Genomic DNA, 53,620 nt, shown 5'->3' on the forward strand with positions numbered 1-53,620 from the left:
CGAAGGGGCGGCGGCCGCCCAGAGCCCGAACGCGCCGTCGACGTGAACCCAACCGCCGTGCCGATGGGCGATCTCCGTGGCTGCGGCGAAATCGTCGAAAGCACCGGTGTTCACATTTCCAGCCTGGAGGCAAACGATTGCGGGCCCGTCGAGCGCCTTCTCGAGCTCGGTGATGTCGAGAGCACCTTGGCCGTCCGCGCGTACCGGCTTGACGGCGTCGGTACCCAAGCCGAGTAAGCGGAGGGACCGGTCGATCGTCGCGTGCCGCTCTTCACTGGCGACGACCCGCAGCGGCGGCGCCCCGTGCAGCCCGCGGCGTTCGACGTCCCATCCGGCCCGTGCCAGCAGGTGATGCCGGGCGGCGGCCAGGCAGACCGTGTTCGCGCCCTGCCCGCCGGTCACGAATCCGAAGGATGCGCCGGACGGGAGGCCGAGGACGTCCTTGAGCCATTCGCCCGCCACTTCCTCGACGATCGCGGCGGCGGGCGAGGTGACCTTGTTGAACGCGGGCTGGTCCCAACCGGTCGCCAGCATGTCGGCCGCCGTCGCAGCTTCGAGCGCTCCGCCGGTGACGAAGCCGAAGTACCGCGGCCCGGTGTTCGCCACCAACGCAGGCTCGACGGCGTCGGCCAGTCGCCGGATCACGTCGGCGGGTGGGACCGGTTTCTCGGGCAGGTCACCGAGCTTTTCCCGGACGCCCGTCGTGTCGTGCGGGAAGACGGGACCATCGGCGACACTTTCGCGGTAACCGGCCACGCGAGTGGCGACATCGGCCAGCAGGCCGCGTAACTCTTCTTCGCCGCGGCGGTTCATTCGCTCATGATTTCACGACCGAGGCCGTGAAGGTTCCTTCTTGACCCAGGCGCCGGCCAGGAACAGAGCGCCGATGAGCAGCAGGATGATCGTTCCGGTGTCGAACCCACCCAGCAGTCCGAGCAGGACCGCCCACGCGACAACCCCCGAGCCCAGCCAGTCCAGAAGGTGGCCGACGTGCGTTTTCTCCATTGCTTCGGGGAAAGAGCCGCTGCGCGGTCTCGGCGTTGGAGTATTCCTGCGCGGTCTCCAGCAACGCGTGGGCCGACCCGGTGCCAGAGATGGCAGGGCCAGGGAACCGGAGCGAACAGGCACACGAGGTAGGAAGGGTCGTCTGAGCGAGCACAGAGCAGGAAGACGAGACCGTCAGGGGGCACACTGGGAGATCCTCCGGCTCATGACAGCTCGTACCCTGAACCGGAAGCGATGTCGGTCCGGCACGGAACAGGTACGGAACAAAGGGTGTGACCAGGGCGTCGTGTGACCTTGGGAAACCTTGTTTGACCTGCGCCGGAATGCCCCGGTACCGTGTCGTGTTAGCACTCTTGTCGGCTGAGTGCCAATGCACGAAGGAGCAGCAGTGCCCACCTACCAATACGCCTGCAAGGAATGCGACCACGCTTTCGAGGCCGTGCAGTCGTTCTCCGACGCGAGCTTGACCGAGTGCCCGCAGTGCTCGGGGCCGCTTCGCAAGGTCTTCAGCTCGGTCGGCGTGGTCTTCAAGGGCAGCGGTTTCTACCGCAACGACTCGCGCGACTCGAAGGCCAACACGACCTCGGCGGGCAAGTCCGAGACCAAATCCGAGACCAAGACGGAGTCGAAGACCGAGTCGAAGTCGGAGACCAAGAGCGCGGCATCCTCCTCCACGGCTACGACGAAAACGGCCGCCGCCGCTTCCTGACGTCCCGAGTTGTCCACAAGCCCCCGGTTATCCACAGCCGGGGGTTTTCGTTCTTTCCAGGGCATCGCGCGGCCCCTAGCGTCGAGATCACCACCGATCGACGAGGGGGAATCCCGTGTTCCACGATCTGCCCGTCCTGCGAAGACTCCACGGCAGGCCCGCGCGGCTGCTCCGTCGCTGGCTCGCCCTGTCCCTGCTGCTCAGTGGCCTGGTCACGCTGTTCTTGCCCGCGTCCGCCCGCGGCACGCCCGGCACCGCGGCCGTGGTCTCCGCGCGGGACCTCCCGGCCGGGACGGTGCTGCGCGCCGGGGATCTCAAGCTCGTCGACCTCCCGGACGACGTCCGTCCACAGGGCGCCATCGGCCGGCCCGACTCGGCGGAGGGGCGGATGCTCGTCGGTGCGGCACGAGCAGGTGAAGTGCTGACCGACGTTCGCCTGTTGGACGCGGCCATCCCCGGATCGGGTGATCCCCAGAGTTCGACCGTCCCGGTGCGGCTCGCCGACGCCGGGGTCGCGGAACTGCTCAGGCCGGGTCAGCGGGTCGACGTCGTCGCGGCCGCCGAAGCCGGGCGAGAGGCTTCTGTGCTGGCCGATCTGGCTGTCGTGGCGGCGGTCGGCGAGCAGGGCGACCGTGAGCCGAAGACCACCGGCACCAGGAGCAAGGGACCTTTGGTGCTGCTCTCCCTGCCCACCGCGATCGCGACACGAGTCGCGGCCACCTCGCTGGACCGGTCCATAACGGTTACCCTCCGCTAGCTCGCGCCCTGCCCTGTGGAGGCGGGCGCCCGCGTCCCCCGGTACGGAAGAACGGGACGGTCGGCGAACCGTCCCAGGTGAAAGAGGAGAGCGTCTTGATCAAGGGCTTCAAGGACTTCCTGATGCGCGGGAACGTCGTCGACCTCGCGGTCGCGGTGGTCATCGGCGCCGCGTTCACGGCGATCGTCACGGCTTTCACGAACGGCCTGATCAAACCGTTGATCAACACCATCGGCGGATCGGACGCCGCCAAGGGGCTGGGGTTCAACATCCTCGCCGGGAACGACGCCACGTTCCTCGACTTCGGGGGCGTGATCAACGCGGCGATCAACTTCGTGCTGATCGCGGCCGTGGTCTACTTCGTGATCGTGCTGCCGGTCAAGCACGTCCAGGAGCGGCGCAAGCGCGGCGAGGAGGCGGGCCCGGCGGAGCCGACCGACGTCGAACTGCTCATCGAGATCCGCGATCTGCTGCGCGCGCAGCAGAACCGCCAGGGCTGAGCCGGCTCACCGGTCGTGATGAGGCGGCCGGTTCTCCAGGAACCACGAGTCGGAGTTCGGGGGACGCTGCCCCGGCTCTCGCTCGTCGGAGGTCGTGTCCGGCAGGACGTCGCCGAAGATCTCGTCGACCCGGCGCTGTTTCTCCGCGCGAGAGGCCGCCGCGGCGGGGCGCTTGTCTTCGTCTTCACCTGGCATGACGTCCATTTTCGCACCGGTCGCGGGGTACGTGTGCCGATGGGGCCATCGGCGCATGAGCATTGTCGACAAGGCGAAAGGGCCGGCCGCGCAGTCCATCCACAAAGCGGGAGAGGTCGCGGGCGAAGTCCGCGAGAAGGCCGGCCCGCTGGCCGGGAAGGCGGGCGACGTCGCGGCCAAGGGTGTCTCGGCGGCGTCGGCCGGGGCGAACAAGGTCACCGGTGGCCGGTTCGAGGACAAGATCGGCCAGGTCACCGAAAAGGTGGAAGGGATGGTGCAGCATGACAAAACGGCGAGCCCGGGACAGCGCCCGGACCCGCCGCGAAGGGTTAGCGCTCTGCTTCGGCAGCTTCGTGCCGTGCTGCCGGGACGCTCCTGCCTCACTGTGTGACGGCTTCGAACACGCGTGTGCGGCGCCTGATCACACAAGTGACGCCTCCAGCAACACGAGAGCGGCGCTCAATCACGCAAGCGACGCCAACACGCCAGAGCGGCGCCCGACCATACGAGCGCGGCGCCGATCACACCAGGCACGCCCTCGACCTCGTCCTCGCGGTGAGAACGGGCCCACTCCGGCGCGGCGGCTCAGGCTTCTTCGAGACCGGACAGCTCGTCGATCACGTACGGCACCAGCGACGAGAGCGTCGCCATGCCGTCGCGGACGGCCGCGCGTGAACCCGCGAGGTTGACCACCAGTGTGCTGCCGGAGACGCCGACGAGCCCGCGAGAGATACCCGCGTCCACCGCTCCGGCGGCGAGCCCGGAGGCGCGCAGTGCCTCACCGATGCCCGGGATCGGGCGGTCGAGCACACCGGCCGTCGCGTCCGGGGTGCGGTCGCGCGGGGAGACCCCGGTGCCGCCGACGGTGATCACCAGGTCGGCGCCGCCGATCACCGCGGTGTTGAGCGCGTTGCGGATCGCGGCCGTCTCGGCCTCGACCACCACGACACCGTCGACGATGAATCCGGCCTCTTCGAGCAGCTCCGTGACCAGCGGTCCCGTGTTGTCCTCGTGTTCGCCGTGGGCGACCCTGTCGTCCACGATGACCACCAGTGCGCGGCCCAGCCGTTGTGCGCTCCGTTCCATGGTCACACCGTATCCGGTTTCCGCCGATCTTCGCTCCGGCGGTACCGCCAAGTTGTGACGATTCCCGGACGTGCGCCGCGGATCCGGCACACCACCGCGGGAGCACCCCTGGCGCCGGGAAGGTGTGAACACCGGTCACCGGCGGGGCCGGGTTCATCGGCCCCCACAGCACCGATCTGCTGTCCGATGACGAACGAGGGCCATGAGGTTGTTGTTTCGACACCCTCCTGCGCGCCGCGCACGGTTCGGCGCCTCCGCCCGGGCACACCGGGCCGCCGCCGGTTCCTGAGTGGCGACGTCGTCGACCGTGCTGAATGCGGCGGGCCGGGTACGGAAACGGGTGTTCGCCTCGTCGATGGTCGTCTACGGCGAGGGCCGCTACGAATGCGCCCGCCACGGGAGCGTCCCGCCGTCGCCGCACGAACAGTCCGATGTGGACGTCGGATGCCTCGAGCCGATGTGTGGCGCGGAACTCGGGTGGCGGCTCGTCCCGGAGACACGCCACTGCGGCCGCGAAGCACCTATGCCGCCACCAGGCTCGCGCAGGAACACCCGGCGGCGGGCGTGGGTCCGGCGAACCGGCGGGACGGTCTGGGCGCTGAGCTGCGGGAACCGACCGGTCCCCGAAATCGGGAACAGACCGGGCCCCTGCCGAGTTGTCGTTCCCGGCAACGGAATCGACTTTGGGGGGTTTGGTGGGCATCACCGTCGGAGACATCGAGATCGAAGCGCTCGGGGACGGCCTGATCAGGCTCCCGCTCGCCTTCTTCCCGGGTCTCGACCCCGAAGCCCACCCGGACGTCTTCGACGAGGACGGCACCGTGCACGTCCCCACCGGCGCGTTCCTGATTCGCGGCAACGGCCGCACGATCCTCGTCGACACCGGCCTCGGCCCGCGCGAATTCGCCTTCCCGCCGGGGATGACGCCCGCCAAGGGCGATCCCACCCCGCCGATGGGCACGGGCGGTGACCTCGCGGCCGCGCTGGACAAGGCCGGCTGCCCGGTCGACGAGATCGACACCGTTTTCCTCACCCACCTGCACAACGACCACATCGGCTGGATCGCCCCCGAAGGCGACCTGACCTTCCCTGGCGCTCAGGTCGTCTTCGGGCAACTGGACTGGGACGCCCTCATCGCGCCCGCCGGGGCGGCCGAATGGAGCCGAGTCGGCATGGAGACCGCTCGCGGCGCGGGGCTGACCGAGGCGATCAGCGGCGACGACGTCGAGATCGCGCCCGGGATCGTGGCACGGCACGCCCCCGGTCACACCCCTGGCCATTACGTCCTCGACATCACCGCGGACGACGAGCGCCTGCTGCTGCTCGGGGACGTCCTGCACACACCCGCCCAGCTGACGGACTCCCGGGTGGGCTTCCTCGGCGACGTCGACCCGGATCGCGCGCTTCGCACCCGGCAGCGTTTCCTCGCCGAAGCGGAAGAGACCGGCGCGATCATCGCGCCGGCCCATTTCCCGGGCATGGGTTTCCTGCGGCGGTAAGCCCCCGCGCTACTTCCCGCAGAGCACCTTGTCGGTGAGCAGCTGATCCGCCTTGTGGTAGGCCTGTCCCAGGTCGGCCGCGGAGTCCCCGTAGGTCATGGACAGCTCGTAGGTCCGGCTGCCATCGGGTGTGCCTGCCATCAGCGTCCCGTAGCCGTGGAAGCCGCCCATGCCCTTGAGGACGGTGCCACAGCTCGCTTCCTGGACGTACAGCCCGAGACCGTAGCCGCCTTTGGGGTGCGGTTTGCGCATCTCGGCCAGCAGCGGGGTGGGCAGGAGCTTTCCGCCCAACAGTGCGGAAAAGAACGTGTGGAGGTCCTTGGTGGTCGAGATCAGCTCACCGGCGCTCGACGCCCACGACGGGTTCTGGTTGGTGATGTCGACCGTCTTCCACTGCCCGGCCTCCTCATAGCGGTAGTAGCCGTGCGCGTGCGGCCCGGGGATCCCCGGCCACGTGCCCGGTACGACGGTGTCCCGCAGACCGAGCGGCCGCAGGATCCGCCGCTGGAGCTCGTCGCCGTACGCGTTGCCGGTGACCTTCTTGATCAGCAATCCGGCCAGGACGTAATTGATGTTCGTGTAGGTCCAGTCCGTCCCCGGTTCGAACAGCGGCGGCTTGGACAACCCGAACCGCACCAGCTCCTCCGGCCGGTACGTGTGGTGACGGTTGTCCAGGAATTCCTTACCCACCAACGGGATTCCGGGCACCACGGTGCCGTCCGGCCGGATCGCGCCGGTGTAGTCCACCAGACCACTGGTGTGCTGCAACAGCATCCGCACCGTGACCCGCCGATCGAGGCCGAACTCGGGCAGGTGGCCCGCCACCGGTGCGTCCAGGCCCACCTTGCCCTCCCCGACCAGTTGCAGCACGACCGTCGACACGAAGGTCTTGGTGTTGCTGCCGATCCGGAACCGCCCGTTCGTCGGCGGCTCGGCGGCCGAGCCCAGCTCGCGCACTCCCGCGCTGCCGGTCCAGTCGCCCCCTGCGTCGTGCACCCGCAACTGCGCCCCGGCGAACCCAAAGGCGGCGATCTGCTCGACCATCGCCCGCAGGTCCACCCGGTCCCGCCCGTTGCCCGCGGCGGCCACGCCCGGCGTGACCCCGGCCAGCAGTGCGGCCGCCACCGCGGTGATCCCGGCACGCCGGAAGAATCGCTTCGCTGAAGTCGTCATGGCGGCAACGATCGCCGTCCGCGCTGACACCGCGGTGACACACCACTGACACGGTCAGGAGATGGCCAGCGGCAACCGGACTTCGAATCGGCAGCCGGGCCCGTGGTTGCGGACGCCGATGCGGCCGCGATGGGCTTCGACGAGTCCTTTCGCGATCGCCAGCCCGAGTCCGCCGCCGCTCGCCAGCCCGCCGCGTTCGGGGGTGCGTGCCGTCGTCCCGCGGAACGCGACGTCGAAGACCCGGCCGATCTCGTCGTCGGCGATCCCGCCGCAACCGTCGGAGACCGCCAGCAGGGCCTCACCGCCTTCGATGCCGATCTGGACCGCGACCGTCCCGTCCGGCGGCGTGTGCCGCACCGCGTTGGACACCAGGTTGCGCACGATCCGCGCCAGTTCCGGGTCGCTGCCGGAGACGACCGGCCACACGTCGGCGTATTCGAGCATTCGCACGCGTTTCTGTTCGGCGAGTGGCGCCTGCGCGGCGACCGCGTCGCTCACGACGTCGCGCAGCGGCACGGCGGTCATGGTCAGCCGCAGCGCGCCGGCGGTGATCCGCGAAAGTTCGAACAGGTCGCCGACCATGCCGGACAGCCGCATGGTCTCGCCGCTGATCCGCCGCGCGTAGCCGGTGATCTCGACCGGTTCGGCGACGACGCCGTCCGCGACCGCCTCGGCCATCGCCTGGATCCCGGCCAGCGGACTCCGCAGATCGTGGCTGATCCACGCGACCAGTTCGCGCCGCGACGCCTCGGCGGCGCGCTCCCGTTCCCGCGCTTCCCGTTCCCAGACGCTGCGGCGTGCGATCGCGCGGCCGAGCACGAGCGCGGCGGGCACGATCACCAGCGCGACGAGCAGGCAGACCAGCGTCATCGTGGTCAACGCCGGGGTGAACATGAACCCGCTGATGCCGAGGACCGCGATCAGCGTCGCGAGTACCGGGATCAGCACGAGGATCGTCATCGTACCGGCCAGCGAACCGCGTCTGAGCAGGTACAGCACCAGGCCGCCGAGCAGCACCACCGGCAACGCGAACATCAGCGCGAACGGCAGGATGTGCCAGGCGTGCGCCAGCATCTCGCCGAACGACTCACCGGAGCCGATCATCGCCGCACCGGGTCGTACCGGTAGCCGACGCCCCATACGGTGGTGACGCGGACGGGTTTCGCGGGATTCTTCTCGATCTTTTCCCGCAACCGTCTCACGTGGACGGTCACGGTGGACTGATCGCCGAAGTCCCAGCCCCAGACCTTTTCGAGGAGATCGGCGCGGGAGAACGCCACACCGGGATGGGTGAGGAAGAACGCGAGCAGGTCGAATTCCCGGCTCGTCAAGGGAAGTTCCGCGCCACCGAGGGCCGCCTGCCGCGCCGACATCCGCAACGCGAGGTCGCCGTCGGTGAGCACGCGTGCCGCCGGTTCGGGCCGGGGCATCCGCGCCCGCCGCAGGACCGACGCCACCCGCAACGCGAGTTCCTTGGGACTGAACGGTTTCGTGACGTAGTCGTCGGCGCCGAGCTGGAGTCCGGCGATGCGGTTCTCCTCCTCGCCGAGCGCGGTCAGCATCACGACCGGCACCTGGCTCACCTGCCGCAGGCGGCGGCACACCTCGAGCCCGGTGAGGCCGGGCATCATGACGTCGAGGACCACGAGATCCGGCCCGGTCGCGGAGAACAGCCGCAACCCCTCGGTGCCGTCACCGGCGACGTCGACGTCGAAGCCCGCGACCTCGAGGTACCGCCGGACGACGTCCCGCACGGTCTCGTCGTCGTCGACCACGAGTACGCGGCCTTGCTCTGTCATGTCGTCCACCTCATCGTCTGTCGGTGAACCCGCGGCGACGATCGACGTCGGTGGGCCGCAAGGGAAGCCCTGCCACCTCGACAGCGGGGCCTTCGGCCGACCGGGTTCACGCGTATTGTCCCCTTTCCCGCATTCGTTCTCGGCTCCGCCAACAGGTATTCGCCAGCTCGTCAGCACCATGAAAAGGGCCACGCGCGACCGGGGTTGGCAGCCGGTCGCGCGTGGCCTCTGGTTCCGGCCCGCTGGGGGTTCGAGCCGGGGTTGGTCTCGGCCGCGCACCGCGGCCGAGCGTTGGGGGTACTAGTTCGGCGTGATCGGCTGACCGCCGAGGGTCACCTCGATCACCTTGCCGTCGGCGAGCGAGAACTTGACCTTGTCGTTCGGCGCCCTGGTACGGATTTCGGCGACGAGCGCGTCCGCGTTGGGGATCGACCGGTCGTCCAGCTTCGTCACGACGTCACCGGATTTGAGGCCCGCCTTCTCCGCGGGGCTGCCCGGCGAGATCTCACCGAGCTGCGCGCCGCCGGTCGGTGCCGTCTGCACCCGAGCGCCGATGAAGGTCTGCTTCGCCTGGCCGGTGCTGATGATGTCGTCGGCGGTGCGGCGTGCCTGGTCGATCGGGATCGCGAAGCCGATGCCGACGTTGCCGCCGCTCTCACCACTCTGGCCTTGCGCGGACTTGGGGCTGTAGATCGCCGAGTTGATGCCGATGACCTGGCCCGCCATGTTCGCGAGCGGACCGCCGGAGTTACCCGGGTTGATGGCCGCGTCGGTCTGCACCGCCGACATCACCGTGGTCTGATCGCCACCGCCACCGGCGCTCACCGGCCGGTTCAGCGCGCTGACGATGCCCGCGGTCACCGTACCCGCGAGTTCGAACGGCGATCCGATGGCGACCACCGGCTGCCCGACCCGCAGGTCGTCGGACCGGCCGAGCTCCACCGGGGTCAAACCGCTGACCCCGCTGACCTTCACCACGGCGATGTCCGTCGTGGGGTCGCGGCCGACGACGGTCGCCGTGCCCTTCTTGCCGTCCTGGAACACCGCCTGGATCTGCCCGCCACTGGCGGCGACCTCGACGACGTGGTTGTTGGTCAGCACATAGCCGTCGGTGCTGAGCACGAAGCCGGAGCCCTCGCCCGCACCCGACCGCCCGGACACCTGAAGCTCGACCACGCTCGGCGACAGCTTCTGCGCCACCGCCTCGACCGAACCGGCGGGCAGGTTGCCCGTCTGCTGGGCGGGCTTCGGCGCGTCGAGCGCGTTCACGGAAGAGCCGCCGGACGCGTCGCCGGTCAGATAGCCGACCGTGCCGCCCGCGACCCCGCCGACGACCAGCGCGATCGCCGCGACGCCGGCGAGCAGCTTGCCCGACGTGGCCTTCGAGGCCTGACGCTGCTGCGGCACCGCGTAGACCGATGGTCCCGGCTGGGTGTACGGCGTCTGGTGCCCCGGGACCTGGTGTCCTGGGGTGTATTGGCTCTGCGTCTGATGCTCCTGCTGCGCCTGTGCGTGGGGCGACCAGGGGTTGTACTGCTGTTCCTGGGGGTAGGCCTGCTGCGCTCCGCTGTGCGGGGTGGCGTGGCCGCCGAGGCCCGTCGCGTCAGTCTGCTGCGGGGCGGGCTGCGCCGCCCAGCTCGCGCTCTGCTCCGCGTCCGGCTGAGCGCCGGCGGGCCGCGCCTTGTCGGCGTCGTGGCCGCTGGGATCGTTCTCGGTCATGTCTTCACCTTGCGGGATGGTCCTGAGAAGTTCCTGAGCCAAAGCTGTGCATCGCACATGAGTATGGCCCCGTCAGCGGGTGGCGCGCAGCCTGTCCGTGTCTCCCGGCGTCGTCTTCACGCTTCTTCGGCCTCGGCCGCCTCCATCGTTTCGGCGAGCATCAGCTCGCCCGCCTGCTCGGTGAGCGTTTCCCTTGCCACGTCGGACAAACCGTCGTCCGAGACGACGACGTCGGCCTCTTCGAGCCCGGCGATGGTGGAGATGCCGACGATCCCCCATTTGGTGTGGTCGGCGAGCACGACCAGTTTGCGGCCCGCTTCGACGAGCGCGCGGTCGGTCTCGGATTCGGTGAGGTTCGGTGTGGTGAAACCGGGGCCGTCGGCCATCCCGTGCACGCCGAGGAAGACGACGTCCAGGTGCAGCGACCGCAGGCTCTGCACGGCCACCGGCCCGACCAGCGCGTCCGACGGGGTGCGGACGCCGCCGGTGAGGACCACCGTGCGCTCCGGCTGGTTCGCGCCGCGCAACACGTCGGCGACCTGGATGGAGTTCGTGACGATCGTCAGGCCGGGGATCTCGTCGAGCGCCCTGGCCAGCGTCCACGTGGTCGTGCCCGCGGAGACGCCGATCGCGGTACCCGGCCGGACCAGCCCGGCGGCGAGGGCGGCGATGGCCTCCTTCTGCGCGCGCTGGCGCACGGATTTGGCCTCGAAACCGGGTTCGTCGGTGCTCTTGCCCACGACGGAGGTGGCGCCGCCGTAGACCTTCTCCACCAGTCCGCGGCCCGCGAGCACGTCGAGGTCGCGGCGCACCGTCATATCCGAAACGCCGAGCTTCGCCACGAGATCGCTGACCCGGACCGCCCCGGTCCGGCGCGCCTCCTCGAGGATCACCGCTTGTCGCTGCCGCGCGAGCACGAAGCCTCCCTGGATGAACTACACAAAATCCTACATGATCGAACATGTGGCGACGAGCCGATGTGCCTGCCACCATGAGGTCATGGCCAGACTTCGCGATGTCGGTCCGGGCATCCGCGTTCGACGGCTACGAAGTCGCACCCTATGGCGGAGACGACCTTTCGGTGTTGGTCGAAACAGTGTCGGGCCGGCGGCTCAACCGGGTACGGGAAGCGAAGTTCTGCCTCGTTACTCCGCCGCCGTCTCCTTGACGCCGTCGATCGGGACGCCGCGGAAACTCAACACGAAAAGCGAGACGGCGCCGAAGAACAGCGCGATGTCGGCGACGTTCCCGACGAACCAGCCGTGGTAGTCGATGAAGTCCACGACGTGCCCGCGCGCGAAACCGGGCTCGCGGAACAGGCGGTCTCCCAGATGCGTCGTCGCGCCACCGAGCAGCAGCCCGAGCGAGATCGCCCAGCCCGCCGAACGGACCTTGCGCGAGATCCACAGCAGGGCGACCACCGCGACCGCGGCCAGGATCGCGAAGATCCAGGTGGAGCCGGCGCCCAGCGAGAACGCCGCGCCCGGGTTGTAGAGCAGGCGGAACCGGATGAAGTCACCGATCACCGGGATCGGCGCGCGGCCGGTGAGGGCGTCGACGGCCCACCATTTGGTCAGCTGGTCGGCCACCAGCAACACCGCGGCCACCAGCAGTGTCCACAGCAGACGGCGGGGCGGCAGCTCAGGCGCGGTCTCGGTGCTCATCACCCGTCAGAGTAATCACCCGGTCAGGCGGGGGCTCCCGGGAGCCGCAGGGTCATCAGCGCGCCGCCTTCGGAAGCTCGTCCCGCGTAGACATCGCCGCCGTGTCGCTGTGCCGCGTGCTGGACGATGGCGAGGCCGAGCCCCGAACCGGGCAGCGTCCGCGCCTCCGAGGAGCGGTAGAAGCGGTCGAACACCTTCGGCAGGTCCTCGTCGGCGATGCCCGGCCCGGAGTCCTCGACCTCGAGTACCGCGGTGCCGTCGCCGACCGGGTACAGCCGCACCCCCACCGTCGAGCCCTCCGGCGAGAACTTCACCGCGTTGTCCAGCAGGTTCAGCACCGCGCGTTCCAGCGCGGTGGAATCGCCGGTCAGCACCCAAGGCTGGAGCGAGACGTCGAACTCGATCTCACCCGCGCGGCGGCGCGCCCTGTCCAGCGCGCGCTCGACGACGTCGACCATCTCGACCCGTTCGTGCTCGATCCGCGGCTCGTCCTGGCGCGCGAGTTCGACGAGGTCGCCGATCAGCTGGGTCAGCTCGTCGAGCTGACCGCGGATGTCGGCCTCGATGTCACTGCGGTCCTCGTCGGACAGCGTCCGCGCTCCCGGCCTGCTCGCCGAAAGCAGCAGCTCCAGGTTCGTGCGGAGCGACGTCAGCGGGGTTCGCAGCTCGTGCCCGGCGTCCGCCACGAGCTGCCGCTGTCGTTCCTGCGATTCGGCGACCGTGCCCAGCATCGTGTTGAAACTCTGGGTGAGGCGGGCGAGTTCGTCGTCGCCGCTGACCGGGATCGGCCGCAGGTCACCCGTGGTGGCGACGCGTTCCGCCGCCGACGTCAGCCGGTCGACCGGCCTCAAACCGGCTCGGGCGACGGCTGTTCCCGCGGCCGCGGCGACCAGGATCCCGGCGCCACCGATCAGGAACAGGACCACCGAAAGCTCGTTCAGAGTGCGTTTGGTCGGGCCGAGCGACTGGGCGAGCACCATCGCCTGCCCCGCCCCCTGCGGAAGGGCGACGACCCGACTGTCGGTTCTCGGGTCGGTGCGCAGGGAGAACGCCTTGTCCCCGGTGGCGACCGCGATCTCATCCTCGCCGTACGGCGGGCGGCTGCCGGACTGCGGGAAGGTCAGGCGGATCTTTTCCCCGACCGTCAGCTGGCCGATCTGCAGGTCCGCGCTGGCCAGGAAGGCGCCGGGCACCTGCTGCAGCTCGGTCTGCACCTGTGGCGAGTCGACCGCCGCGTTCGCGCGGGCGAGCAGGTTGTCGTCCACCTGCTGGTAGAGGTTGTCTTTCACGACGAGATACGCGCCTAGCGACACCAACGCCACCGCCCCCGCCACCGAAGCGGCCGCGAGCAGCGTCACCCGGCCGCGGAGCGAGAAGCGCCGCGTGCTCCACCGGTCGCCGCGCGGATCCTTTTCGGACACGTCGACGACCGGGACCGCGTCCGTCACGGCGGGGTTTCCCTCAGCACGTAACCCACTCCCCGCACCGTGTGAATCAGCCTCGGTTCGCTCCCGGCCTCGGTCTTGCGGCGCAGATAACCGACATAGACCTCCAGCGCGTTGCCCGAAGTCGGGAAGTCGTATCCCCACACTTCCTCCAGGATCCGGCTGCGGGTCAGCACGTGCTTCGGGTAGGAGAGGAACAGCTCCAGTAGCGCGAATTCGGTCCTGGTCAGACTGATCTCCCGGCCCGCCCGGCGCACCTCGCGCGTCCCCGGGTCCAGGGTGAGATCCGCGAACGAGAGGATTTCGGCGTTCTGGCCGGCCTGCGGGTCCGGGATGGCCCTGCGCAGAAGTGCGCGAAGGCGAGCGAGAAGCTCTTCGAGCGCGAAGGGCTTCGGCAGGTAGTCGTCGGCGCCGGCGTCGAGGCCGGACACCCGGTCGGACACGGTGTCCCGCGCGGTGAGGACGAGAATGGGCAGGTCGTCACCGGTGCTTCGCAGGCGGCGGGCGACTTCCAGGCCGTCGAGCCGCGGCATCATCACATCGAGGACCATCGCGTCGGGTCTGTTGGCGATGATCGCTTCCAGGGCCTGCGCGCCGTCCCCGGCCAACTCCACCTGGTAGCCGTTGAACTCAAGGGATCGCCTGAGTGATTCACGGACGGCCCTGTCGTCGTCCACTACGAGGATGCGCATGGCGACAGTCTTACGCAGAGTGCTGAGACTCGCCTAAGAACACACACAGAACCAACAAAGGAAATCCGGCGGTCCAGAAGACATTTCAGCCGGTCTCGGGCCCTTTCGCAACGGGTGCGTTCCATCTGCGCCACAAAGCGAGCATCCGGACCCCGACCACCGCCGCGGCTGCTACGGCCGTCACCGGACCCGGCGGCAGTCGCAGAGCGTGACCGATCACGACGAGCACGGCCCCCGCGAGCGCGGCGACCGCGTAGATCTCCTTCCGCAGCACGAGCGGGATTTCCCGGAGGAGAAGATCACGCACCGCGCCACCACCGATACCCGTCGTCATCCCGATCAGGCACGCCGCGTAGGGAGTCGCGTCCGCGTTCAACGCGATCGTGGTCCCCGACGTCGCGAACACCCCGAGCCCGAGCGCGTCGGCCAGCAGCACCGCGCGGCGCAACTTCGCGATCTGCGGATGGAAGACGAACACGACCAGCGCCGTCCCGCCGCACACCGCGAGATACGGCCACGTCCGCAGGCTCGTCGGCGGCGTGATCCCGAGCAGGACGTCCCGGATGATCCCGCCGCCGAGTGCGGTCGTGAGCCCGACGACGACCACCCCGAAGACGTCCAACCGGGACCGCACCGCCGCGAGCGCCCCCGAAGCCGCGAACGCGATCAAGCCGAGGAACTCGAGCGCGGTGAGGATCATTACTGGTCGAGCAGGCCACCGCGGTAGGCCAGCAGCGCGGCCTGCACCCGGTTCGCCGCGCCGATCTTGGACAGGACGGCCGAAACGTAACCCTTGACCGTGGCCTCGGACAGGTGCAGGCGCCCGCCGATCTCCGCGTTGGACAGCCCCTGCCCGATCAGCCCGACGACCTCACGCTCCCGGTCGGACAGCGACGCGAGCAGCTTGCGCGCCGGCTGCGCGGCCCGCTGCTCGTCCCGATGCGACTGGACCATGCGCGCCGCGACCCCCGGATCCAGCACCGCGCCACCCCTGGCGAGGTCACGGACCGCCCTGAGCAGCGCCGCCGGATCGATGTCCTTGAGCAGGAAGCCGTTGGCGCCGAGCCTGAGCGCGAGACTGACGTAGTCGTCGATGTCGAACGTGGTCAACATGGCCACGGTCGGCGGATCCGGCAAGGCCAAGATCGCCCGCAGCGCGCGAATGCCGTCGTCCGGCGCCCGCATCTTGATGTCGAGCAACGCGACGTCAGGGTGGTACCGCCGGGCGACCTCGACCGCTGATCTCCCGTCGCTCGCCTCGCCCACGATCTCGATGTCGGCAGCGCCCGACATCATGGCACGCAGGCCCGAACGGACCAGTTCCTCGTCGTCGGCGAACATGAGCTTGATCAACGAAGCCCTCCGGCAGCCGGGGGAGCGGCGTCTCGCGTCCCGTTAACGAAGATTACCTACTGTTGTTCAGGGTTTCGAAACCAGACACGTACGAGTGACCCGTGTGGGTCATCTGTGTCGATCTAGGGCTCGATTCAGACCCTGGTGTGCCGCTGGAGAGTGTGGCTGTTCCTGGGCGGATCCGCAGGTCGAGTGTCACAAGGTGGCCAGTGTCGCGGTCTGGCCACATGCTCCTTCTCGCGCTCACGCGCAACCGCCGTTCGGGGCATTCCGGGCTTTCACCGGGCCGGCGGCTCATCTCTGAGCCCTAGTGCCCAGCCGAGACGGTCACCCGGTAGGCTGTGCCTGGCAGTACATGCCCTCGTAGCTCAGGGGATAGAGCACCGCTCTCCTAAAGCGGGTGTCGCAGGTTCGAATCCTGCCGGGGGCACAAACGGTTGGCGACTAAACGCGCCCTCGAAGCAACGTGCCTCAGGGGACGAGCGACCAACTCCACCAACCCACTCGCAACCGACAATAGAATACGAAGAAGACTAGAAAATATCCCCCACTGTGTCTTTAATTAAATTTTGAACAGATACTTGACGCCGGCTGGCCGCTTCCTTAAGGCTATTAAACACAGAAACTTCATCACCTTGGAAAGTAATGCTCACCCGCCTTTCGGGGCGAGTCTCGACGTGCTCATAGTTGCCCGGAAAAGCCCAGAAACACGTACCACAGACTTCGGGGTCACGCTCAGTCCAGTTTGGGCAACGCTCGCAAGACCAGGATTTTGATCGGTTATCTGAAGCACATAGAGGCATGAAGTTTGCAGCATCAATTGTCGCGGAATCACCAGCAATTCCAAAAGGGATACGATGGTCACACTGAAGCTCTCGACCCTCAAATTTGCCTGCACAAATCGCGCACTTGTAACCGTGTTCTTCATTGATAAGATCGCGGAATTTTTTCGGAATACTTACTCGACCAGTCCGCCCAACAGACATTTCAGGAACAAGGGTATAGCTAGCGATACGTTTGCCCACACCGTTTCTTGCCGAGCTGGTAGTGACAGTCGCTCCAGCATCTCGCAAATCACGAATAGCACGAGGAGGATGTTCGTATCCCATTCCCGAAAGTTGCTCTGTCGTCAGCGACCCGTGTTCGAGCAAGTGGTCTCGCGCCTGAGCTGCGCGCTTCGACATGGGAAGCCCTTTAATCCAAGCAACGTACTCCGCGTCATACTGAGCCTTTGCAATATTATCCACGCGACCATCATAGCCGACACTCCAGCGAGCGACAGAGGCCAAGGAGCAATAAGCTTCTTCACTATTATTATCCCGCAAGAAGCTTAGGAAAAGTGCCTACCGCGCCTAGAACAACGTCTCTGCCTGTGTCACATTATGCCCAAGGCGGACATCAACGACGTCCACACCCCCTAGACGCTGCACCAAAGCAGGGGAAATATATAGCGACTCCACCGTGGTCTGACTCTTTCCCATGAGAGTCGCCTGGGAAGACAAGCCTGCAACGACATGGCGATGCAGGAGCCCAAGCTCTTCTGGAAGCGCATAGCCATACCTATTATCTTCAGTTACGGCGTCGTAGGACACGACAAACGAAACATTATTCTCTACCGCTCTTTGTAAAGTGTCAACAAATACCTCGCGTCGCAGCCCTTTTAGATAGCGATGATCCGGAACATCGCTCGTGCCCTGATAAGGCGGATCGAGGTATACCAGTTCGTCAACATCCGCACTTACAAGTGGTTTCTCATAGGCACACGTCAGCACTTCGGCACCCTGCATCAGTTCAGAAGCCGCTTTTACACGTGCCGCAATATTTTCTGGCCTAGCGCCAAGTCGGCGATGGTCAGCACCCTGATTAAAGCCACCCGTCTTCCGACTGTAACGAACTGCAGCCTTGACACACCTGCACAACAAGTACAGCAACAGTGCCGGGTCATGAGTTACGTTAAACTCATCTCTAACTGCCAAATAGTATGCTCGCGGGTCACTTATCTGCTCTGTCCACAACCGTGTATAGTCTTCAATAAGCTGCAGCGGCTTTTCGACGATCAACTTCCATAAATCCATGAGAGGCTCGTTGACGTCTGACAGTGCAACTGACCTAGCGAGTCCGTAATTGCGGGCCGCCAACGAAATCGCCGCAGAACCTGCGAATGGCTCAACCAGTCGCGGTACCCCGCGCTCCGGAAATAGCGAGAGGATCTGTGAAGCAAGCAACCTCTTACTGCCCTGGTAGGGAAAGGCCTGTGGAATTGCCTTCGGGCCAGCCGCCCTCCACGGCATCTGCGCAAAATTGGCGCTACGCATGACAGTCACCTTCGCATACTAGCCCTCCGGCCCGACACCATGCCAGATAGGTCACCTGTGGCGTGGCGCAGCAACTCTATATCCTATCGTTGACCAGCCAGCGAGCTGGAGCACGGTCGCTCTCTCAGAGTCCCCCATAGCCGCCTAGTGTCGTGTGTCGTTGATTCGTTTACGCCTGTGGGTTCGGGAGAATTTCCGCATGTATGTGGCTGAAGCGTTGCGGTTGCGTGAGGGTGATCGTGAGCGGCTGGAAGCGATCACGCGTGCGTCGACTGTGTCGGCGGGGGTAGCGCGACGGGCGAGGGTCGTGTTGCTGGCTGCCGACGGGGTGTCCAATACCGAGATCGCCGAGCGGGTGGGGATGAGCCGGCCGACGGTGCTGAAGTGGCGTGACCGCTACGCCCGGGCGGGTGTCGACGCGCTGGCGGACTTGCCTCGCCCAGGTCGCAAGGCGGAGATCGACGAGGTTGCGGTGTTGGCGGAAACGTTGGCGAACAAGGGGAAGCCGCCACCGGAGCTGGGGGTGACGCACTGGTCGGCCCGGTTGCTGGCCAACCGGTTGGGGATCTCCTTCGCCAGCGTGGCCAGGATCTGGCGCAAGTGGAACATTCAGCCGCACCGGATCGAGACGTTCACGTTCTTCACCGATCCTGAGCTGGAACCCAAGATCCATGACGTGGTGGGCCTCTACCTGGAACCTCCCCAGGGTGCGGTGGTGGTCAGCGTCGATGAGAAATCGCAGATTCAGGCCTTGGACCGCACCCAGCCGATGCTGCCGCTGCGGCCAGGCCTGCCCGCCCGGCAAACCCACGACTACCAGCGGCACGGCACCACCACCCTGTTCGCCGCGCTGGAGGTCGCGACCGGCTGGATCAGCGCCGACGCCTGCTATCCGCGACACACCAACGCGGAGTTCCTCGCGTTCCTCAAGCGGGTGGCCAAGGCCCATCCCCGCGTGAAGCTGCACGTCATCTGCGACAACTACGCCACCTACAAGCACCCCGACGTCACCGCCTGGCTGGCCACGCACACGCGGATCACCATGCACTTCACCCCAACCAGCTGCTCCTGGTTGAACATGGTCGAGATCTTCTTCGGCATCATCACCCGCCAAGCCATCCGCCGCGGCAGCTTCCTCAGCGTCACCGACCTCGAAGACGCCATCCGCCGATTCATCGACGCCTACAACAACCGCGCGAAGCCCTTCACCTGGACCAAAACCGCAGACCAACTGACCACCAAGATCACCCGTAAAAAGATTTCAGACACGCGACACTAGGTCCCGAACCCAACTCGTCATAGTCAACGGCCGTCCGGGTCCGTCATCGTGATGGCACCGCCCCGCGCCTGCAGCACCACGTCGGCCCGGTACTTCCCCTCGCCAAGGGCGGCGAGCGTGCCGAGGCTGACCATCCGCGTGGTGGAGCCGTCGCGGTCGAACACCAGCAGATTGCCGTCTTGGACGTAGTCACCGCTGTACGTGCCATCGCCCTCGATCGTGACGGGCCTGCCGAGTTCGCGTTCGATTCGCGCGCCCGAGGCCGGGCCGGTGAGGACCTGCACTGACGTCCAGTCACCGGGCGCCAGGTCCTTGAGCGGACGCGCGCCGCCTGACCGGGCGAGTTCGGTGATCGTTTTTTCGAGACCTTCGTCGAATTCCACTGTCACTCCTGGGGTGCCCGAGCCGCAACCCGCCACCAGGGCGAGGAGGGCGAGCAGCGTCACTATCAAGCGCATGGTCAGTATTGGTCCGGAGTCGCCGACGGTTGGCCGGGGTCGTCGTCGCGTCCTGGATCGTCCGTGGGTCAAGGCTCGTTCTTGGTTTCGCGGGTCTCGCCAGGAGGTGATTCGCTGGACGATACCAGTGTGTCGTTCTTGTCGATCACCACCATTTTGCCGTCCTTGACCGCTTGTTCGACCAGGTTCGCCAGCTCCTCGGAGCCGGCGTCCGGGTTGGCTCGGGCGATCGAACGGCCGACTTCGTTGTTGTGCAGGTCCATGGCCACCGGGACGTGGTGGCTGGTCGGGTTCCGCTCGTGGGCCGTGGCGAAGTCGCGGGCCCATTCCTCGCCGTACCGCTGCGTCATCATCGCGTTCCAGTAGGCATGGCGGAAAGCGTCGGCGTGTCCGTCGGTCAAGCCTTTGCCGTCGAACTTGCCCTCGGCGACGTGCAAGGCGTCTTGCCGGATGTCAGCGAACTCTTTGAGTCCGAGTAATCCCTTGCGCATCTGCGAATCGTCGAGCAACTTGGTTCGGCCTGCATGATCTTTTCCTTCGAGAAGACCGCTCGTTCCGCGAGCCAGCCGGTCAGACCGCTCGGCCACACTGTCGTGCCGTCTGTCTTGGCCTGGTACTTGGCCAGGAGATCGCGGTGCCGCTGTTCGTCGGCGATGCGGTCTTCGCCAGCATCGTCGCGCCCGCGTCCCCGATCTCGCCGGCGAGAACGCGTTCGAGTACGGAGTTCAGTTCGGTGTCGATTGCGCCGGCGCGGGCCAGATGCCTTCCACCTCGACCCGCAAGAGTACGCTCGGCAGGAACCCGCCGGCGTTCTCGGTTTCGACGACCTCGCCGTTGTCGATCCGGAAGCCGTTCTTGGCGGCGAAGTCCTCAGTCGCCTCGATACCACGCACCAAGTCGCGCATGGCCTGCTCGGTGTCATCGATGATCTTCACGGCCGCGGACAACCGCGCGGCGAGATCCTCGAGTTCCTGGGATCGGGCTCGAAGGTGCTCGGCTGCCGCATCCGCTGCCTCTCCGGTCCATCCGGCAGGCTTGGCACCGTCGATCTCGTCCTGCAAGCCGAGCACCTGACGGTTCCGCGCGGCCAGGTGGTCACCGATCTGTCCTATCCCGTCCGGCTGCCACTGCCTGACATCGACCCACGTGACCATCAGCTACCACCCGACCCGCCGAACACCTGTTCACCGGCGCCATCTCGAGCCCGGTATGCGGTAGCAGCGGTGGTCAGCGAGGCCGCATAGGAGTCGACCCCCTCGGCTCACATGCCGGTGGCGTTCCCCCAATGCGGACCGATCACCGCCGCGATCTTGCGGACTCCGTGCCGGTCAATGCGCCTGACAGCGCCGCCACCCGCTCCACATCCAGCTCGCGCACGATTTCCACGGCCCGCGTCGCATGATCGGCCACGGCACGCAGGATTTTCGGATCGGTTTCGAACCTCGTCATTTACCCCTCCCCTCGTTTTGAGGCTATTTGTCCTGTTTCGGAGGTTCAAGTAGCGAAGGTGCGAATGCCGCTGACCGGGTTCGCCGGACGTTTCAGTCGGTGACCACCGAAACTTCCGCCGACGGCAAGGCCGGCACGAGTCCGGCGACCGCGTCGGGTTCCTTGCCATGAGCACGAGCGTGCTGGAGCCAGCCTTGCGGCAACCAGCCGCCCGTCACCAATTGCGGATGCTGCGGATGCTGATTGAGCGCCCAGATGACGAACACCAGTTCCGCGTAGTCCGATTGCAGAAGCCAGGAAACCGGACCGTTGTCGCTGTCTCCGGTGAAGTGCACCGTCGCGGGGGCGACAACGCTCGCCGCGGTCATGGCGGTCCAACGCCAACGGAACACCTGCGGCGTGTACAGGTAGAAGCCATAGGCGCTGACGTAAACGGCGCCTCGCTCGATAGGCATCCATCGAGGCACGGCAGCCGCCTGCGCCGCCGCGCGCGCACGGGACTTGGCGACGGCGCCACCGATCAGTGATCCGGCGACCAACCCCAGCCCCACCGCGCCGGTGCCGAAGACCATCGGTGTACTGACCTGCCAGCTTCCATTTCCCAGCGCCCGAAAGTCGGACAGGACGAATTGTCCTACGGCCCACAGCCGTTCATCATCGGCATTGGCGGGCGGAAAGGGGGCGAGCACTTCCGGCATTCGGCTGAGATCGTGCCCACCCGCCACCATGGCCGCGAGATAACACGTGTATCGCAATGTCTCGTCGCGTTGAGTCCAGGGAGGCGGGCCGGTCGATTTCGTTTTCTTCCGCCCCATTCCGGGCCCCCTTCGGCGACGTTGGTGACCAGATTACGCCGCAGGATAGCAACAGGACCCGGCCGGCACCAGATACCCCGCACGTTCCCGGCATCAAGCGAATTGATGCAGGACAACCCGGCGCATACCATCGAATCCGTATTCTCAATCGGGCCTTACCGCTCTTTTCGCACTTCAGGCCTCGTGGAAGTCGTCGAGCCGATGCGCCTCGACGGACGATTCCGTGGCCTCCAGCCAATGCGGATAGGTCACGTACACCAGTTCCGTGTCCTCATCGGCCACGTAGGTCACCTCGGTACCGGAACGCAGGTAGATCACCTCGCCCGCCTGAGCCGTCACCGACCCCGAGGGGCCTTCGACGGTGAAGGTGCCGGAAGTGATGACGAGGGCCTCGTCGTAGGTCATCTTCCACGGGTTCTTCTCGCCCTTCCCGTAGCGGGCGAAGCCGACGGACATCGACGCGCCGCTCTCGTGCGAGAGGACGTCGGTCAAGAAAATCTGCTGGTCGAGGCGCTGGAACCAGGTCGAAGCGTGATCGCTCGTGAAGTGGTCGACGGACATCCGAGTCCCCCTAAGTGGAATTTTCTCCACTTAGTCAACCGGAGAAAGCTCCACTTGTCCACCGGTTAGGCTCGTCAGGTGCTTCCCATCGCAGGGGCCGGAACTCCAGAGCGGGCGGACGCGGCTCGCAACCGGCAGAAGATCGTCCGCGCGGCGGCCAGACTCGTGGCGGCCAAAGGGATCGACGGACTCGCGTTGGACGAAGTCGCGGCGGAGGCGGGCGTCGGGATCGGGACCGTGTATCGGCGGTTCCCGGACAAGGGCGCGTTGGCGCAGGCGTTGCTCGACGAGAACGAGCGCGAGTTCCAGGAGGCGTTCATCAGCGGGCCTCCGCCGCTCGGGCCGGGGGCGCCGGCGGCCCAACGGCTCAAGGCGTTCCTGGAAGCGTACGTCGACAGGCTCGAGACGCATGGCGAGTTGCTCATGGTCGCGGAGACGGAGACGCCGATGGCGCGGTTCGTCACGGGCGCGTACCGGCTGCACCACAGTCATCTGGTCGCGCTGGTCAGCGAGATCGAGCCGGAAGCGGACGCTCATTTCAGGGCCGACGCGCTGCTCGCGCCACTGGCGGCGGCGCAGTACGTCCACCAGCGGCGGAGCATGACACCGAAGCAGATCAAAGCAGGGCTGAATGACCTGTACCAGCCCGGATCTCAGTGACAGGAGGGGTGGCATGGATCTCGCGGTGAAGTCCGAACTGGTCGAGCAGGTGTGCGCGTTCACCGAATGGCTGGGGGCGGGGCGCAAACTCACTCAGACCGGGCGGCTCACCTTGGCCGACGCCAGGGCGCTGGTGCCGTTGCTGGGCACCGGTGACGGGCTCGACCAGGCCATCGGCGACCGCGTGTACAAAACCAGGTCGAGCGAGGAGCTGCCCGACCTGACGCTCGTCGTGGAGTGCGCCAAGGTGACGCGGCTGGTGCGCAAGACCGGGCAACGGCTGGTGCCGGTGAAGAAGAACCAGGCACTCCTCGGGGACCCGCAGAAGCTGTGGCTCGCGCTGTTCACCGGGTTCGGCCGGCTGGGTCAGGCGTTCCTGCACACCGGATTCGGCGAGTCGCTGCTGCGCCCGGAGTTCGCCGATGGCAGCCGTGCGGCATTGGCCTTGTTGTACAACACCGACGGTGCCGTCGACATCGGGAACTTGTGCTCGATCGTCTGGGAGGTCGTCAGCGCGCCTTGGGTCTTGGACGATCTCACCGAACTCCAGCTTGAGACCTTGCGGCGCTCGAACGACCGCGACACCAAGCTGACGCTCGATGTCCTACGGCGATTGGGAGCGGTGGTCCTTCGGGACAAATCGGCTGAGCTGACCGAACTCGGCCGGTTCGGCATGCGGCGAATCTCGGGCGGGCCGGAAGCAGGTGACCGGATCTATCAGGTGAAGATCACCTTGCTGGAGATCGAAGGCAGCGCGGTGTGGTGACGGGTTTTGGTTCCGGCGGCCATCCCGCTCGACCGGTTGCACGCCGTCATCCAGGCCGCGATGGGCTGGGAGAACTACCACCTGCACTGCTTCCTCGACGGACAGACCTACTACGGCCAGGCCGAGCCTGAGCTGCAGTACCGCGACGAACGGAAAGTGCGGCTGGAAGACTTGGTGCAGCCGGGTGGCCGCCTTTTGTACAACTACGACTTCGGCGACAGCTGGGACCACGAGATCCTCATCGAGGAAGCCACGGCCGCCACGTCCGATGGGCGTTATCCGCGGTGTGTCGCGGGCCAGGCGGCGTGCCCGCCGGAAGACGTCGGCGGTACCGGGGGTTACGCCCGGCTGATCCAGATTCTCGGCGAGCCCGGACATCCGGAACATCCGGACGTACTCGGCTGGCTCGGCCTCGACGACCCTGGCCAATTCGATCCCGCGCATTTCGACCTCGACGAAGCCAACCAGCGCCTGGCCATCATGGCTTAGTGGATCTCCACCGGCCCAACGCGCAGGACGCCGTCATCCAGCGGCACGCACCGCTTCCCGCCGCGGCCCCGCAGCGCACGGAAAGTCCCCGCCGGATAGACGACGTCCATCCACGCGCACGGATTGGCGGGCCGGTGGACTTCGAAGCGCACCGGACCATCGCCCGAGTCCAAAGCAAGCACAGTGCCCCGCGGCACAGCGTCCACGTCGAAGCCCGACAGCACGATGTTCCGCCGGGCCAGCAGCGGATCGCCGGGCACCGACGCGGAGAACAGCGTCACCGCGGCCGAACGATGGGCGGGATGGTCGAAGTAGCGGTCCCCCACCAGCCCCAGTCCCGCGCGCACCACGACGTGGTCGCGCGAGACCGGTGCGGGATCAGGGCGCGCCCCCGAGGAAGGACGGCCCTCGTAAGCGTGCACGGAAGAGACGTGCAACGCGACGATCAGCGCTCGCCCAGTTGCCATTCCGGCCGCACGTAGTGGCAGGTGTAGCCGTTCGGGATGCGCTCCAGGTAGTCCTGGTGTTCGGGCTCGGCTTCCCAGAAGTCACCGGCCTGGGTCACCTCGGTGACGACCTTGCCCGGCCATTTGCCGGAGGCGTCGACGTCGGCGATGGTCTGTTCGGCGATCTGCTTCTGGGTGTCGTCGGTGTAGTAGATCGCCGACCGGTAGCTGGTGCCGATGTCGTTGCCCTGGCGGTTGCGGGTCGTCGGGTCGTGGATCTGGAAGAAGAACTCCAGGATCTGGCGGTACGACAGCCGCGCCGGGTCGAAGACGATCTCGATGCCTTCGGCATGCGAGCCGTGGTTGCGGTAGGTCGCGTTCGGCACGTCTCCGCCGGTGTAGCCGACCCTGGTGGAGACGACTCCGGGGTGCCGGCGGAACAGGTCCTGCATACCCCAGAAGCAGCCGCCCGCGAGAACAGCCTTTTCCGTCACGATTGATCTCCTCTGGTCGTTGACCTCCAGTACAACGTGCCGGACCGCGCCTGTCATCCCCGTCCGGGTGTGACGGAACGCTTACGTCCGCCGTGCGTCTCACGCTAGGTGAAGATCCTGCTCGCGGTATCGGCCTTGCTGTTGACCGCCTGTTCGACGCCGGAACCGGCGCCGACGGCCGAAGACGCCTTCCGGTTCGGCGGGATCTCGATGCCGGCGAGCGGGAAGGTGCTGGAGACGAAATACGACCGGGGCATCGACTCGAGATACGTAGTCGTCCTGGCCCTTCCGGCGGAGGACGTGCCCAGGCTGCTCGATGCCTCCCAGTTCGACCCCGGTGTCATGGCGGACGACCGGATCGTCGACGGCCGCCGCGTGGTCCGGAAGGTCACCGTCCAAGGGACCACGGTGCACCTGGAACTGTTCACGACGTGAGCACGCTGCGTGAAAAAGACGGTCCGTTCGGACTCACCTGGGTGACGCCCTAACGTGTAGCTCCACGTACCACCTGCCGGAGGACGCATGGATCCGCTCCGTGTTCCGCCCGAGCTGTTCCGTTTCACCGACGGCAGCAAGTCCGGGCTTCCCTTGGCGATCCTGCACGCCTTCGGTGAGGCGAACGAGCGGCTCGTGACGGCGCTCGGCATCGACGACGTCCGCACGCGGCTGCGGGAAGTCGGCTGGCTGGAGACGCTCGACGACGAAGAGCTGGTCAAGGCGCTGGATCAGCTGAGGACCCAAGGCCACCTCGACGTCGTCCAGAACCACGCGGGCGACTACCGGACCGCGTCCGAGTACGAGCGCCGCAATCTCCAGTATTCGCTCACTCGGCAGGGCGAAGCGGCGTACGCGGGGGTGGTCCGCGCGAACGAGGTGCTCAACACGACCGGCGCCCTCCGGACGGCGACGCTCGAAGCGCTGGGTGAGCGGCTCGGTGAGCTCGTAAAGCAGGTCGAAGACGGCACCGACAGGCGCGTGTTCAGCACGCTTGCCGAAGTCGAGAGTCACCTCGAGGCCTTCCGCGACAACACCAAGCGCTTCAACGGCGACCTCCAGCGCCTGCTGCGCGCCGAAGCCGACCTCGCGACGTTCCACGAGGTCAAGGCTTCCACGGTCGCGTATCTGCAGGAGTTCCTGAACGACCTCGAGCATCACACCCACACCATCGCCACCCGCATCAAGGAGATCGACGACCACGGCGTCGAGCGGGTGTGGCGGCGCGCGCTCAACGGCGCCGCCCTGCCGAGCCCGGATCAGCGCTGGCTGGAGCTCCGCAAAGCCCGCTGGGGCGGGCTGCGCGCGTGGTTCCTCCCCGAAGACGGGACGACGCCGCGAGCCGAGGACCTGCACAAGGTCGCGCGGCGGGCGATCATCACCTTGCTCCAGGTCTTGGACCGGATCACCGAATCGCGGCGGCGCGCGAGCAGCGCGGTCGCGGATTTCCGCGAGCTGGCGCGGTGGTTCACCGTCGTCCCGGCGCAGGAGGATCTGCATCGCCTGTGGTCCACGATGTTCGGGCTCAGTTCGGCGCGGCACGCGCACCTCGCCCACGCGGACCCGGAAGTGGTCAGTACGACGGCGTCGTGGCTCGACGCGCCGCCGGTCGAGGTGTCGGAACTGCTCCGGTCGGCTGGCCGCACCGAGCGGTTCACCCGGACCGGGCGGGTTCGCGACGTCAGCGCGATCAGAGCCGCGAGAGCGGAGAAAGCGCTGCAGGAACGCGCCGAACTCGAGGCGGCGTGGAGCATGCTCGACACCGGCGGGGTCGTGCGGCTTTCGGCGTTCGAGAAGCTCGACCACACCGTGTTCGAACGGCTGCTGGACCTGCTGGGGCAGGCGCTGGGCAGCAGCCCCCGCGCGGACGGCACCCGGCGGAGCACGACGTCCGACGGCCGGATCGAGATCGTCCTGAGGCCGTCGCGAAACGGCGCTGTCGCCCGCCTGACCACCACGAGTGGCGTCTTCCGCGGCCCCGACTACGAGATAGAGATCAGCACCGCCGGAGGCAGGGCGTGAGCCTCACGAACCAACTGGTCATCGCGGAACGCGAAGAGGTCGCACGCGGGATCCGGGCACTGCTGGCCACCCCGCTGATCGGCGAACGCGGCTCCCCCGAGACCTTCGACCTCATCCGGCGCCGCCGCGAACCCATCCGGCAGTGGTTCGACTACTACTGCGGCTGGACGCTCACCGTCGAGCCCCGGCTCGGCTACGCCCGGCTGGTCAAGGTCCGCGCGGCCGCCGATCCCACCCGCCCGGCGCGACGGACGCGTTCCGGGCGCGCGGCGTTCGACCGCCGCCGCTACGTCCTGCTGTGCGTGGTGGCGGCCGAACTGCTCACGGTGCCGGTGACCACGATCGGCCTGCTCGCCGGCCGGGTCGCGAAAGCGAGCGCCGCCGACGACCTGGTCACGATGTTCGACGTCGCCACCAGAGCGGAACGCCTCGCGTTCGTGGACGTCCTGAAACTGCTGGAGTCCTTCGGCGTCCTCGAAACCGCGGACGGCGATCCGGAGTCCTTTGTGGACGAAGTGACCGCGAAGGTGTTGTTCCGGGTCGACGCGACCTTGTTGCTGCGGATGCTCGCCGCACCGGTCGGGCCGTCGCAGCTGGCCGTGCCCGCCGACGACGTCGCCTTGCGGTTCGAGGAGCTGTTGGAGGCGGTGTCGTACGAGCAGCGCTATGGGCTCTCGTCGGGCCGTCACGAAGACACGCCGAGCGCGTCGGACGTTCAGCGGAACCTGTGGCTGCGGCATACGGTCTTTCGCCGTCTCGTGGACGACCCCGTGCTGTACTTCGCCGAACTGACCGCGGAGGAGCGCGCGTACCTCGGGTCGCCGACCGGGCGCCAGTTGCTGCGGCGTGCCGCGGAACAGGGCGGTTTCGTCCTCGAGGAACGCGCGGAGGGGGTGCTGCTCGTCGACGTCGACGGGCTGGCCACCGACGAGCGGTTCCCGGACGACGGCAGCAACGCCAAGGTCGCCGCGCTGCTGCTGCTCGACGTACTCGACGAACCGCGGACGACCGGCTACCTGGGCAACGCCACCGCCAAGCTGCTGAAACGGTTCCCGCGCTGGGCCAAGACCTACCGGGGCAAGGACGGCGTGCGACGGCTGACCGTCGACGCGCTCGCGGTGCTGACCGGCTTCGGCCTGATCCGCACCGAAGGCGAACTCGTCCGGCCACTTCCGGCCGCCGCGAGGTACACCGACCGAAACGAGGAGGCGCCGTGACCGTGACGAGGTGGATCCCGTCCCGTGCGGGCATCCTCAACATCTGGCGCTACTACGACGAGATCTTCGAGTTCCACGACGGGCGGCTGCTGCTGCGCGGCCCCAACGGGAGCGGGAAGTCGAAGGCGCTGGAGCTGCTGCTGCCGTTCCTGTTCGACGCGAGCCTGCGTGCCAACCGGCTGTCGACCTTCGGCACCAGCGAACGCAGCATGCACTGGAACCTGATGGGCGAAGGCGCTTCCGGTGCCACGCGCGTCGGGTACGTCTGGCTGGAATTCGGCATGGCCGGGGACAAGTGGTTCACCTGCGGCGCGCGGCTTCAGGCGAGTACGCACACGAGCACGGTGCACGCCGACTTCTTCACCACCGGCCTGCGGGTGGGCGACGGCTTGCCGCTGGTCAACGAGGCAGGCCAGCCGCTGACCAAGAACGCGCTGGAGGAAGCCCTCGGCGGGCACGGGACGGTGCACGCCGGCGCGGCCGAGTACCGCGCGGAGATCCGCGCGAAACTGTTCCCCACGTTGAGCGAACAGCGGTACGACGCGCTGATCACCGCCCTGCTTCAGCTCCGGATGCCCAAACTCTCGCAGCGGCTCGACCCGAGCCTGCTGTCCAACCTGCTCTCCCGCGCGCTTCCGCCGTTGGGGCAGCAGGAGATCGCGGAACTCGCCGAGGGTTTCGAACGGCTCGACGCGCAGCGCGAACGGCTGGGCTCGCTGGAGACCGAGGTCGACGCGATCCGCGCGCTCGCCGCGCGGCAGAAGACCTACGCCCAGCGGGTGCTGCGCGCGGGCGCGGCGAATCTCATCGCCGCGACCACCGAACTCGACGAGTTCGCCGCGGCCGCCCGCCGTTCGGCCGAGGAGTACGACGAGGTCGCCGTGAAGAAGGAAGCCGCCGAGGAGCGGGCGGCGAAGCTCGAAAAGGACGTCGAAGAGACCGAAGCCCGCCTGTCCGGGTTGACCGAATCCGACTCCTACCGCGAGGGCCAGGAACTCGACAAGCTGCGGCAGCGGGCCCTGTCCACGCGGGAGAAGGCGGAAACGCTGCGCGCGGACGCGGATCGAGTGCGTGCCGAGGCGGACGCCGACGAGGAGCGGTCGCGGGCGGCTGAGCAGGTCGCGAAACGGCAGGCCGATCTCGTGCGCTCGATGGAGACCGAGGTCCGTGCCGCCGCGACCCGCGCGAATCTGGCCGGGGTGCACGACGAACTCGTCACCGGGCTGACCGAAGCGGAACCGGCCCGGCTCCGTCCGTTGCTGCAGGCCGCCGTCCGCGGCAAACGCGACCAGGTCGAGAGCGTCGGCAAGGCACTGGACGCCCGTGATCGCGCCGTCGGCCGCCGTCACCGGGCGGAGGCGGATCTCGACCGGGCGAGGTCGGACTTCTCGGCCGCGCGGGAAAGACTGGACCTCACGACGGCGACGCGGGAGCTCGCGCTGAGCGATCTGCGCACCCGGCTCGCCGAATGGGCCATCGGCTGCCGTGAGCTGCGGTTCCCCGACGTGGAGGCGCTCGTCCGGGACGCCGAGGCGGAAGTCTCGTTGCTGGGCCGGGTCAGCGCGGTCGCCGAGACGGTGCTGGAGGACATCGTCCGGCGGGAGGCGGCGACCGGTGCCGCGCTGGCCGCGGCGCGTGCCGAGCACGACGAACTCCTCGTCCAGGCCGGCATGCTCGAGACGGAGGACGTCTTCGCGCCCGAAGCGCCACGCACCCGTACGGCGGACCGGGCGGAGATGAGCGGCGCGCCGCTGTGGCGGCTGGTCGATTTCGCCGGCTCGGTCCCGGAGAGCGCGCACGCGGGGATCGAGGCCGCGCTCGAAGGCGCCGGCCTGCTGGACGCCTGGGTGAATTCCCACGGTGTCGTCGAGGGACACGACGTGCTCGCGGAGACCGGGACGCTGCCGGTGGTGGCCTCCGGCCGCTCACTCGCCGACGTCCTCGTGCCGGAACCCGACGCGGAACTCTCCCCGGCGAAGATCCGCCGGATCCTCGAAGTGATCGCCTTCGACGACGTGCTTCCCGCCGGTCCCGCCGCGATCGGCGCGGACGGCGCCTGGCGCATGGGCGGCCTGTCGGGCAGCTGGACGAAGGACGCGCCGGCGTACATCGGTGCCGCCGCCCGCCTGCGCGCCAGGGAGCGCCGGATCGCCGGGGTTCGGGACGAGCTTGCCCTCCGGGAGAAGACGATCGCCGAACTGGACGGCGAGCTGGCCGCGGTGCGCGGCAGGCGGGAGCTGATCAAGATCGAACGCGCCGCCCGCCCCGGTCACGATGATCTCCTTGCCGCGACCAGGGAATCGACCGCGGCCGAGGCGGAGCTGACCGCCGCCGGCGCGGCCGTCCGGCACGGGGAGGCGGCCGTCTCCGCGCTGGAGATCGAGGCCAAGACCGCCCTGCACGAGCTGACCGCGCGGGCTTCGGAAAACGGGCTGCCGACCGAACGCGCGCCGCTGACCGCGCTCGCCACGGCGCTGCGCACCTACTGCGACCAGGGCGAGAACTGGTTGTACGAGCACGGAAACCTGATCACCGCGAAGCAGCGGTCGGAGCTGTGCGCCGAACAGGCGGACCGGTCGGCGGCGAACGCCGCCCGGCGCGAGGACGAGGCCGCCGAAGCCGAGGCCGAACGCTCCGAGCTCAGCGCGATGCTCGACGCGATCGAGGGCAGTGTCGGCGCCGGCCGGCGCGAGGTACTCGCCGAAATCGACGGCCTGCGCGCGAACCTGCGCGAGCTCGCCGTCGAACTCCGTGCCGCGAACTCCGAAGCCAAGAATCTCGCGGTCCGGCTCGGCGCGCTCGGTGTCCGGCGCACGACCGACGCGGCCGCCCGCGAGGGCGCCGCCAAGAAGCAGGACGCCGCCGCCCACCGGTTCCGGAAACTCGCCACCGGCGTCTTCCCGGCGGACGGCGGGATCGAGGACCTGCCGAAGTTCCAGGCCACCCTGTCCGCCGCCGAAGGGGTGCGGTCGGCCCTCGACACGGCCCGGCTGGTGGCCGCGGCGTGGCCGTCCGTGCCGCACGCGCCGAGCAACCTCGGCGAGGCGCTGCACCGGCTGTCCGAGGCCGTGCACACCTGCCGGAACACGCTCAGCTCGCGGGCGGAACTCGATCTGGAGACCGACGAGGACGTCCAGATCTTCACCGCCGTCGTCGACGGACTGCGGGTGGGCGCGGCCGAACTGCTGAAGATCCTTTACGCCGAAGCGGAACAGAGCAGGCACGAGATCACCGATCGCGAAAGCGACCTGTTCGACAAAACGCTGACCGGCGACACCCGCCGCCATCTCGCGGCCCGGATCCGCCAGGCCAACGATCTCGTCGACGGCATGAACACGCGCCTGGACCGCGTGCGGACCGCGTCCAGGGTCGCCGTCCGGCTGGTCTGGCAGGTCTCCCCCGACCTGCCGCCGGGTACCAAGACCGCGCGGGACCTGCTGCTGAAGGATCCGGACCGGCTGACCGCCGAGGATCGCCTGTCCCTGCACAAGTTCTTCCGCGAGCGCGTCGAGCAGGCGAAGGCGGACGACACCGCGACGAGCTGGGAGCAGCAGCTCGCACAGGTCTTCGACTACACGTCCTGGCACCGGTTCGTGGTCGAGGTGGACCGCGCGAACGGGGCGGGCTGGCAGCTGTTGACCAAGAAGCTGCACGGCGCGCTTTCCGGTGGGGAGAAGGCGATCGCGCTGCATCTGCCGCTGTTCGCCGCCGTCGCCGCGCACTACCAGGCCGCGCCCGAAGCGCCGAGGGTGATCCTGCTCGACGAGGTGTTCGTCGGTGTCGACACCACCAACCGGGGGCAGGTGTTCGGCCTGCTGTCCGCGCTCGACCTCGATCTGATGCTGACCTCGGACCACGAATGGTGCACCTACGCCGAACTCGGCGGCGTCGGGATCCACCAGCTCATCACCGGCGGTGACGGCGACGACGCGGTGACCACGGCGCGGTTCACCTGGAACGGCCACGATCTTCTGCCCGCCGGGGTGGGTTGACCGGTCAGGAGGTCATCGCCAGCGGCGGCCCCGCGAAGAGGGCTCCGACCGCCCCCGCCGCGGGGAAGGTGAGGAACCAGGCGCCGAGGATGTCGCCGGCGGTTCCCCAGCGCACGGCGGAGAATCGCCGATCGCGGCCCGCTCGGCGTTGCGAGCCGCGGCGAGTGAAGAACTCGAACAGCTCGGGTTGCCGAGGGCGCTCGTAGTCGCGTGAAGGCCCCCCGGAAACCCGATCAAGGAAATCATCGGATCGGCTCAACCCGTGGTCCGATAGCGAACTCCCCCCCACGGTCCGATCCGGAAACCGCCGTCTCCCAGCAGGCTTGTCGGTATGAACCCCACTTTCCCCGGCCGCCGCGTCGCCGCGGTCTCGATGGTCCTCGGTCCGCTCCTGCTGCTCACCGGAACACTGCTGCGGTCACGCTTCGACTTCTTCTTCCCGGAACAGCTCCGGGCGATGAGCGAGCATCCCGCCCTGATGACGGCCGCGTACACGTGTTTCCTGGCGGGCAACGTGGTGCTGTTCCCCGCGATCATCGCGCTCGCCACGGAAATCGGCCGCACCGGACGGGCACTGGCCGCCTGGGGTGGCCTGTTCGTCCTCATCGGACTCTTCGAACGGACCTTCCACGCCGGGATCGACCAGGCCGCGCTGGGACTGGCCGAACGACGCGGCGCCGGTTTCGCCGAGAGCGTGGTCAGCGAGTCGTACCAGGACCTGCATCTGTTCAGTTTCCTGTCGTTCACGATCATGTTCGGCTGGTACGTGCTCGCCTTCGCCGCGTACCGCGCGAAGGTGCTCGGCGTCGTCGGCTCGATCGGGCTGGCGACGATGGGACTGCTGCCTTTGGGCGTGTTGAAGGGAACCGAATTCGTTTCGATCATCGGCACCGCCGGACTTTGTGTCGCGTTGGTTCCGACCGGTATCCGCGCCTTACTGGAAAGTCCCCGACCGACCCGGAAGACGATACTGCTCACGGCGGCGGCGATTCCGGCATTGGGCGCGCTCGCTTTCGCGAGCACGCTGGGCTGAGGATTTCTCCTCAGCCCAGCCGCACGGGTGTTTTCTCTTTTCTGCCACCGGATTCGTGATCGCGCCCCGCCGGGAGACAGCTCATCAGCAGTACGACACCGACCGCACCGAGAAGCAGGTGCCCGGCGAGGACGCACAACCCACAGAATCCGATCCACAAGGAGATCTTCATTCTCGGATGGTAGGGCCCATTTCCGGAACACGACCCGGATTTGGGAAAGACTTAAGGTCTCCTTTGGGCAAAGGGTCTGTTCGGCGTACGCGCGTAATACCCACCAGCGACACGGTCGCGCGGTGACCAGCGGCGCGTCGTTCGACAACGATGACGAGATGGCCGGAGTCGCCACGGGGTCGCTGGTACACGGTTTCGCGAACCTGTGGCTCGCCGGCGCGCTGCGCACCGAGCACCTCGAGAATCCGGACACCGCGGCGGCGCCATCGCCCGGATCCTCCTCCCCTGAACCCGGTTCAGACCTGCGCGGTCGGCATCACGGTGACCTGCTGGAGGTTCACCCGTGCCGGGAGCGAGGTCAGGAACGCCACGGTCTCGGCGATGTCGTCCGGCTTCAGCCAGGTCAGCGTCTCGCGCGCGCCGTCCAGCCACTCCAGCGCGCCGGCGTCGGTGACATGTCCCTGAAGCTCGGTCTCGACCAGACCCGGCTCGATCGCCGCGACCCGCACGCTCTTCGGGCCGAGGTCGGCGCGAAGGTTCTTCGACAAATGCGTCACGTACGCCTTCGACGCGACGTACACGGCGAAGGACGGGAAGACGGCCTGGGCGCCGATGGACGAGGTGTTCACCAGGTCCGCGACACCCTTCTCGGCCGCCGAAGCCACCAAATGCGGGACGAACGCGCCGATCGCGTTCATCAGGCCCGTCATGTTGACGTCGATCATGCGCTGCCAGTCGCCGGTCGCGAGTTCGTCGATCGGCGCGGCCAGCATCACGCCCGCGTTGTTGAACAGCAGGTCCGCGCGGCCCAGTTTCGCCTCCACCTCGGCCGCCGCGGCCCGCGTCGCCTCGGCGTCGGCGACGTCGGCCGCGAGCACGAGCGCGGTACCGCCGTCGCGCTCGATTCCCTCCGCCAGGGTTTGCAGCCGGTCCGCCCGCCGGGCGATGAGCGCGACCGCCGCACCGGAGGCGGCGAGCCGCCGGGCGGTCGCCTCGCCGATCCCGCTGGACGCGCCGGTGACCACGGCGACCCTGTTCGCGTGCCGTGCCGGGAAGTTCGTCATTTTGTGTCTCCCAAGTGGACTCGTTCTCGCGCTGTGAGTCCAGGAAACCGGGCGCCGCCCGGAGATGGCACGGTCTGTTCAGCCGGGGTCCGGCAGTACCAGGCAGGAGCTCACGACGCGAGCGCGCCCAGGACCAGACCGGCGTGCTTGCGCCAGACGTCATCGCCCTGCGCGGAGGTCAATTCGACGATCCGGCCGAGGGCGAGGATCTGCAGGCCGATGTCGGCGGAGGTGATCCCGGCCCGCAGGCGTCCCTCTCGGTGCGCGCGTTCGACGAGACCGTCGAGGCTCTCCGCGAGATGCGCCCGGCAGGCTTCGAGGGCGCCCTCGGTGACGGTGAGCCCGTCCAGGAACGCCCGGTGAAGAGCCATCATCGCCAGGGTCCGCTCGACGAACAGGCCGATCCCCTCCCACGGGTCCTCGGCGGCCTTCGCGCGCTCGGAGACGGCCGTCCACTCGGCGACGTCCTGCTCCAGCACGGCTTCGATCAGGTCGTCCTTGGTCGGGAAGTGGCGGTACAGGGTGGCGACACCGACGTTCGCCCGCCGCGCGATCTCCCGGACGTCGGTCGCGAGACCGCGTTCGGCGAAGCACTCACGTGCGGCCTCCAGCACCTGCGTCCGGTTCCGCGCCGCGTCCCAGCGCTGACGTCGCGAAGTGGTCATGAGGAATTCTACCTTTTCCGGAGCGCGTGTTTCGGATACGGTGGTTTCCGGATCCAGTGTTCCGGAACAGGAGGCGACCATGTCCACGCTCGTGATCACCGGGGGAACCGACGGACTCGGCCGCGCGCTGGCGGCCGACCGGTTGCGCGCGGGCCACACCGTCGTCGTGGTGGGCCGCAGTGAAGAGAAATTCCGCGCGCTGGCAGCGAACGGCGACGCGCACTTCATCCAGGCCGACCTGCGTGAAGTCGCGGAGAACCTGCGCGTCACCAAGGAGATCGCCGCCCGGTTCCCCGTCGTCGACACGCTGGTGCTGGGGGCCGCGTACGTGCACCGGGACCGGCAGACGACCGGCGAAGGCCTCGAACACAACTTCGCGCTGTACTACCTGAGCCGCCACATCTTCGCGTCGGAACTCCAGGAGGTCCTCACTGCCGCCGAACGGCCGCTGATCCTCGACACCACCGTCCCCGGCACGCCGGGGAACGTCGTCCACTGGGACGATCTCCAGCTCGAACGGGGCTACACCTGGAAGATCGCGAACCTCCAGAGCCGCAGGCTCGTCCTGTTGTCCGCGCTCCGGCTGGCGTCCGGCCACGTGCGATACGTGCTCTACAACCCCGGTTTCGTCCGCACGAGCCACCAAGGCGCCCTCGGCAGGAGTTCGCGCGCGATGGTCGGCGTCCTCGCGAAGACCCTTGGCACTCCACCGGAAAAGGCCATCCTGCCGATGCTCGATCTCATCGCGAACCGCCCGGAGGCACCGCTGAGCGCTTATCGGCGCGGCAAACGCCTCGCACTCGACGACGCCACGCCCGAGGAAGCCGAGCGACTCCATCAGGAGACCGCCCGGCTACTGCGAGGCCTCACTGGACGAACTTGAGATGCGAGCGGTGCCGCAGCCGGATTCCCGACGCGAGGGCGACCGCGCCGAGCAGGAACACGAACGAAAGCACCCCGTGCGCGATCCCCCTGGTCAGGTAGCCGACGTCCGTGTGGTCGATGGCGTAGGTGCCGATCTCGCGGCTGGACCAGAACGGCAGCAGTCGCGCGATCAGGCCCGACGGGTCGGCCATCATCTGCAACCCGATGACCATCAGCAGCACGAGCGTCCCTTCGAGTTCACGCGGCAGCACGGAACTGAGCGCGAGCCCGAACGGCGCCGACACGGCGACCGTCAGCGCCATGATCAGCGCGACCGAGCCGTACCGGACGTCGTGCTGGTCGACGAGGATCAGCACGAAATACGGCGCGGACAAGAGGAAACCGACCGTCCACAGTGCACCCAGGCGGCCGAGGTACAGCTGATGCGGGCGGTAACCCGAGAGCCGCAGCCGGGGTTCCATGGCACGGCTCGCACTGCCGGCGAACAGCGCGGCGGTGCTCAGCGCCCAGCCGAGACCGAGGCAGACGAACCGGATGGACTGGCCGAGGTGATCGCCGCGCCTGCTCAAGTAGAACAGCAACGGCAGCAGCATCAGGATCAGCAGGACCGACCGGCGCCGCAGCAGTTCGCGCAGCGCCATCTCCGCGACCGTCAGGATCTTCTTCACGCGACCGCCTCCCTGGCCGGGGAGAGTTCGAGGACGGTGTCGACCCGGTCCAGCCGGTTCAGCAGATGGGTGACCACCACGATCGCCTTGCCCGCCTCCCGCCATTGCCACACCTGATGCCAGAAGTCGAGGTAGGAACCCTTGTCGAAACCCTGGTAGGGCTCGTCGAGCAGGAGCACGTCCGGTTCGCCGAGCCCGGCGAGCACGAGGTTCAGCTTCTGCCGGGTCCCGCCGGAAAGGTGCCGGGCCTGCCCACCCCGCGCGGGCGTCCAGTCCAGCGCCGCGGCACGGGCCGCCCCGATCCGGGCCGACTCCTCGCGGGCCATCCCGCGGCCGGCGCCGATCAGCGCGAAATGCTCTTCCGCGTCGAGGAAGTCCGCCGTGCCGGCGTCCTGCGGGCAGTAGCCGAGCGCACCACGCACGCGGACCTCGCCCTCGTCCGCGCCGGTGAGCCCGGCGCAGATGCTCAGGAAGGTGCTCTTGCCGCAGCCGTTCGCCCCGATCACCGCGGCGATCTCCCCGGAGCGCACCACGAGGCCGACGTCGTCCAGCACCGTCCGGCGGCCGTATTTCTTCGTGATGCCCCGAGCCTCCAGCAGCACCTCGCCGGGACGGCGCCTCGGCCGTCCCACACTTTCGGCCACGGCCGAGGCGTAGGCGGCGGGCGGCCCGAAGACCCGCATCGGGTCTCCGCCGCTTTCCCGCAGGTGCACCGCCGCCTCCGCGACCACCTGCCGCGCCGCCTCCCCGGCGACACCGCGACGACGCAGCTCGTGCGTCAGCGCGGAAAGCCATCCGTCGTGGTTCATCTTCCCTCCCGCAAGATCGAGGCCACCCCGGCGGAGAACTCCTGCCAGTCGGCGGTGGCGTGCCGCAGTGTTTCCCGGCCGTCCGCGGTGATCCGGTAGTACTTGCGCGCGGGCCCGGCCGTCCCGTCCCGCCAGCTCGCGGTGACCAGGCCGAACCGTTGCAGCCGCAGCAGCACCGGATAGAGCGTGCCGCCCTGGATGGGGCCCAGCCCGGCCGCGTCGAGCGCTTGGGCCAGCTCGTAGCCGTAGGACTCCCGCTCCGCGACCAGCGCCAGCACGCAGGGCGCCAGCACTCCCCGCAGCCATTGGCCTCGCCGGTCCTGATCCACAAGAAGCAATGTAGCAGCACTATCTAGATAGCACCACAAGCTAGTTTGACCTGCGCCGATGTGCGTGGAAAGAAAAAAGGGGGAAAAATCGCCGCCACTGTCGAATCGGTGGGACGCCCTTCGTATAGGGAGTGACAACCGCACGATCGAGGAGGACGCCATGACCCAGTACCTGATAAGCCTGTATCACCCCGACGGCCCCGTCCCGCCGCCGGAGGTGCTCGAACCGGTGATGCGCAAGATCCAGGCGCTCAACGACGAGATGAAGACCGCGGGCGTCTGGGTGTTCGCCGCCGGACTCCACCCGCCGACCACGGCGACCGTGCTCCGCGCCACGGAGAACGGCGGGATCACGATGACGGACGGCCCGTACATCGAAGGAAAGGAGCACCTCGGCGGTTTCACCATCGTCGAAGTACCGGATCTGGACGCCGCGCTCGACTGGGGCCGACGGGTCACCGAGATCACCCACCTGCCGGTCGAGGTCCGGCCGTTCCAGGGTGTGGAAGACCCTTCGTGCGTCCCCTGACCACCGAAGACATCGGCCGTGTCTTCACCGAGGAGTACGGCCGCGCGGTGTCCGTGCTGGTCCGCGTCTTCGGCAACATCGACATCGCCGAGGACGCGGTCCAGGACGCCTTCGCGGCGGCGGTGGACCGGTGGCCGTCCACCGGTCCACCGCCGAGCCCGGCGGGCTGGATCATCACGACCGCCCGCAACAAGGCCGTCGACCGCCTGCGGCGGGACGCGGCACGCGACGACAAGCACGCGCAGGCCGCGCTGCTCAACGCCGACAACGAACCAGCGGAGGAGGCAGGGCCCGTGCACGATGACCGGCTACGGCTGATCTTCACCTGCTGCCACCCCGCGCTGGCCGTCCCTTCGCAGGTCGCGCTGACCCTGAAACTGCTGGGTGGGTTGACCACCGCCGAGATCGCCCACGCGTTCTTCGTTCCCGAAGCGACGATGGCGCAGCGGCTCGTCCGGGCGAAGGGCAAGATCCGCGACGCGAAGATCCCGTACCGCGTCCCGGACGACGCCGACCTGCCGGACCGGCTGCGTTCGGTGCTCGCGGTGATCTACCTCGTGTTCAACGAGGGCTACGCGGCCACTTCCGGCGAGCGGCTGGTGCGGGAGGACCTGTGCGCCGAGGCGATCCAGCTCGGCAGGCTGCTGACCGGCCTCATGCCGGACGAGCCGGAGGCCACCGGGCTGCTGGCACTGATGCTGCTGACCGAAGCCCGCCGCGCGGCCCGCACCGGCGCGGACGGCGACGTCGTGCTGCTGGCCGAGCAGGACCGGTCACGGTGGGACCGGAAGCTGATCGACGAAGGACAGGCGCTGGTCCGCGCGTGCCTGCGGCGCGACCAGCCGGGGCCGTACCAGATCCAGGCGGCGATCAACGCCGTCCACAGCGACGCCGCCGACACGGCGGGCACGGACTGGTCGCAGATAGTCCAGCTGTACGACCTGCTGCTGGAACTGAACCCGACCCCGATCGTGGCGCTCAACCGGGCCGTCGCGGTGGCGGAAGTCGACGGCCCGGCGGCGGCGCTCGCCGCGATCGACGGCCTCGAACTGGAGGAGTACCACCTCTACCACGCCATCCGCGCCGATCTGCTGCATCGCGCCGGCCGCGGGACGGAATCGGCACGCGAGTACGAAGCGGCGATCCGAAGAGCAGGCAACAGCGCCGAAAGACGGCTGCTGGAACGAAAAATGAGCGTGGTCGGTCGTTGATCGGCCGCACCGGGCCCCTTGGCGGCGAGGACGGCACCGGAGTTCACCAGGACGCACCGCGGGCGCCGGTTTCCGCTGGTCCGCCTGCCGCCGATGAGGCTCTGGCGCTCGCAGAACGCCGTCCTGCTTGACTTCACCCTGGGTTCAGGTTCGATGCTGGAGGCATGACCGAAGAGGGGATCGAGAAAATGACCATCCACAAGGGACATTGGCCGGAGCCGGCAGCCGGGCTGGTCGCGGTGGCGAGGGAGTACCCGGACGCCGGCTCGGCGCGGGCGGCGTTCGAGGCGCGGGCGAACGGGGCCGAAGGGCTCGTCTCCTTCACCGCCTACGAGGGCATCGACCACGACGGCGCCTTCACTTACGAGCAGTGGACCGGCGAAGACGCCATCCAGGATTTGGACGGCGCGCCCGTTTTCCGGCTTTACCGCGGGCAGCGCGGCGAAGGGGTGCCCGGCTGCCTCGTGATCGTCTCGGTCGAGTTCGAAGGCCCCGACGAGCGACGGCAACGCGACTGGATCGACCTCGTCTTCGAAGCGCCGGCTTCGGAACCCGCGCGGCCGGAAGGCGGCATCGGCGGGCATTTCCACGTCAGCACCGACGGGACCAGGGTGCTGAACTACGCCGAGTGGACCAGCGCCGCAGCGCACCGCGCCGCGCTCGCGGCCCCCGGCGCCGACGGTATCGGCACCACGGACACGTGGAAGAAAGTGCGGACCTACCCGGGAATGTCGGGTGGGTCGGTCAAGCGGTACCGACCGGTCGTCTCGGCGGTGGCGGCATGAAACCGATCCTGGTCGCCGGTGCCACCGGCCACGTCGGCTCGCAGGTGGTCGCCCGGTTGCGGGCGCGGGACGTCCCGGTCCGGGCACTGAGCCGGAACCCGCCACCGGACGGGGTCCGCGGTGACCTGACGGATCCGGACACGATCGCCCCGGTGCTCGACGGCGTCGACACGGTGTTCCTGATGCTCGCCGGATCCGCCGAGGCACTGGTGCCCACCGTGTCCCTGCTCGGGGAACGGGTGCGGCGCGTGGTGTTCCTGTCCTCGGGAGCCGTCGACGATTCCTTGGCGGAACAGGACAACGCCATCGGCACCTGGCACCGGACCGTCGAGGAGGCGATCGAAGCCGCGGGCGTGGACTGGACCTTCCTGCGGCCGCACGCGTTCGCGGCGAACACCCTCGGCTGGGCGCCGTCGATTCGTGCGGAGGGCGTCGTCCGCGGCGTGTACGGCGAGGCGGCCATGACGATGATCCACGAGCGGGACATCGCCGCGGTGGCCGTCGAAGCGCTCACCGGGAACGGGCACGCGGGAGCGAAGTACGTGCTCACCGGGCCGCGGCCGATCACCCAGATCGAGCAGGTGCGCGTCATCGGCGAGGCCGCCGGCCGTCCGGCGCGCTGGGAGGAGACCCCCTTGGCGGAGACGCGGGCGGCCATGCTCGCGAATACGCCGGACTTCATCGTCGACACGATTTTGAGCGGTTTCCAGGAGCTCGTCGCGAAACCCGGCGAGGCCACCTCGACCGTCCAGGACGTCACCGGCAGGCCCGCGCTGGAGTTCGAGGTCTGGGCCGCCGAGCACGCCGCCGCGTTCCGGTAAGCTCGGGTTCGTGTCGACACCGGTTCATGCCGCGGTGGTCCGCTAGCCGCCGTTCCCGACCTTGGCCCCCGACGAGCCACGCCCGCGGGGTCTCTTCGCCGCGGGCGGATCCAGGAACGGAAACCATGAACCTCTTGTCCACAAAGGACGGTGGCCGGCGCTGGCTGACCACCGTCGGCATGAAACCGCCTCGAACCGTCGTCACCGTCGACGACGGGATCACCGCCGACGAGGCGTTCCGGCTGGCCACTTCCGGCACCGGTCTCGCCTGGTACGGCGACTTCCCCGGCGCGCGGAACCTCCTCGCCGCGTTGTCCCGCCGGTGCGGTACGGCGGCCGGGAAAGCCTTTCCGGACCAGCGGAGCCATCACTCTCGCCGCGCACTGCTCCTCGGCAGGCTGCTGGTTCCGCTGGATCCCGGCCACGTCCTGCCGCTACGGCGCGGGCCGGACGTGCGCGAGGCTTGCGCCGAGGTCTACGGACCTTCCCAGACCGCGTCGCTGGTGTCCTTGCGCGAACTGCTCGGCGTCGTCGGCGCGCACGAGTGGCGGGTGAAGGGCGTCGAAATCCCGGTGCTCGGCGCGAAGATCCATCCGCACCACGGGGTCTTCTCCCCCGTCCGCGGCGAGTACGTCGATCTGGTGGCGAGAACTCCCTTGCCCACCAAGAAACTGGCCTTCGACATCGGCACCGGGACCGGCGTGCTCGCCGCGGTCCTCGCGCACCGAGGGGTCGAGCGTGTGGTGGCGACGGACAACGAACCCCGCGCGCTCGCCTGCGCGCGCGAGAATTTCGGACGCCTCGGTTTCGGCGGGATCGAAACCGTCGAAACGGATGTGTTCCCGCCGGGCCGGGCACCGCTGGTCGTCTGCAATCCGCCTTGGCTGCCGTTCCGCGCGCGGACTCCGCTCGAACGCGCCGTCTACGACCCGGGAAGCCGGATGCTCAAAGCGTTTCTCGACCGGCTGCCCCGGCATCTCGAGCCCGGCGGAGAGGCGTGGCTGATCCTGTCCGACCTCGCCGAACTGCTGGGCCTGCGCACGCGCGACGAACTGCTGGCCGCGTTCGACCGGTCCGGCCTGGAAATCCGGGGCCGGGAGGACATCCGGCCCCGGCATCCGCGAGCCACCGATCCGGCCGCTCCGTCGCACGACGCCCGCGCGCGGGAGGTGACCTCGCTGTGGCGGCTCACAACCCGAGCAGCGCCCGCGCCTGACTGATGAACACGCGGGCGGCGGGGCTGACCGGCCCCTCCGTCCGCCAGGCCAGCGCCAGTTTCGCGCGCAGCCCGGACGGCCGGGTGATCTCCATGGCGTGCAGCTCCGTGTAGTGCGTCGCCAGCGACATCGGCACCACGGCGACGCCGAGCCCACGGCCGACCAGTTCGGCGACGACGTTCGGGTCGCCCGCCTCCAGCGTCACCCGCGGCCGCGCGCCGTCGGCGCGGAAGGCGGCGTCGACGATCGCGCGCATGCCGGTGCCCTTCGGCAGGCTCACCAGCGAGCGGCTTTCCAGCTCCGACAGCGTGATCGTGGCCTCGGCGATGAGCGGATCCTCCGGCCCGGAGATGGCGACGAGCGGCTCGTCGAGGACGACCTCGAACCCGATCCCGGGCGGCGGTTCCCCGGAGACCCCGATCAGCGCGATGTCGAACCGGCCGTCGGCGACACCCGCGAGCAGGACGTCGGAAGTCGCCTCGGCGAGCGTGATGTCCACGCCCGCGTGGCGTTCGTGGAAGCGCGCGAGCAGATCCGGGAGGTTGACCGGACCGCGCGAGGACACCATGCCCATCGCGACCTGACCGCGGACCAGGCCGGTGAGGTCGTCGACCGCCTGCCGCACCCCGGCGACGGCGGCGAGCGCGGCCCGCGCGTACGGGAGCGCGGCGGCGCCGACCTCGGTCAGCCGCACCGACCTGGCCGACCGGTCGAGCAGCGGCTGCCCGAGTTCGCGTTCGAGGCGGCGGACCTGGGCGCTCACACCGGGCTGCGCGACGTGCAACCGCTCGGCGGCGCGGGTGAAATTCGCTTCCTCGGCCACCGCGACGAAGTATTCGAGCTGACGCAGTTCCATAACCGATGATTCTAGGTGCCAGACAAACCAGATCTTGGACTTCTGGCCGGATCGGGATCACGCTGGTGCCATGACCACCATGCTCCGCTCCGGCGACCCGGATTACGCCGACGAACTCGCCGGTTTCCAGACCGCCGTGCCCCGCCACCCCGACGTCATCGTGCCCGCCGCTTCGGCCGCCGACGTCGTCGAGGCCGTCCGCTACGCCGGCGAGCACGACCTCCCGATCGCCGTCCACTCGACCGGACACGGCGTGGGCGTCCCGTTCGACAGCGGCGTCCTCGTCACCACCCACCGCATGACCGGGATCCGGATCGACGACGGGATCGCACGGGTCGAGGCGGGCGTGCGCTGGGGCGCGGTCGTCGAAGCGGCCGCCGGACACGGGCTGGCGCCGCTCAGTGGCTCCTTCCCCGGCGTCGGCGTCGTCGGCTACACCCTCGGCGGCGGGTTCAGCCTGCTCGGCCGCAAGTACGGCCTGGCCACCGACCAGGTGACCGCGATCGAGGTCGTGACCGCCGACGGCGAACTCCGCCGCGCCACCCCGGACACCGAACAAGACCTCTTCTGGGCGCTGCGCGGCGGCCGTGACAACTTCGGCATCGTCACCGCGCTCGAGTTCCGGCTCGTCCCGGTCACCCGGGTGTACGGCGGCAGCCTGCAATTCGGCACCGCGTCGCTGTCGGCGGTACTCCACACCTGGCGCGATTGGGCGACGGAGATGCCGCGGGAGATGACATCTTCGCTGGGCATGGTCCCGATGCCGGAGCTGCCGATGGTGCCCGAACCGCTGCGCGGGCAGCATGTCGCGCAGATCCGGATCGCCTACCTCGGCGACGCCGCCGAGGGCGAACGCCTGGTCGCGCCCCTGCGGGCCGCCGCCCCCGTGCTGGGCGACACGCTCACCGAGCTCCCGTACACCGAATCGGGCAAGATCGCGAACGAGCCGCCGTTCCCGCACGGCTACCGCGCCGACAACGTCACCGTGCCCGAACTCAACGACGCGATGCTCGACGCGATCCTCGAACACGCCGGTCCGGACGCCCCGGTGCCGACCGTCGTCCTGCTGGATCTGCTCGGCGGCGCGCTGTCCGACCCGCCCGAGCACCCCGGCGTCGGGTGGGACCGTGACGCCCGCTTCACCGTCCGGGCACTGTCCGTCGTGGACGAGGCGGGCATGGCCGAGATCAAGGCCGCCCACGGGAAGTTGTTCGACGCGCTGAAGCCCTGGTCGACCGGCAAACTGCTGACCTTCGTCTACGGCGAGAGCGGCGCGGGTGAAGAAGCGTCCAAGGTCTATTCCCCGGCTGATCTGCGGCGGCTCGCCGAGGTCAAGGCCGCCGTCGACCCGGCGAACCGATTCCGGCTGACGCATAACGTCGAACCGGCGCGGTGATCTCCGAATCCCCTGGTGGACGGCCTCCATCCGGGGGCGAAGGCACCGTGGGCGGGCCCCGTATACTTCCGGGCCGAAACGCCATTAGGGGGCACCGTGCGTACTTTGGACCATGACGAGTTCCTCGCCATGCGTCGATTCCCCGCGCTCGACGGCCTGCGCGCCATCGCGGCCACCATCGTGATCCTCTTCCACTTCGCGGGTCCGAAGTGGAACTGGCTGTCCGGCTGGGTCGGTGTCTACATCTTCTTCGTGCTGTCCGGTTTCCTGATCACGACGCTGCTGCTGCGTGAACAGGACCGGACCGGCCGGATCTCGCTTTCGGCGTTCTACGTGCGGCGGGTGTTCCGGATCTTGCCGCCGTACCTGGTGATCCTTGGCGGGATCGTCATCTTCGTGTGGCTGCGCGGCGAGTTCTTCACCCGTGATTTCCCGCACGCGCTGAAGTACTACCTGACGTTTTTCAACGAGTTCTTCCCCGGCAGCGGCGGCAACGGCACCGACAACTTCTTCAGCGGCTCGTGGACACTGGGCATCGAGGAGAAGTTCTACCTGGTTTGGCCGTTCCTGCTCGTGGTCGCGGGTGCCGTCGGGCTGGCCGCGGCCTGGCGCAAACTCGCGCTGGCGTTCGCCGCGTTCGCGGTGATGGCCGGGCTGGTGGGGGTCACCAGCGGCTGGGTGCTCAACGGGCCGCAGGTGCCGATCTACCGGTCGACAGTGCACTACGCGATCCTGCTGATCGGCTGCGTGCTGGCGATCGCGATGCACTACCGCCGGTCCTACGCGGTGCTCAAACCGCTGACCCATCCGCTCGCGGCGATCCCGGTGTTCGGTGTGTTCGCCGTACTGCACGTCAACATGGAAAGCCTGTGGTGGGAGACCGGCAGCAACCTCGGCCTGCTGATCGCCTACGGCCTGCTTTCGGCGATGTTGCTGGTCGTGCTGATCTCGCCGGGGCCGCTGCGCCGGCTGCTGGCGACGAAGGTGATGCGGTTCGTCGGTGAACGCTCGTACTCGCTCTACCTGCTGCAGGGTCCGGTGCACTTCGCCGTGGTCGCGGCGATCCCGCCGCTGGGCGAGCACCGGATGATCAGCGCGCTCACCGTGTTCGCGGTCGGGCTCGGGATCGCGGATCTCATCCACCGCTGGGTCGAGCAGCCGATGATCCTCACCGGCAAGAAGCTGATCGCGCGCCGCCAGGAGCGCAAGGCGCTGCGTGCGGCCGAAGCCGAACTCGAGCGGCCGAGCGCCGTCGAAGCCCCCAGCGGCGCGCGCTGACCCCGCCTTTCGTCCTCTGGCTGCGGTGGAGCACCGCCTCCAGAGGACTGAATACCGAGGTCAGCGGGAGATCGTGACGATCGGGATCACCCGGTCGGTCTTCTTCTCGTAGTCGCCGAAGCCCGGCATGAGGCTGACCATCTTCGCGTAGAGACGGTCACGCTCGGCGCGGTCTTCGAGCACCACGGTCGCGGTCGCGTCGAACTTCTCCGTGCCGACCTCGATGGTGACCTTCGGGTTCGCCACGATGTTGTGATACCAGGCCGGGTTCTTGTCCGCCCCGGCGTACGAGGCGGCGACGATGTACTTGCCGTCTTCTTCCGCGTATGCGAGCGGCGAGGTCCGCGGCTCGCCGCTCTTCGCCCCGATGGTGGTGAGCAGCAGCAGCGAGCCGCCCTCGAACGGGCCGCCCACCTTGCCCTCGTTCTCGCGGAACTCCTTGATGATGTTCTTGTTCCAGTCCAAGGCTTCGGACATGTTTCCTCCAGTGTGTCGATCTTTACGCCGAGGCTACTCAGCCCCTGTCTGCGCGGCTGAGGACGGACTCGTGGAGCGGACGGAATCCGTGTCCCCTCCCGGCCGGGGCCCCGCTGTCACGGTGCCAGGGCTTCACCAGGTCGTGCCTTGCGTCGATCGCGGAGGTGGGTTCACCGGCAGGCACTCAGCCTTCGCGCGCCTTGCGGCGCTGTTCCTCGGCTCGCTCCCGACACTTGCGGAGGAACTCCTCGTCGTCTTCGGCACTCGTCGCGGCGAACCGGCCCGGCCGGTCGTACTCCGGGAACGCCGGTGTCTCCCGCTCGTACCGGCCGCGCGGGGCGCGGACGGCGCCCTGCGGACGACCGGCGACCAGCCAGACGATCGAGCCGATCAGCGGGACGATCAGCACCAGCAGCAGCCACATCCCCTTCGGCAGGTTGCGGCACGATCCCTCGTCCGTGGTGATCACGTCGACGATGCAGAAGATCCACAAACCGAGCGTGAGAACGCCGAAGAAACCATTGAAATACAGCATCGAAAGACTCCCCAGTTCCAGATGACCGGGTAATTCTTAGCACAAGAGGGCGTCGAGAATTCCCGCGGCCACACGCAGCGCCTGTGCTTCTCCCGGGCACCGCTTGGGCCCTGCGCCGAACGGCCGATCCGACAGATCCACCTCGACCACCTCGCCACCGACCCACCGCCGGGTGAGCCGGACCGGCGGATCCTCGCGCAGCACCCGATCGAGCAGACTCTCGGCGTCCTCACCGGACCGGTGAGCGGCCAGCGCCTTCCCGAGCAGCCTGGCCGTCGCGTCACAGGCCTGGACCAGGAGCCCGATCCGCGCGGCCGTCCGCTCGTCGACGTCACCACCGCAGCGCTCGATCAGCCGTCGCATCGCTTCTTCGGCGTCGTCCGTGATTTCCGTCTGCGGGTGATAGCTGCCGGACACCGTCGCGATGTCGCGGGAAACGTCCGGCAGACCGAGCTCGGCCGACAGCACGGCGACCGGGACCGTCCACGAAATCCGATCCACCTCGCCGTCCTGCAGTTCCCGAGTGAGCGTGAAAGCCTTGTCCCGCAACGACCCCATCGACGCGAGCTCGGCGAGCACCAGCGCCCGCCGCCGCGCGTGGTCCTCCGGACGGCTGAACCGGGCGACCTTCGCCCGCAACCACCCGACGCCCCCCGGCTCGACCTCCTGCGGCACCGGCGGGACAGGGGCTTCGATCAACGGGTTCTCCATGTCGCCACGCTAGGTGCGGAACGCTTCGGTCACGGCCGAAACGAGAGCGGGCCTTCGTTGTTATGGTGACCGGGTGACGGCTATACCCCGTTTCAACAGCTAAAACGCGGTGATCGTGGGACTGAAGTGGGACGAGGGGCCAACTACAAAAGGCTCCGATGAGCGACCGTTACGCCGAGCTTCGGCGGCAGTATCCGAACCTGCCGGATGCCTACTGGGATTTCCTGGCGGCTGGCATCGCTGATCGCGGGTTCTACTCTGGTCGTCATGACTGTTCATCTTGTGGTGACCACAGCAACCCCCGATCGGGAGTCCGGTGAGCAGCTGGCGGGCTCGGCCGTCGCCGCGCGCCTCGCTGGTACCGCTCAGGTCGTCGGCCCGGTGACGTCGTTCTTCTGGCACCTCGGCGAAAGTGGACAGGGCGAGGAGTTCAATGTGACGTTCAAGACGACTGACGCGCGGTACGCCGAGCTGGAGGCGCACATCATCGTGAACCACCCCTGGGACAAGCCCGAGGTGACGGCCGTCGAGCTGGTCCGCGGCTCGGCCGACTATCTGGCGTGGGCCGAGGAGTCCACCCGGCCTCGCTGAGCCTCCAGCCGGGCGAGGAGGTCGGCGACGGCAGGTGTCGAACGGTGGCGGGCGAGTCGGCGCGCCACCGTTTCGATCCGACGTGCCGGACGGACTGACGTGACACCCGCAGCGAGGTCCGCCGCATGGCCCAGCGTCGCCGCGGCCTGGTCGACTTCGCGAGCCTGGAGGTAGGACGTGGCCAGCCACGTCAGATACAGCGCCTTGTCGCGTGCGTGCGTGTCGTCGAAGTCCGCCAGGACCCGTTCGAGCACCGGGACCGCGCGCAACGGTCGCCGGAGTTCGGTCCAACAGCGGCCGGTCATGATGTCGATCTCGGCGGCGTCGACCCAGAACACCCAATCCGGTTCCGGCCGGTCGGACGGCGCGTTCAGTGCCTCGCGTGCGAGGTTCAGCGCACGGTCCGCCTCGGACGCTTCACCGGCCGTCGCGTGCGCCCATGCCTTCCGCTCGAGTAGCAGAGCACCGACTTTTGGTGTGGCGACCAGGCGGGCGACCTCGTACGAACTTGTCGCCAGCGCCGTGCCGTCTTGCCGAGTCGCGGTCTGCTGATACGCGGCGTAGGCGATGGCGTTCCCGGCAAGATCCATCGCCTGTGCGTCCTCGGCGGCTTTTTGGCTGTCTGCGTAGAACCGCTGCGCGGTCGCATACTGACCGCAGTCGAATGCGGACCATCCAGCCTGCTGCTGTTGTTCGGCGAGCAGTGAAAGTATGTCCTTACCGATCTCGGTTGTGTGGCTGGAATCGCGAATCAACTGGCAGGTGAAGTTCACTTCGGCGCTATAGATCGGGAACGTTTCGGCGCCGCCCATGATGTTGTCAAGGCGTCGCAACCGGGCTGTCCGGCGCCGCAATTCGGACACATCGGAGTGGCCAATTCGGCGCATGGTTGGTTGCTCCGTGCGCGCGATCGGAATTGCCAGAGCCGCCATTATCCCGATGAATTCGCGCCGCTGAACGCCACCGCCCATCCTTTCCTTTCGTCGTCGTACCCGCGTTGCCGAAACCGCGCACTTGATCTCGTCGATGCCTGTTCCGAAGCTTTGGGCAATGTGTTGTTGCCAGAACGGCGTGACCAGCCGTCGCTCGGATTCCCACCGGGATATCTCGTTTCTCGTGATGGCCTGTCCCGAAAGCTCGGACAGCACTTCGGCCTGATCGGCTTGCGATCGTCCGGACGCCTTGCGCAGGGTCTGGAGCAATTCACCGATGCTGTCTTGCTCCACAGGTACCCCTCACGTCGACCGGCTCACAGTGGCCATCATCCGTCCGGCCCCGGTTTCTGGCCACTCCCTAGGGATGGCCACCCTTCGGGGCTCCTCTCACCAGGCATTATCGCTCTTAGCGTCAACATCGTGACTATCTGGACTGATCAGGCCCCTGGCCGGGGCCGTAGCAGTGGACCCTCGGACCTCGGGTACGACCAGTCCCGCCGGCGGCGGCCGTGCGTGGGCGTTCCGTCGCCTCGGCGCGGCTCGGTGTCGAGGGCGGCCGGGTACGAGTGGCGCGGGTTTCTCCTCGGTGCCGAGGCGCACCTGTACCGGCGTGCGCAGCTCACGCCGGGTGCGGACTGGCCGCCGATGTTGCTGCCGTGGTGTGAGGAGAACCGGCCGGAGCCGCGGCGCCACGAGCGCGGCAGCATCAGCCGGGACCGGATCGCGGCACCGTCGGCCAAGACGCGATGCCCGTTGTGTCGTGACCTGCTGATCACGGCGAACGCGGAGGCGCGCAGTGGACAAGCGTGACCGCGACCTTCTCGCCGGTCTGGCGCGGGTCAACACCGACATCGGCAAGGTCACGCTGGACCTCCTGACCTCGCAGCACTCGGACGAGAACTACGCGGCCGGACTTCGGAAGCTCGGCCGGGACCTGGTGCAGATCGGCGCCGCGCTCGCTCGGCGTGCCCGCGAACTGGACGGCCAGGACGAATATCTGGACCCATTCGGCATCGAAGCGGTGGCAACCGATCCGTCGCCATAGTCCGGCCCGGCGTCGCGCCACCCTCTTCCCGCGTGGCGCCGAGCCGCCTGGTCAGTGCGTCAGCTATCCCCGGCGCGCACTGGCCAGGCATCCAAGGCCATCGGCGGCGTGACCGCTGATGGAGCCGGGGCTGGTGCGTAGCCCAGGCCACTTTGCCGGGCGCACCGGCTCCGGCGTCAACCCACAACCAGGAAGGCCAGACACATGGCGGGCGCGATGCGCTGGTGGAGCTACGGCGATGACGAGGACTACGACCTACCGGACCCCAAGCGAACCCCAGTCGAGTCCAACGACGAGGACGAGGGCTAGGGGCGATGCCTCGCAATCCGGCGGGACCGAGCCCATCGAAACCGGGACCGGGCAAGGACCGTCCCACGAAGCCCGCGGACAACCGCCCACCGCCCCCACCCAAGCCACCGAAGTTCCCGCCCCCGGACCAGGAGAAAGGGTGCCCGGGAAACGACGGCGCAACCGGCGTAGCTGCCTCGTCGGAGGCCAGCTCGGAAACACGGCCTTCGGTGGCGCGGGCAGTCGTCCGCCGAAACAGCCGACCGGGCCGACCCATCCGGGTGCCGGCTATCGCTCGGCCCGGTTTCGCTGGCCTCCAGCCCCGCCGGAACACGACGACGAGGTCTAGAATCGAGCCATGCGGACTGCCCGAGAAATGCGCAGGCTGACGACGGTGTTCCTCGAAGGGGAGCCCGAAGCCCGTTTCCACAGTGGGGACCTCCGACGCGCGGCGCACCTCACCGGTCAACGGCTGTCCGCGTTGCTGGAAAAGCTGCGTAACCTCGGGTGGGTCGACGACGGGTTCGACGAGTCCTCTCCTGACCGTTTGCCGTACTACGTGCTCACGGACGTTGGTCGGCGCGAACTGACCAGGCCGTAGTCGCTCAGCTCGAACGCATCGAAAGCTCCACCTTCCGCATAGCACGGGCAGTGGGGGCTTTCGATGTTCAGGCGCCGAAGATCGACCTCAGCGTGCCGCCGTTGTCGTCGCGCGGGTCGGCGACCGGAAACGCGAGCGGTTCGGCCTGGCGTCGGACACCGAACGCGGCGGCCGCGCTCGCGGCCGCGCCGACGAGCACGCCCTGCACGACGGTGTCCTGCTCGGCGATGACGATGCCGACACCGGCCAGGCCGGTGACGATCCCGCCGATAGCGGTCCAACTCCGGGCCGCTGAGCGTGCGGCAGTCTTGAGCGGGAAACGGTCGGTCATGCCGCAGCAGCCCGTCCTCCGCAATGCCATGAAGCGCGCCGGAGCCGAGTCCGGCGGCTACGCGCTGCGCCGCGGCTACGCGACTCGCGCCGTTGAGGGTGGCACCGACGTGCTTCAGGTGAAGCGCACGATGGGTCACGCAGATCTCGACGAGCTGTACGGCTACGAGCAAGAAATTCCGGTCTCGGATGACAAGCTGTCGGCAGCGCTCGGCGAGCCGCATTTGCTCAAGGTCGTGGGACAGCGTGGGACGAAACGTGAGACCGATCGCGACGACCAGGCGCTACCAGACGCTTCAACCGAGAAGTGACAAACGCGGAACGACCTGCGGATACAGGCCTAGACACTCCCCTTCGTTACCGTATGTCCCTTGAGATGTTCTCCCTGGTCGCCAACACGTTGTTATGGTGACCGGGTGACGGTCGTGTCGGAGGCAACCGAAGTCGACGGCGCGGGGCGAACGGCGCAACCGCGCCAGTTGATCGTGACCGTGTACGGCCTCTACTCGCGCGGTGAAGGCGGTTGGCTTTCGGTCCGCTCCCTGATCGATCTGCTGGCCGGTGTGGACGTCGAGGAACCCGCCGTCCGGTCGTCGATCTCGCGGTTGAAGCGGCGCGGGATCCTTTCCGCGGTGCGCCGTGACAGGGCCGCCGGGTACGAACTCTCCGAAACCGCGCTGGCGATCCTGCGCGAAGGCGACGAGCGGATCTTCCGCCGCGAGCGCGCCACCCCCGCCGACGGCTGGCTGCTCGCGGTGTTCTCCGTCCCGGAAGCCGAACGACACAAGAGACATGTTCTTCGCACGCAGCTCGCCCGGCTCGGCTTCGGGACCGCGTCTTCGGGCGTCTGGATCGCGCCCGCGCATCTGCGCGACGCGACCTCGGACATGCTGCGACGGCTCGAACTGGAGGGGTACGCCGACCTCTTCCACGCCGAGCATCTCGCGTTCGGCGACGTCCGGGAGAAGATCCGCGACTGGTGGGACCTCGACCAGCTCGAGTCGCTGTACACCGCCTTCCTCGACGAGCACGCGGCCGCGCTCCGGCGATGGCAGCGGCGCAAGACCACCGACGAGGCCGAAGCGTTCGCCGACTACGTGCGGGTGCTGACCGACTGGCGGCGGCTGCCCTACCTCGATCCGGGGCTGCCCGCCGAACTGCTGCCGTCCGGCTGGGCCGGGATCCGGGCCGCGGAGCTGTTCTTCACCCTGCACGCGCGGTTGGGCGAGGCCGCGGCCGCGCACGTCTCGCGCACGCTGCCGGCGTGACCGGGCCGGTCATGGGGCTGACGATCCCGCTCGCCGGCCGCTCCGACGTGAGATGAAGGACGCTTTCATAGCGAAATTTGCGATGAAGGCGTCTTTCATCTCACTTACGCGGCGACCACCGCGAACCCCTGCACCTCCACCAGCGCCTCCGCGTCCCACAGCCGGCTGACGCCGATCCCCGCCATCGCCGGGTACTCGCTTCCCGCCAGCCGCTTCCACACCGCGCCGATCTCGCGCGCGTGGGCGCGGTAGTCGTCCATGTCGACGAGGTAGATGGTGACGCTGCACAGGTCCGACGGCGCCCCGCCCGCCGCACGCAACGCGGTGAGCAGGTTGGACAGCGCGCGTTCGAACTGCTCGACCACGCCGTCGCCGACGATGCGGTTCTCCTCGTCCAACGCCGTCTGACCGGCGAGGAAGACGAATCTCCCGGTCGCGGCGACGGCGTGCGAGAAGCCGGAGGGACGGCCGAGTTCGGGCGGGTTGATGCGCTCCATACGGGTCAGTATATCCCGCATCGTTGACGGTCGTACACATCGCGACATACCCTGAGCGACGTGCGTATCGC

Annotated in this window: 66 protein-coding genes, 1 tRNA gene and 1 pseudogene (2 of these 68 only partly in view); 31 read left to right on the forward strand and 37 right to left on the reverse strand. The window is 68.2% G+C overall.

Translation table 11 applies throughout. From position 1 onward, the window contains the following. Positions 1-813, reverse strand: partial view of an aminotransferase class V-fold PLP-dependent enzyme gene (locus tag P3102_RS32295; protein WP_276364356.1) — the 5' portion only. Its footprint begins 570 nt before the window's first position; 813 of the gene's 1,383 nt are visible here — the first part of the coding sequence; the start codon lies at positions 811-813; the stop codon falls past the left edge of the window. A 12-nt stretch (positions 814-825) separates the two neighbouring features. Beyond that, complete coding sequence (locus P3102_RS32300) at positions 826-1,005, reverse strand: hypothetical protein (protein WP_276364358.1); 180 nt, start codon at positions 1,003-1,005, stop codon at positions 826-828. A gap of 388 nt (positions 1,006-1,393) precedes the next feature. Between P3102_RS32300 and P3102_RS32305 the strand changes: the two genes are divergently transcribed. From P3102_RS32305 to mscL, 3 genes are all read left to right on the forward strand, one after another. After that, positions 1,394-1,714: an FmdB family zinc ribbon protein gene (locus P3102_RS32305; RefSeq protein ID WP_276364359.1), complete on the forward strand. Its 321-nt coding sequence runs from the start codon at positions 1,394-1,396 to the stop codon at positions 1,712-1,714. A gap of 115 nt (positions 1,715-1,829) precedes the next feature. Beyond that, positions 1,830-2,471, forward strand: a complete 642-nt coding sequence (locus P3102_RS32310; protein WP_276364361.1) for an SAF domain-containing protein — start codon at positions 1,830-1,832, stop codon at positions 2,469-2,471. Positions 2,472-2,566: 95 nt separating this feature from the next. Continuing rightward, on the forward strand, positions 2,567-2,971 hold the full coding sequence (mscL, locus tag P3102_RS32315; protein ID WP_276364362.1) for a large-conductance mechanosensitive channel protein MscL: 405 nt from the start codon (positions 2,567-2,569) through the stop codon (positions 2,969-2,971). Between the two features lie 6 nt (positions 2,972-2,977). Here mscL and P3102_RS32320 read toward each other — a convergent pair whose 3' ends face one another. Then, positions 2,978-3,166 carry a hypothetical protein gene (locus P3102_RS32320; RefSeq protein ID WP_276364363.1) on the reverse strand — a complete coding sequence of 63 codons (189 nt, stop codon included), beginning with the start codon at positions 3,164-3,166 and terminating at the stop codon, positions 2,978-2,980. Between the two features lie 55 nt (positions 3,167-3,221). On the opposite strand from P3102_RS32320, the gene P3102_RS32325 reads away from it, so the two are divergent. Then, positions 3,222-3,557 carry an antitoxin gene (locus tag P3102_RS32325; protein ID WP_276364365.1) on the forward strand — a complete coding sequence of 112 codons (336 nt, stop codon included), beginning with the start codon at positions 3,222-3,224 and terminating at the stop codon, positions 3,555-3,557. Between the two features lie 194 nt (positions 3,558-3,751). Here P3102_RS32325 and P3102_RS32330 read toward each other — a convergent pair whose 3' ends face one another. Further along, positions 3,752-4,252: a molybdenum cofactor biosynthesis protein B gene (locus P3102_RS32330; protein ID WP_005155592.1), complete on the reverse strand. Its 501-nt coding sequence runs from the start codon at positions 4,250-4,252 to the stop codon at positions 3,752-3,754. A gap of 155 nt (positions 4,253-4,407) precedes the next feature. Here P3102_RS32330 and P3102_RS32335 point away from each other — a divergent pair. Then, positions 4,408-4,853 (forward strand): annotated as a pseudogene (locus P3102_RS32335) (NAD-dependent dehydratase); the annotation flags it as partial. Between the two features lie 94 nt (positions 4,854-4,947). Beyond that, the gene (locus P3102_RS32340) at positions 4,948-5,751 is read left to right on the forward strand and encodes an MBL fold metallo-hydrolase (RefSeq protein WP_276364377.1); all 804 of its coding nucleotides are present in this window, start codon (positions 4,948-4,950) and stop codon (positions 5,749-5,751) included. A gap of 9 nt (positions 5,752-5,760) precedes the next feature. Here P3102_RS32340 and P3102_RS32345 read toward each other — a convergent pair whose 3' ends face one another. The 10 genes from P3102_RS32345 to P3102_RS32390 form a co-directional block, all read right to left on the reverse strand. Continuing rightward, positions 5,761-6,924, reverse strand: coding sequence for a serine hydrolase domain-containing protein (locus tag P3102_RS32345; protein ID WP_276364378.1), 1,164 nt, complete (start codon positions 6,922-6,924; stop codon positions 5,761-5,763). Positions 6,925-6,978: 54 nt separating this feature from the next. Further along, positions 6,979-8,028: a HAMP domain-containing sensor histidine kinase gene (locus P3102_RS32350; RefSeq protein WP_276364380.1), complete on the reverse strand. Its 1,050-nt coding sequence runs from the start codon at positions 8,026-8,028 to the stop codon at positions 6,979-6,981. Next, a complete protein-coding gene (locus tag P3102_RS32355; RefSeq protein WP_276364382.1) occupies positions 8,025-8,723 on the reverse strand; it encodes a response regulator transcription factor in 699 nt (232 codons plus the stop codon). The genes P3102_RS32350 and P3102_RS32355 overlap by 4 nt, the downstream gene beginning before the upstream one ends. Positions 8,724-9,023: 300 nt before the next feature. Beyond that, positions 9,024-10,442 (reverse strand): trypsin-like peptidase domain-containing protein, encoded by a 1,419-nt coding sequence (locus tag P3102_RS32360; RefSeq protein WP_276364385.1) that lies wholly within the window; start codon positions 10,440-10,442, stop codon positions 9,024-9,026. Between the two features lie 116 nt (positions 10,443-10,558). Then, a complete protein-coding gene (locus tag P3102_RS32365) occupies positions 10,559-11,359 on the reverse strand; it encodes a DeoR/GlpR family DNA-binding transcription regulator (protein WP_276364386.1) in 801 nt (266 codons plus the stop codon). A 228-nt stretch (positions 11,360-11,587) separates the two neighbouring features. Then, a complete protein-coding gene (lspA, locus tag P3102_RS32370) occupies positions 11,588-12,106 on the reverse strand; it encodes a signal peptidase II (RefSeq protein WP_276364388.1) in 519 nt (172 codons plus the stop codon). A gap of 23 nt (positions 12,107-12,129) precedes the next feature. Further along, on the reverse strand, positions 12,130-13,554 hold the full coding sequence (locus P3102_RS32375; protein ID WP_276364390.1) for a HAMP domain-containing sensor histidine kinase: 1,425 nt from the start codon (positions 13,552-13,554) through the stop codon (positions 12,130-12,132). Next, positions 13,551-14,243: a response regulator transcription factor gene (locus P3102_RS32380; protein WP_037317602.1), complete on the reverse strand. Its 693-nt coding sequence runs from the start codon at positions 14,241-14,243 to the stop codon at positions 13,551-13,553. Before P3102_RS32380 ends, P3102_RS32375 begins: the two co-directional genes overlap by 4 nt. 85 nt (positions 14,244-14,328) lie before the next feature. Then, entirely contained in the window at positions 14,329-14,943 is a 615-nt protein-coding gene (locus tag P3102_RS32385; RefSeq protein WP_276364392.1) for a TRIC cation channel family protein, read from the reverse strand. After that, positions 14,943-15,596: a response regulator transcription factor gene (locus tag P3102_RS32390; protein WP_034305786.1), complete on the reverse strand. Its 654-nt coding sequence runs from the start codon at positions 15,594-15,596 to the stop codon at positions 14,943-14,945. Before P3102_RS32390 ends, P3102_RS32385 begins: the two co-directional genes overlap by 1 nt. Before the next feature lie 357 nt (positions 15,597-15,953). On the opposite strand from P3102_RS32390, the gene P3102_RS32395 reads away from it, so the two are divergent. Next, a tRNA-Arg gene (locus P3102_RS32395) sits at positions 15,954-16,026 on the forward strand. Between the two features lie 103 nt (positions 16,027-16,129). Here the strand turns inward: P3102_RS32395 and P3102_RS32400 are convergent. Together P3102_RS32400 and P3102_RS32405 are read right to left on the reverse strand one after the other, a co-directional pair. Next, positions 16,130-16,843 (reverse strand): HNH endonuclease, encoded by a 714-nt coding sequence (locus P3102_RS32400; RefSeq protein WP_276364394.1) that lies wholly within the window; start codon positions 16,841-16,843, stop codon positions 16,130-16,132. Positions 16,844-16,948: 105 nt separating this feature from the next. Beyond that, the gene (locus P3102_RS32405) at positions 16,949-17,911 is read right to left on the reverse strand and encodes a DNA adenine methylase (RefSeq protein WP_276364395.1); all 963 of its coding nucleotides are present in this window, start codon (positions 17,909-17,911) and stop codon (positions 16,949-16,951) included. A 199-nt stretch (positions 17,912-18,110) separates the two neighbouring features. Here P3102_RS32405 and P3102_RS32410 point away from each other — a divergent pair, with 199 nt between their 5' ends. After that, the gene (locus P3102_RS32410; RefSeq protein WP_276364397.1) at positions 18,111-19,190 is read left to right on the forward strand and encodes an IS630 family transposase; all 1,080 of its coding nucleotides are present in this window, start codon (positions 18,111-18,113) and stop codon (positions 19,188-19,190) included. A 23-nt stretch (positions 19,191-19,213) separates the two neighbouring features. Here P3102_RS32410 and P3102_RS32415 read toward each other — a convergent pair whose 3' ends face one another. The 6 genes from P3102_RS32415 to P3102_RS32440 form a co-directional block, all read right to left on the reverse strand. Next, entirely contained in the window at positions 19,214-19,648 is a 435-nt protein-coding gene (locus tag P3102_RS32415; RefSeq protein ID WP_276364398.1) for a hypothetical protein, read from the reverse strand. A gap of 68 nt (positions 19,649-19,716) precedes the next feature. After that, positions 19,717-20,139 (reverse strand): hypothetical protein, encoded by a 423-nt coding sequence (locus P3102_RS32420; protein WP_276364400.1) that lies wholly within the window; start codon positions 20,137-20,139, stop codon positions 19,717-19,719. A gap of 234 nt (positions 20,140-20,373) precedes the next feature. Continuing rightward, positions 20,374-20,709, reverse strand: a complete 336-nt coding sequence (locus tag P3102_RS32425; RefSeq protein WP_276364401.1) for a hypothetical protein — start codon at positions 20,707-20,709, stop codon at positions 20,374-20,376. Between the two features lie 235 nt (positions 20,710-20,944). After that, the gene (locus P3102_RS32430; RefSeq protein ID WP_276364403.1) at positions 20,945-21,097 is read right to left on the reverse strand and encodes a hypothetical protein; all 153 of its coding nucleotides are present in this window, start codon (positions 21,095-21,097) and stop codon (positions 20,945-20,947) included. A 92-nt stretch (positions 21,098-21,189) separates the two neighbouring features. Then, positions 21,190-21,912 carry a hypothetical protein gene (locus P3102_RS32435; RefSeq protein ID WP_276364404.1) on the reverse strand — a complete coding sequence of 241 codons (723 nt, stop codon included), beginning with the start codon at positions 21,910-21,912 and terminating at the stop codon, positions 21,190-21,192. A 174-nt stretch (positions 21,913-22,086) separates the two neighbouring features. Continuing rightward, positions 22,087-22,473 carry a cupin gene (locus P3102_RS32440; protein WP_276364406.1) on the reverse strand — a complete coding sequence of 129 codons (387 nt, stop codon included), beginning with the start codon at positions 22,471-22,473 and terminating at the stop codon, positions 22,087-22,089. Positions 22,474-22,551: 78 nt separating this feature from the next. On the opposite strand from P3102_RS32440, the gene P3102_RS32445 reads away from it, so the two are divergent. The 3 genes from P3102_RS32445 to P3102_RS32455 are packed head-to-tail and all read left to right on the forward strand — an operon-like array spanning position 22,552 to position 24,388. Continuing rightward, positions 22,552-23,133, forward strand: a complete 582-nt coding sequence (locus tag P3102_RS32445; RefSeq protein WP_276364407.1) for a TetR/AcrR family transcriptional regulator — start codon at positions 22,552-22,554, stop codon at positions 23,131-23,133. Positions 23,134-23,146: 13 nt separating this feature from the next. Then, the gene (locus P3102_RS32450) at positions 23,147-23,899 is read left to right on the forward strand and encodes a hypothetical protein (protein ID WP_276364408.1); all 753 of its coding nucleotides are present in this window, start codon (positions 23,147-23,149) and stop codon (positions 23,897-23,899) included. Positions 23,900-23,905: 6 nt separating this feature from the next. Further along, the gene (locus P3102_RS32455; protein WP_276364410.1) at positions 23,906-24,388 is read left to right on the forward strand and encodes a plasmid pRiA4b ORF-3 family protein; all 483 of its coding nucleotides are present in this window, start codon (positions 23,906-23,908) and stop codon (positions 24,386-24,388) included. On the opposite strand, the gene P3102_RS32460 is transcribed toward P3102_RS32455, so the two are convergent. After that, a complete protein-coding gene (locus tag P3102_RS32460) occupies positions 24,385-24,855 on the reverse strand; it encodes a molybdenum cofactor biosysynthesis protein (protein WP_276364411.1) in 471 nt (156 codons plus the stop codon). The genes P3102_RS32455 and P3102_RS32460 overlap by 4 nt on opposite strands. Beyond that, the gene (gene msrA / locus P3102_RS32465) at positions 24,834-25,328 is read right to left on the reverse strand and encodes a peptide-methionine (S)-S-oxide reductase MsrA (RefSeq protein ID WP_276364413.1); all 495 of its coding nucleotides are present in this window, start codon (positions 25,326-25,328) and stop codon (positions 24,834-24,836) included. Before msrA ends, P3102_RS32460 begins: the two co-directional genes overlap by 22 nt. A 108-nt stretch (positions 25,329-25,436) precedes the next feature. Here msrA and P3102_RS32470 point away from each other — a divergent pair, with 108 nt between their 5' ends. The 5 genes from P3102_RS32470 to P3102_RS32490 all read left to right on the forward strand — a co-directional run bounded on the left by P3102_RS32470 (position 25,437) and on the right by P3102_RS32490 (position 33,586). After that, positions 25,437-25,763, forward strand: a complete 327-nt coding sequence (locus P3102_RS32470) for a hypothetical protein (RefSeq protein WP_276364414.1) — start codon at positions 25,437-25,439, stop codon at positions 25,761-25,763. An 87-nt stretch (positions 25,764-25,850) separates the two neighbouring features. Beyond that, positions 25,851-27,344 (forward strand): TIGR02677 family protein, encoded by a 1,494-nt coding sequence (locus P3102_RS32475; RefSeq protein WP_276364416.1) that lies wholly within the window; start codon positions 25,851-25,853, stop codon positions 27,342-27,344. Further along, positions 27,341-28,561: a TIGR02678 family protein gene (locus P3102_RS32480; protein ID WP_276364417.1), complete on the forward strand. Its 1,221-nt coding sequence runs from the start codon at positions 27,341-27,343 to the stop codon at positions 28,559-28,561. Before P3102_RS32475 ends, P3102_RS32480 begins: the two co-directional genes overlap by 4 nt. After that, positions 28,558-32,553: a TIGR02680 family protein gene (locus P3102_RS32485; RefSeq protein WP_276364419.1), complete on the forward strand. Its 3,996-nt coding sequence runs from the start codon at positions 28,558-28,560 to the stop codon at positions 32,551-32,553. The genes P3102_RS32480 and P3102_RS32485 overlap by 4 nt, the downstream gene beginning before the upstream one ends. A gap of 331 nt (positions 32,554-32,884) precedes the next feature. Then, positions 32,885-33,586, forward strand: a complete 702-nt coding sequence (locus tag P3102_RS32490; protein WP_276364421.1) for a hypothetical protein — start codon at positions 32,885-32,887, stop codon at positions 33,584-33,586. A gap of 10 nt (positions 33,587-33,596) precedes the next feature. On the opposite strand, the gene P3102_RS32495 is transcribed toward P3102_RS32490, so the two are convergent. The 3 genes from P3102_RS32495 to P3102_RS32505 form a co-directional block, all read right to left on the reverse strand. Then, complete coding sequence (locus P3102_RS32495) at positions 33,597-33,758, reverse strand: hypothetical protein (RefSeq protein ID WP_276364422.1); 162 nt, start codon at positions 33,756-33,758, stop codon at positions 33,597-33,599. A gap of 296 nt (positions 33,759-34,054) precedes the next feature. Next, positions 34,055-34,822, reverse strand: a complete 768-nt coding sequence (locus P3102_RS32500; protein ID WP_276364424.1) for an SDR family oxidoreductase — start codon at positions 34,820-34,822, stop codon at positions 34,055-34,057. Positions 34,823-34,932: 110 nt separating this feature from the next. Further along, positions 34,933-35,487 (reverse strand): TetR/AcrR family transcriptional regulator, encoded by a 555-nt coding sequence (locus P3102_RS32505; protein WP_276364425.1) that lies wholly within the window; start codon positions 35,485-35,487, stop codon positions 34,933-34,935. Between the two features lie 79 nt (positions 35,488-35,566). On the opposite strand from P3102_RS32505, the gene P3102_RS32510 reads away from it, so the two are divergent. Continuing rightward, positions 35,567-36,370: an SDR family NAD(P)-dependent oxidoreductase gene (locus P3102_RS32510; RefSeq protein WP_276364427.1), complete on the forward strand. Its 804-nt coding sequence runs from the start codon at positions 35,567-35,569 to the stop codon at positions 36,368-36,370. On the opposite strand, the gene P3102_RS32515 is transcribed toward P3102_RS32510, so the two are convergent. Genes P3102_RS32515 through P3102_RS32525 form a run of 3 tightly spaced genes read right to left on the reverse strand, consistent with a single transcriptional unit; the run spans position 36,354 to position 38,178 of the window. Beyond that, positions 36,354-37,040 (reverse strand): ABC transporter permease, encoded by a 687-nt coding sequence (locus tag P3102_RS32515; RefSeq protein WP_276364428.1) that lies wholly within the window; start codon positions 37,038-37,040, stop codon positions 36,354-36,356. The two genes, P3102_RS32510 and P3102_RS32515, sit on opposite strands and share 17 nt — an antisense overlap. Next, positions 37,037-37,849: an ATP-binding cassette domain-containing protein gene (locus P3102_RS32520; protein WP_276364430.1), complete on the reverse strand. Its 813-nt coding sequence runs from the start codon at positions 37,847-37,849 to the stop codon at positions 37,037-37,039. Before P3102_RS32520 ends, P3102_RS32515 begins: the two co-directional genes overlap by 4 nt. Beyond that, positions 37,846-38,178: a PadR family transcriptional regulator gene (locus tag P3102_RS32525; protein WP_276364431.1), complete on the reverse strand. Its 333-nt coding sequence runs from the start codon at positions 38,176-38,178 to the stop codon at positions 37,846-37,848. Before P3102_RS32525 ends, P3102_RS32520 begins: the two co-directional genes overlap by 4 nt. A 160-nt stretch (positions 38,179-38,338) precedes the next feature. Here P3102_RS32525 and P3102_RS32530 point away from each other — a divergent pair, with 160 nt between their 5' ends. The 5 genes from P3102_RS32530 (at position 38,339) to P3102_RS32550 (ending at position 42,744) form a co-directional block, all read left to right on the forward strand. Next, a complete protein-coding gene (locus P3102_RS32530) occupies positions 38,339-38,707 on the forward strand; it encodes a YciI family protein (protein WP_276364433.1) in 369 nt (122 codons plus the stop codon). Continuing rightward, positions 38,695-39,918 carry an RNA polymerase sigma factor gene (locus tag P3102_RS32535; protein WP_276364435.1) on the forward strand — a complete coding sequence of 408 codons (1,224 nt, stop codon included), beginning with the start codon at positions 38,695-38,697 and terminating at the stop codon, positions 39,916-39,918. The genes P3102_RS32530 and P3102_RS32535 overlap by 13 nt, the downstream gene beginning before the upstream one ends. 164 nt (positions 39,919-40,082) lie before the next feature. Then, positions 40,083-40,703, forward strand: coding sequence for an antibiotic biosynthesis monooxygenase (locus P3102_RS32540; RefSeq protein WP_276364436.1), 621 nt, complete (start codon positions 40,083-40,085; stop codon positions 40,701-40,703). Continuing rightward, positions 40,700-41,524, forward strand: a complete 825-nt coding sequence (locus P3102_RS32545) for an NAD(P)H-binding protein (RefSeq protein ID WP_276364438.1) — start codon at positions 40,700-40,702, stop codon at positions 41,522-41,524. The genes P3102_RS32540 and P3102_RS32545 overlap by 4 nt, the downstream gene beginning before the upstream one ends. 125 nt (positions 41,525-41,649) lie before the next feature. Next, complete coding sequence (locus P3102_RS32550; RefSeq protein WP_276364439.1) at positions 41,650-42,744, forward strand: class I SAM-dependent methyltransferase; 1,095 nt, start codon at positions 41,650-41,652, stop codon at positions 42,742-42,744. On the opposite strand, the gene P3102_RS32555 is transcribed toward P3102_RS32550, so the two are convergent. Next, on the reverse strand, positions 42,713-43,597 hold the full coding sequence (locus P3102_RS32555) for a LysR substrate-binding domain-containing protein (protein WP_276364441.1): 885 nt from the start codon (positions 43,595-43,597) through the stop codon (positions 42,713-42,715). The genes P3102_RS32550 and P3102_RS32555 overlap by 32 nt on opposite strands. 70 nt (positions 43,598-43,667) lie before the next feature. Here P3102_RS32555 and P3102_RS32560 point away from each other — a divergent pair, with 70 nt between their 5' ends. Continuing rightward, complete coding sequence (locus P3102_RS32560) at positions 43,668-44,993, forward strand: FAD-binding oxidoreductase (protein ID WP_276364442.1); 1,326 nt, start codon at positions 43,668-43,670, stop codon at positions 44,991-44,993. Between the two features lie 96 nt (positions 44,994-45,089). Then, complete coding sequence (locus P3102_RS32565; RefSeq protein ID WP_276364444.1) at positions 45,090-46,271, forward strand: acyltransferase; 1,182 nt, start codon at positions 45,090-45,092, stop codon at positions 46,269-46,271. Positions 46,272-46,331: 60 nt separating this feature from the next. Here P3102_RS32565 and P3102_RS32570 read toward each other — a convergent pair whose 3' ends face one another. The 3 genes from P3102_RS32570 to P3102_RS32580 all read right to left on the reverse strand — a co-directional run bounded on the left by P3102_RS32570 (position 46,332) and on the right by P3102_RS32580 (position 47,994). Beyond that, entirely contained in the window at positions 46,332-46,748 is a 417-nt protein-coding gene (locus P3102_RS32570; protein WP_276364445.1) for a nitroreductase family deazaflavin-dependent oxidoreductase, read from the reverse strand. Between the two features lie 184 nt (positions 46,749-46,932). Then, positions 46,933-47,283, reverse strand: coding sequence for a PLDc N-terminal domain-containing protein (locus P3102_RS32575; protein ID WP_276364446.1), 351 nt, complete (start codon positions 47,281-47,283; stop codon positions 46,933-46,935). Positions 47,284-47,319: 36 nt separating this feature from the next. Further along, the gene (locus P3102_RS32580; RefSeq protein ID WP_276364447.1) at positions 47,320-47,994 is read right to left on the reverse strand and encodes an oxidoreductase; all 675 of its coding nucleotides are present in this window, start codon (positions 47,992-47,994) and stop codon (positions 47,320-47,322) included. Between the two features lie 267 nt (positions 47,995-48,261). On the opposite strand from P3102_RS32580, the gene cutA reads away from it, so the two are divergent. Next, a complete protein-coding gene (gene cutA, locus P3102_RS32585; RefSeq protein ID WP_276364448.1) occupies positions 48,262-48,585 on the forward strand; it encodes a divalent-cation tolerance protein CutA in 324 nt (107 codons plus the stop codon). Here cutA and P3102_RS32590 read toward each other — a convergent pair. Continuing rightward, the gene (locus P3102_RS32590; RefSeq protein ID WP_276364449.1) at positions 48,546-49,811 is read right to left on the reverse strand and encodes a helix-turn-helix transcriptional regulator; all 1,266 of its coding nucleotides are present in this window, start codon (positions 49,809-49,811) and stop codon (positions 48,546-48,548) included. The genes cutA and P3102_RS32590 overlap by 40 nt on opposite strands. Before the next feature lie 129 nt (positions 49,812-49,940). On the opposite strand from P3102_RS32590, the gene P3102_RS32595 reads away from it, so the two are divergent. The 3 genes from P3102_RS32595 (at position 49,941) to P3102_RS32605 (ending at position 51,454) form a co-directional block, all read left to right on the forward strand. After that, entirely contained in the window at positions 49,941-50,330 is a 390-nt protein-coding gene (locus tag P3102_RS32595; RefSeq protein ID WP_276364451.1) for a hypothetical protein, read from the forward strand. Then, the gene (locus P3102_RS32600; RefSeq protein WP_276364453.1) at positions 50,317-50,565 is read left to right on the forward strand and encodes a hypothetical protein; all 249 of its coding nucleotides are present in this window, start codon (positions 50,317-50,319) and stop codon (positions 50,563-50,565) included. The genes P3102_RS32595 and P3102_RS32600 overlap by 14 nt, the downstream gene beginning before the upstream one ends. Before the next feature lie 646 nt (positions 50,566-51,211). Next, positions 51,212-51,454 (forward strand): hypothetical protein, encoded by a 243-nt coding sequence (locus tag P3102_RS32605; RefSeq protein ID WP_276364454.1) that lies wholly within the window; start codon positions 51,212-51,214, stop codon positions 51,452-51,454. Positions 51,455-51,521: 67 nt separating this feature from the next. Here P3102_RS32605 and P3102_RS32610 read toward each other — a convergent pair whose 3' ends face one another. Continuing rightward, complete coding sequence (locus P3102_RS32610; RefSeq protein ID WP_276364456.1) at positions 51,522-51,785, reverse strand: hypothetical protein; 264 nt, start codon at positions 51,783-51,785, stop codon at positions 51,522-51,524. Between P3102_RS32610 and P3102_RS32615 the strand changes: the two genes are divergently transcribed. Both P3102_RS32615 and P3102_RS32620 read left to right on the forward strand, forming a co-directional pair. Then, positions 51,784-52,095 (forward strand): hypothetical protein, encoded by a 312-nt coding sequence (locus tag P3102_RS32615; protein WP_276364458.1) that lies wholly within the window; start codon positions 51,784-51,786, stop codon positions 52,093-52,095. The two genes, P3102_RS32610 and P3102_RS32615, sit on opposite strands and share 2 nt — an antisense overlap. 105 nt (positions 52,096-52,200) lie before the next feature. Next, positions 52,201-53,052, forward strand: coding sequence for a PaaX family transcriptional regulator C-terminal domain-containing protein (locus P3102_RS32620; RefSeq protein WP_276364460.1), 852 nt, complete (start codon positions 52,201-52,203; stop codon positions 53,050-53,052). A gap of 104 nt (positions 53,053-53,156) precedes the next feature. Here P3102_RS32620 and P3102_RS32625 read toward each other — a convergent pair whose 3' ends face one another. Beyond that, on the reverse strand, positions 53,157-53,549 hold the full coding sequence (locus P3102_RS32625) for a RidA family protein (RefSeq protein ID WP_276364462.1): 393 nt from the start codon (positions 53,547-53,549) through the stop codon (positions 53,157-53,159). A gap of 60 nt (positions 53,550-53,609) precedes the next feature. Between P3102_RS32625 and P3102_RS32630 the strand changes: the two genes are divergently transcribed. After that, positions 53,610-53,620, forward strand: the beginning of a protein-coding gene (locus P3102_RS32630) for a bifunctional salicylyl-CoA 5-hydroxylase/oxidoreductase (protein ID WP_276364463.1). 2,350 nt of this gene lie beyond the right edge of the window; 11 of the gene's 2,361 nt are visible here — the first part of the coding sequence; it begins with the start codon at positions 53,610-53,612; its stop codon lies off the right edge, out of view.

Origin of the sequence: Amycolatopsis sp. QT-25 (assembly GCF_029369745.1) — a bacterium.
Taxonomy (GTDB): domain Bacteria; phylum Actinomycetota; class Actinomycetes; order Mycobacteriales; family Pseudonocardiaceae; genus Amycolatopsis.

Excerpts from the sequence above, each read along its gene's own strand:
- P3102_RS32300 (WP_276364358.1), bottom strand. The coding sequence starts at position 1,005 with ATGGAGAAAACGCACGTCGGCCACCTTCTGGACTGGCTGGGCTCGGGG.
- P3102_RS32320 (WP_276364363.1), bottom strand. The coding sequence starts at position 3,166 with ATGCCAGGTGAAGACGAAGACAAGCGCCCCGCCGCGGCGGCCTCTCGC.
- P3102_RS32325 (WP_276364365.1), top strand. The coding sequence starts at position 3,222 with ATGAGCATTGTCGACAAGGCGAAAGGGCCGGCCGCGCAGTCCATCCAC.
- P3102_RS32330 (WP_005155592.1), bottom strand. The coding sequence starts at position 4,252 with ATGGAACGGAGCGCACAACGGCTGGGCCGCGCACTGGTGGTCATCGTG.
- P3102_RS32345 (WP_276364378.1), bottom strand. The coding sequence starts at position 6,924 with ATGACGACTTCAGCGAAGCGATTCTTCCGGCGTGCCGGGATCACCGCG.
- P3102_RS32350 (WP_276364380.1), bottom strand. The coding sequence starts at position 8,028 with ATGATCGGCTCCGGTGAGTCGTTCGGCGAGATGCTGGCGCACGCCTGG.
- P3102_RS32355 (WP_276364382.1), bottom strand. The coding sequence starts at position 8,723 with ATGACAGAGCAAGGCCGCGTACTCGTGGTCGACGACGACGAGACCGTG.
- P3102_RS32360 (WP_276364385.1), bottom strand. The coding sequence starts at position 10,442 with ATGACCGAGAACGATCCCAGCGGCCACGACGCCGACAAGGCGCGGCCC.
- lspA (WP_276364388.1), bottom strand. The coding sequence starts at position 12,106 with ATGAGCACCGAGACCGCGCCTGAGCTGCCGCCCCGCCGTCTGCTGTGG.
- P3102_RS32380 (WP_037317602.1), bottom strand. The coding sequence starts at position 14,243 with ATGCGCATCCTCGTAGTGGACGACGACAGGGCCGTCCGTGAATCACTC.
- P3102_RS32385 (WP_276364392.1), bottom strand. The coding sequence starts at position 14,943 with ATGATCCTCACCGCGCTCGAGTTCCTCGGCTTGATCGCGTTCGCGGCT.
- P3102_RS32405 (WP_276364395.1), bottom strand. The coding sequence starts at position 17,911 with ATGCGTAGCGCCAATTTTGCGCAGATGCCGTGGAGGGCGGCTGGCCCG.
- P3102_RS32410 (WP_276364397.1), top strand. The coding sequence starts at position 18,111 with ATGTATGTGGCTGAAGCGTTGCGGTTGCGTGAGGGTGATCGTGAGCGG.
- P3102_RS32415 (WP_276364398.1), bottom strand. The coding sequence starts at position 19,648 with ATGCGCTTGATAGTGACGCTGCTCGCCCTCCTCGCCCTGGTGGCGGGT.
- P3102_RS32420 (WP_276364400.1), bottom strand. The coding sequence starts at position 20,139 with ATGCGCAAGGGATTACTCGGACTCAAAGAGTTCGCTGACATCCGGCAA.
- P3102_RS32430 (WP_276364403.1), bottom strand. The coding sequence starts at position 21,097 with ATGACGAGGTTCGAAACCGATCCGAAAATCCTGCGTGCCGTGGCCGAT.
- P3102_RS32435 (WP_276364404.1), bottom strand. The coding sequence starts at position 21,912 with ATGGGGCGGAAGAAAACGAAATCGACCGGCCCGCCTCCCTGGACTCAA.
- P3102_RS32440 (WP_276364406.1), bottom strand. The coding sequence starts at position 22,473 with ATGTCCGTCGACCACTTCACGAGCGATCACGCTTCGACCTGGTTCCAG.
- P3102_RS32450 (WP_276364408.1), top strand. The coding sequence starts at position 23,147 with ATGGATCTCGCGGTGAAGTCCGAACTGGTCGAGCAGGTGTGCGCGTTC.
- P3102_RS32460 (WP_276364411.1), bottom strand. The coding sequence starts at position 24,855 with ATGGCAACTGGGCGAGCGCTGATCGTCGCGTTGCACGTCTCTTCCGTG.
- P3102_RS32475 (WP_276364416.1), top strand. The coding sequence starts at position 25,851 with ATGGATCCGCTCCGTGTTCCGCCCGAGCTGTTCCGTTTCACCGACGGC.
- P3102_RS32490 (WP_276364421.1), top strand. The coding sequence starts at position 32,885 with ATGAACCCCACTTTCCCCGGCCGCCGCGTCGCCGCGGTCTCGATGGTC.
- P3102_RS32495 (WP_276364422.1), bottom strand. The coding sequence starts at position 33,758 with ATGAAGATCTCCTTGTGGATCGGATTCTGTGGGTTGTGCGTCCTCGCC.
- P3102_RS32500 (WP_276364424.1), bottom strand. The coding sequence starts at position 34,822 with ATGACGAACTTCCCGGCACGGCACGCGAACAGGGTCGCCGTGGTCACC.
- P3102_RS32505 (WP_276364425.1), bottom strand. The coding sequence starts at position 35,487 with ATGACCACTTCGCGACGTCAGCGCTGGGACGCGGCGCGGAACCGGACG.
- P3102_RS32510 (WP_276364427.1), top strand. The coding sequence starts at position 35,567 with ATGTCCACGCTCGTGATCACCGGGGGAACCGACGGACTCGGCCGCGCG.
- P3102_RS32520 (WP_276364430.1), bottom strand. The coding sequence starts at position 37,849 with ATGAACCACGACGGATGGCTTTCCGCGCTGACGCACGAGCTGCGTCGT.
- P3102_RS32530 (WP_276364433.1), top strand. The coding sequence starts at position 38,339 with ATGACCCAGTACCTGATAAGCCTGTATCACCCCGACGGCCCCGTCCCG.
- P3102_RS32540 (WP_276364436.1), top strand. The coding sequence starts at position 40,083 with ATGACCGAAGAGGGGATCGAGAAAATGACCATCCACAAGGGACATTGG.
- P3102_RS32545 (WP_276364438.1), top strand. The coding sequence starts at position 40,700 with ATGAAACCGATCCTGGTCGCCGGTGCCACCGGCCACGTCGGCTCGCAG.
- P3102_RS32550 (WP_276364439.1), top strand. The coding sequence starts at position 41,650 with ATGAACCTCTTGTCCACAAAGGACGGTGGCCGGCGCTGGCTGACCACC.
- P3102_RS32555 (WP_276364441.1), bottom strand. The coding sequence starts at position 43,597 with ATGGAACTGCGTCAGCTCGAATACTTCGTCGCGGTGGCCGAGGAAGCG.
- P3102_RS32560 (WP_276364442.1), top strand. The coding sequence starts at position 43,668 with ATGACCACCATGCTCCGCTCCGGCGACCCGGATTACGCCGACGAACTC.
- P3102_RS32570 (WP_276364445.1), bottom strand. The coding sequence starts at position 46,748 with ATGTCCGAAGCCTTGGACTGGAACAAGAACATCATCAAGGAGTTCCGC.
- P3102_RS32575 (WP_276364446.1), bottom strand. The coding sequence starts at position 47,283 with ATGCTGTATTTCAATGGTTTCTTCGGCGTTCTCACGCTCGGTTTGTGG.
- P3102_RS32580 (WP_276364447.1), bottom strand. The coding sequence starts at position 47,994 with ATGGAGAACCCGTTGATCGAAGCCCCTGTCCCGCCGGTGCCGCAGGAG.
- cutA (WP_276364448.1), top strand. The coding sequence starts at position 48,262 with ATGACTGTTCATCTTGTGGTGACCACAGCAACCCCCGATCGGGAGTCC.
- P3102_RS32605 (WP_276364454.1), top strand. The coding sequence starts at position 51,212 with ATGCGGACTGCCCGAGAAATGCGCAGGCTGACGACGGTGTTCCTCGAA.
- P3102_RS32615 (WP_276364458.1), top strand. The coding sequence starts at position 51,784 with ATGCCGCAGCAGCCCGTCCTCCGCAATGCCATGAAGCGCGCCGGAGCC.
- P3102_RS32610 (WP_276364456.1), bottom strand. The coding sequence starts at position 51,785 with ATGACCGACCGTTTCCCGCTCAAGACTGCCGCACGCTCAGCGGCCCGG.
- P3102_RS32625 (WP_276364462.1), bottom strand. The coding sequence starts at position 53,549 with ATGGAGCGCATCAACCCGCCCGAACTCGGCCGTCCCTCCGGCTTCTCG.